This window comes from Bilifractor sp. LCP21S3_F8 (assembly GCF_052117805.1).
In the GTDB taxonomy this organism is placed as follows: Bacteria; Bacillota; Clostridia; order Lachnospirales; family Lachnospiraceae; genus Bilifractor.
This window is the reverse complement of the sequence record NZ_JBQKIK010000026.1, coordinates 1-49,222: the sequence shown is the minus strand read 5'-3', so window position 1 is coordinate 49,222 and position 49,222 is coordinate 1. Positions and strand designations below refer to the sequence as shown.

Here is a 49,222-nt window from a genome sequence, read left to right as displayed (position 1 = left end):
CCCTTAAAGACGATAAGGTTGATAGGGCAGAGGTGGAAGTGCCGTAAGGCATGGAGCTGACTGTTACTAATCGGTCGAGGGTTTGACCTGAAGCATAAGTTGGAACGGAAGAAGGGCATCCGGAGACGGATTCCCGGGAAGAGTTTGTGTGTTCAGTTTTGAAGGTATGTGTTGATCTTATGAAAGTCTGCTTCGGCAGGCTTTTTTGTTATAGGCTTTAGCCCAGACCGAACCACACATTTCGCATGTGGCGGCGTTTTTATTTTTTATCAGGATGGAGTTGCTGCAGCAGACTGTCCCAGCATTCCAAGAGGCCCGACTTCATAGATAAAGGCACTACGAAAAATACACCGCCGTAAGATTGATAAAGACACCACGAAAAAAACACCGCCGTAAGCCGGATTCATCCGGTGTACAGCAGCGTTCAACTTATTCAATATTCATCTCACAAATTTTTTTTGAATTTTTCCTTTAAGTCGCTGATTGCCCGGAGTTCATCCTGATCAGTGACTTTTTCTATTTTTTCTTCCTCACGGACGAGCATCAGAACAAAGCTCACCGCGAGCAGTGCACAGGAGATCCATATGATCTGTCTGCCTGTCGGTGCAGTTCCGGCTCCGACACGGGAGGCAAGAAAACCTCCGACACCTGCTCCCAGAACAAAGACAAGGATAACCAGAAAATACTGCCTGCATCTTCTGAGATGCTTTCTATCCTTTGTACGAAGGTAGGCACTCAGTGCGTCCATCCCGCTTCGAAGATTTCCAATGCACATTGTGCTGGCGTATGCGTAACCGTTAACCTTCCGAAATGCCTGAACCTGCATTGCGCAGGCCATAGAAGTCAGGGCATTGGCAAAGACGTTGACGATATCATTGATCGGCAGAAAACCAACCACGAGGAGCATCAGGATCTGGATAAGGACGATAACCTGTCTCCAGTGAATCATCCCGTCTGACCGGATTCTTGCGCGGATCTGCTCGGCAACAAGAACGCCGAGTGCAAATGCAGTCAGCGGGATCAGATAGTGCAGAGCTCCGGTCACGTCTCCTGTGAAAAAATGCTGTGCCATGAGAACCAGATTTCCGGTCTGCGCATTCGCGAAAACCCTGCCTCGCACGAAATAGGAGTAAGCGTCCTGCAGCCCTCCTGAGGCAGTGAGCACAATCATCACCGCATTTGATTCAGACATCTGAATGTGTTTTCTTTTCTTGTGATACGTTACAGGCTGTTCCAAATAAAATCCTTCCTTTATTAACAGGTCGATATGATTATTAAGCGATCAAGAAAACGCCTGATCTGATGCAGCCGAATACGAAAAAGCCGCACATAGTTATGTATTATAGTTCATCAGAAGAAAAAAACAACCTTGCAGGACAAAAGAGTGCAAAACAGAAACAAGCAGAAAAAGACAGTAACGAGATAAAACACGCTGCGCGAGTTTTATCTCGCTATCGCGACGCTCGCCGCACACGAATACTTCGCATTCGGCTGCGGCTCACTGTTCGCGTAAATAAAAAGAGGATGTTGATTTTCTCGTCATCAACATCCTCTTTTAATGAACTGCCCTTATCGTCTCTACTTTCTTTATCATTATGCTTTAACCTCCTTTTCTTTTATTTATCGGATGGTTACTTAGGTCTTGATCAGATGTGCAATGGACTGCTCCTCCGTTTCTTTTGTTTCTTTTTGCTGTTAACTATATAATACAGACGTAATGCCTATTTGTCAAGTATTAATCTGAAAATAAAATGAAATATAGAATGTATATAGATTAATTGAATGCATACACGAGAATATACAAAAAAGATCCGCTGCCTGTTGATCTCAGACAGAGGCTCCTTAAATGGGGGAGATGATCAAGATGAGGTAATCATCCTGAACCAAGGTGAAAAACTTTGCCTTGATTTGGTGTGATTATAACAACAGCCGGGCTTCATTGCAAGCAATTCTATCAAAATAATTCCGAAAACTTTTACGAAAACAGCCTGATATCTAAATATATATGTTTGAATGAGCTTGAAATCGCAATGAACCTGATCAGACATGCCGCCTGAAAGATTAATGAGAACAGGTGCTGATGTACTATTGAAATAATTTCAGAGGACATGACAGGAAGAGGATGTGGTTTATGCTGCGCGGTTTTTGGACAAGGCTGTTTTCAGTATTAATGATCAAAATATCTGTCGAAACTTCGGATTTTTATTTATCTTTCCGAATGAAGTGTGCTAAAATTATAAATATGTGAAATGTGCAAGGGCTACTTGGGCTATGTCTTTAAATGAGAGGAAGTTCATATGAACATTGACAAAACAAATGAAATCATCAATTTCTATATTGACAAGTTTGACAAAACAGCCGGGAAAGAACATGACGAACTCTTCAAGTGGCGCTCTGCGTGGAAGTGCAGAAAATACTGGAATCTGGAGAATGCGGATTTTGCCGGGATGTTCCAGTCCTGTTTCAAGGACAGTGGCAACCTCATCTCCAGCAGCTTCTGGTGGCCGAACAACGGCATCATGATGCTCTGTGATGAGCGCAGCAATCATCAGGAGGCAGTCCGTGAGGCCTTCCGGATCCTCACGGAGGAGACGGGAGAGGATGATAAAGCACGAGGAGAACACACCTTTACCTTTATCCACAAGATTAACAGTCTCCTGGAAAGCCGGTCAAACGGTAAAGGTTATCTTCAGAATTCACGTTCCGCGCTTTCTTACCTCGGACTGATCTTCCCGCAGAAGGACTTCATCTACAAACCGACGACAGCATCGAATTTTGCCGATTCTGTCGAATTTTCCGAGAACTTCAGCAGCGGGAAGGCCTTTCGTCTGGATGCCTACTATCGGATGTGCCGTGAGCTTGCCGAAGTGATCCGCACCCGTCCGGAGCTTCTCGAAATTGTTCAAAAAGAGCTGGTGAGTCAGGCAGAGGAGTACAATATGCCGGGGCTTGAGAAAATTGACCCTGAATGCCACATTCTTGCATTTGATATCATGTACACCGCCGACACCTATGATTACTATATGGATCACCCCTTCGTTCACCGCACCAAGGCATCCCGCACAAAGCAGGAGAAGGAAGAGAAGAAGCAGGAAATCGAAAATGAGATTTCCTACATTGAGGATCATATCCGGATGCTGCAGGAGCAAATCGGAAATGCAGGCAGCGCGGATATAATCGGAGCATCTGTCTCTCACAGAAAGTTCGGGGAAGGAAAGATTACCAGTCAAAACGACGACAAGGTGACCGTTGCGTTCCCGGCAGGAAGCAAGGTTATGAGTCTTGCTTTTCTGACTTCGAATCACATGCTGGACGATACCGGAGTCATGGAAAGCTACAACAACCGGCTGCATCTGAAGAACGAGCTGGACACCTATCGGGCTAATCTTGCCATCAAGAACTCCGAGCTTGCTTATTTTATTCAGAAGAATAAGACCCGGAAGCAGCTGCAGGAGGAGGAAGAGGAGAGGGAGCGGCTCTCTCTCGCAAAGAAAAAGGCGAAGGCACAACAGTGAAAAATGAAAAATGCGAAGGCATAGCAGTAAAAAAATACGAAAAAGAAAAAGCGAGGACAAAGCTGTAAGCCTGGAAAGCAGACTATCGAATAAGAAATCAGAAATTGATGTTCACACAAAGAATCAGAAAAAACGGGTGTTCAGTCATCCGTTTTTTTTGTATAATAGGAAAAGGACATCAGAAAGGTAACTGGAAACCGTGCAGAACAGGGAAGAACGAAGAACTGAAGATGTTGTATTCCCGGGATTCTCAGAGCATCAATCGCCCGGGGGATGCAGATATACTGCGAAAACGCTCCGGTTCACGGCACGGATCACTCTTTTCTTTTTTCTCTCCGCACTGATCGGAACCTCATTTCTATGTATGTTTCATAAATCCTATACGATCGGAACCTACAGCGGGCAGGTCAGATGGAAGGAAACAGAGACCGATGATCTCTGGAAATTCTATCAGAGCTCGCTTTCGCTGGTCAATCCGGACGACCCGGAATCCGATCCGAACGTCATGACGTACACGGGAAGTACCTTCGACGACAATTATTACAATCTGATCAACAGCACGAACAGCTGGTCTCAGTTCCGCTTCTTCAGCAGATCCCTGTATCAGAACGATTCCTATGTGATTCCCGGCCTCAGACAGACGAACGTCTCCGGAATGGCTACTCCCTACATGGTGCCGCAGGGAATCTGCATAGCGGGTAACTATATCCTGATTTCCGCATACAGTTCTTCAGATAAGGTATGGACAAGCTCCGTAATCTATGTGCTGGACCGGGACACCGGAAAATACCTCACGACCCTTGCGCTGAGCACCCGCTGTCATGTCGGCGCGCTCGCCTACAGTACAAGAACAAACCGTGTCTATATCGCGGACTCCAGTCTCAAGGATGAGCGGGTTCCCAGGACGAACAAATCGGATCAGCCGGAAAACCCGACCGGTGTCTACCGCATATGGCAGATCTCCATGCGTGATCTCCGGAAGTATGTCAACCAGAACAGAGATTCTGTCTATGTACCTCTGGTCAAGTATTTGTCCTGTGATACCATTCCGTCATTTATCTTCATATATAAAAACACACTCTTTGTCGGGAGCTTCAATGCCAACAGTTTCTATCCGAGAAGCTACGCGACGGTCTACAGCCTGAAGACCGGGAAGGTCGTGACATACAAGCTCTACCTCAGCTATTTTACCCAGGGAGCGCAGATTGTGAAGCATAAAGGACGTCTGTATGTGATCACGTCATCCTCCTACGGCCGCAACAACACATCCTATCTCAGAATTTACCGGATTCATTACAACAAGTATCTCGGCTGGTTCCGCAATCCGGTCCTTGTCCGAAGCCTGCGTATCCCGAATATGAGCGAGGATCTTGACTCCGCAGGAGATCATCTGTTGATCAATTTTGAATCCGGGGCGACGAAATATCAGGCTCAGAACGTCACACAGAATCAGATCGACCGTGTTCTGAATGCCTCGATCGGAAGTCTGATCGACGGTTATCAGATGCAGGTTCCCTATGCGAACGAGACGCAGATGATGGACAACGCACTTCCAGGAGACAAGAGCACGAAGAAGGACAGCCCAGCCGCCGCGAATGCAGCCGGCGATCATATTGTCGAGAGGGCATTACTCCCTTCAGAGAGGAAAAATTCCGCGTTAAGCAGAAATCCTTCTGGGATCGGGAAAGAACCGATGAAAGAAAATGAAATGGAAGATAACGAGAAAAGAGAAAAACGAAATGGAAGAAAACGAGAAAGAAGAAAAATGAGAAAAGAGAAAAACGAATAAGAAGAAAGTCGAAGCGATAAGAAGAAAGAGAATAATGAGTGCACTGAGACAAGATTATTAAAATGAACGAAAGCACTCAGTCATAATAAAGCTCAATGCAAGAAAGGGGCATAATTACATGATCAGGAATCGAACAAAGTATCTCTCAATCATTTTCAGTCTTGCAGTATCCGCCAGCATGCTGGCGGCATGCGGTAATCACGCTGCCGCAGGCGGGAAGATCTCATCGGGATCTTTAGAGCCGCAGGAGACCGCATCAACCGTTACGAAGTCTGAATCTGCAGCATCGTCCGCTGCGCAGTCTGGATCCGGTTCATTATCCGCCATAGAAGATGTCGTCACAGACAGCGGCGCTGTGAGCAGCATCTCGGTTGAAAGTTCCTCTGTGGAACAGGCCGCGGAAGAAAATGGATTTGACAACCAGACAGACCTGGCAGACGGTGATTATACGCCGGATCCATTCAGCTGGAGCGGCGGCTCAGGACGCGTAGAGATCAGCTGTACCGGCATCACAGTGAAAAATGGCCGAAGCTACGCGGACATCAAGTTCAGCAGCACCCATTACATCTATGTACGGGCAGAAGGACTGAAGATCAATGGCAGCAGCGGAAGCGGTGCATTCCGCATACCGGTTTCGCTGAATCAGAACAATACCGTGATTGGCTGCACGACCGCAATGTCCACACCGTATGAGATCACTTATACCATGTATTTCGGAGTGAAGGACGCCGGAAGCGCTGATTCCAGCAGTGAGAGCAGCGGACTATCTGCACAGTACAATTCCCTTGATGATACGGCGCCGCAGATTCCGGGACTTGAATATCAGTCCGAGATCTCGCCGCAGCATGCCTCCCTCTTCCGTATTTTCCGGTATGATCAAGGCGTCGATCTTGTGGAAGTCATTCTGCGGGATTCGTCCTCCGGGTCGGACCTGTATGAGAATCCGGTTGTCAAGTATCTTATAGCTCCCGAGGATGCGGAACTTATGGCAGGAATCGGGAAGGAAGCGGTAGTCATCCGTAAACCTGCGACAAACGTTTTTCTCGCGTCAGAAGGCGCAGAAAAGCTGCTGCAGAAGGAAAACCTGACATCCGCATTTGACAAAACGGACGCAGGCTCGTATGATGACTGGGATCTCAAGGCGCTTCTGAAAGGCGGCACAGACCTGATCATCGAGGACGGAAAGATCCTCTCTGAAGACCAGAAGGAAGCGTTTGACAAGAATGTCAACAGCTCTCTGCAGATGAATGTTCCGATGTTCATCGACAGGTCGGAAGACGAGGGCAGCGAAGAGGCAGCCGACGAATGGGGACAGATCTATCAGCTGATTTTCTCATAAATTAAATGGAAGAATGGAAGTTTACCGATTCAGCTCATCACCGGATCAAATGCATATCAGAGCTCGTCATGTACGGAAACCAGCCCGTCGAATGTAAAAAATCAATTGATCGAACGTAAAAAGCAGCTTACGTATGGTAAAAATTGAATTGTCCGGTTGTGGAACCGGAACGAATAGTATTATAATAGGAGCTTAAAGGAGATTATACAAAAATGCACTATAAGAAAATTATACTGGCTCTGACAGCCGCGGGCATGATCGCATCTCAGACAGTGCCTGCCTATGCTGAAGAAAATTCAAACGTCACCTCTGTATCATCTGCTTCCGGAGTGGTTTCTGCATCCTCAGGTGCAGATTATGCTTCCGCGTCCACTTCCGGATCGGTTTCCTCCTCACAGGACAGCAGCGCAGCCGTTTCCTCATCTTCCGCAGGAAACACCTCATCCGGCTCCGTTGAAACGCCGGAAAACGCTGCGTCCGGGGATAACGCGACTTCTTCTTCGTCTGCCGGATCCGGCACCGCCGCTTCGAATGATTCCGCCACAAATACTTCCGGGGAGAATGGTTCCAATACGAATACGAATACGTCCGGCGGCACGGACAGCACAAAGGAGGCTGCATCTGGAAACGCGGACGCCGCAGGTAAAGATCAGAGTGACGATTCCGACAAGAAGTCTACGGAAGTCAGTGATGCCACGAGATCTCAGGCTGAGCAGGAAGCAGAGCGGGCTGCACAGAATGAACAGTCCATACAGCCGGTCGTTCCCGCAGGAGTTGCGGGTACGGTAGATCAGACTGCTGCTGAGAAGGAGACTTTCGCGTATCTGACAGAGGTTCTCGGTCTCAACAATGCCGCAGCGTCCGGACTCCTCGCAAATTTTTACCAGGAGACCATGTTCCAGTATAAGGCAGTTGGCGGAAACGGCATTGCTTACGGGCTCGCTCAGTGGACCGGAGGGAATTTTACAAGCCTTGCGAACTGGTGCGGCGCCAACGGAAGAGATTACACAACCATTGACGGCCAGATGTATTATCTCAAATATGACCTGGAAACCAATTATCCCGCTGTCTATGCGTATCTGAAGGGACTTCCGAACACAGCTGAGGGCGCGGGCGCTGCCGCTGCTTTTTTCTGCACATACTATGAGCGTCCGGCATACACGGAGACACGTGCCGCGGAGCGGACCGCATATGCGCTGCAGGTCTTCTGGCCGAGATACCAGAGCTACATTCTGGAGCAGAACAAGGATGTCAAGGCATACATGGACTGGCTCGCAGCCTATACTGCAGATCAATCCCACGGATACAGCACCGTAAACCGCCGCAATAATCCAGACGTGGATGCGTATTCCCTGATTTTCTATGCGCTGTATGACAACGGTTATCTCCTGGCGGAGAGTGACCGTAATCCTTTTGATCAGAACAGCATCGTCTCCGAGCTGACGGAACATGGCTTTGCGGAGGCATCCGACGCAGAGACGGATCCGGAAAAGCTGGAAGCCGGCGACATCATCCTGTATACCGACAATTCCGGGGCAGCGGTTTACCGGACCGCTGATCTCGTATGGCAGGCTAAGGAGACGGACGCGGACAAGGCTTCTGGCAATAAAGCAGGAGACCAGACAGATGAGGTTGGAAGCGGCGAGCTGGATACCTCAAAACAGCGTAAGGTATATCGGCTGAAGACAAAGGACGCCAGCCTTCCGGCGTTTGCGCAGAAGATGGTGGATCAGCTTTCCAATAAGCAGTACATGTACAGCGACAACATCCGTCAGATCAAGAAGACCGATGAAGACAGCTACACCTTCCTGTTCCAGACGCTTAAGAGCATCGGAGAGCTGAAGGATGTGGACACCGCCTTCACAAAGGACACCATGGATCATGTTCTGTGTACGCACAGCTATCAGAACATTGAGGCTCAGATCGCAGCCAAGAAGGCGTCACTGTCCGTTGGAGATATCGTCTGGAATCCGGAATCCGGAGCAGCTGTATATCTGGGAAGCGATCGCTATATCTTCATGGACAATGAAGTGGATCAGAAGATGGCAGACATCACCGGTATCAGCAACTGCAGATACCTTGAGACAAAGAAAATGACAGGTGCTGCATGGACCGCTGTTTATCACAAAATGTAACGGAGCGGAGTGTATCGCGCCTCTGTGGGAAAAAGCGCAGGAAGATCATCCATAATTTTGTGACCGCGGTTCTGTTCATCGGAATGATTGCAGGTGGTCCCCTTCCGGTAAGCGCAGTAGGAAATACATCCGTGAATGCATCAGGGACTTCATCCCAGCTTGCATCTGGGACAACATCAGGGACTGAATCTCAGAGTACATCCGGAGCTGCAACTCAGGCTTCATCGGGAAATAATTCTGGAACTACACTTGGGACTACACTGGTCGGGCAGTGCACTGCCTCCCGCACCAGTCCGGCTGCTGCGGACGCATCACATGCGAATGCAGCCGGGTCGGAAAATGAGGCGGGAACAGCGCACGGCGGCAGCGTAAACGGTGAGAAGGAAACCGACACAAATGCTTCCCGTCTTCCGCTCGATCTTTCCGGAGTGACCCGTTCGGTTTCTTCAGATTCTTCGTCTTCATCCGTTTCCTCGGATTCCTCGAACTCATCCGGTTCTGCTCATTCCCGGGATTCGTCTGATTCGGTTTCATCCACTTCCTCCGCATCCGCGGATCCGGATACCACCGGCGAGGAGCTGTATTATTTTCAGGACGTTTACGGACATACGTATTCCATGTACCGCAATCTCACTTGTGTACAATCCCCATATCAGTTGTCCGGATTTTCCTGTCAGGATCAGCGGATGATGTACTCGGATGATACTTACACTTCACGCCTCGGCATCGATATCTCACAGTATCAGGGCGACATCGACTGGGCGCAGGTAAAGGCAGCCGGATTTGATTTTGTCTTTATCCGGGTCGGAACCAGAGGATACGAAAGCGGATCGATTTACGAAGATGAACGCTGGGCAGAAAACCTGAAGGAGGCAAGAACAGCCGGACTAGACGCCGGTGTGTATTTTTTCTCGGGAGCGGTCAGCGAACAGGAAGCCGAAGAAGAGGCGGACTATATCATAGAAAAATTGAACGGTGAGCCGCTGGAACTCGGAATTGTCCTGGATGTCGAGACGATCGGCAGCGGAACCTCCCGGCATGACGATCTGTCTGCCGAACAGTACACGGCAGATACATCTGCGTTCTGTGAGAGAGTAAAGGCAGCGGGTTACAATCCGATCGTGTATTCCAATATCTTCTGGGAGGCAACGCACTATGATATGACAAAGATCGGCAATTATGATGTCTGGTACGCCGACTACATGACGACGCCGCAGACACCGTATATGTACCGCTTCTGGCAGTATACCGACTCCGGTACGGTTCCCGGAATAAACGGGTCCGTGGATCTGGATGTCGAACTGATTCCGAAAAGTGATCTGGTAGAGCGTCACGGGGTCTTTCTTCTGGATGCTCTGCAGCAGGCCGTACTGGAGAATTCTTCCGGCGGAACGGAAATGGGAAACAGCAATGATAGCAGCGCAGGCAACCGCGGAGTTGACCTGATCCAGAAACAGAGCCAATAATGATCCTATACCAGAAGCAGAGCCGCTAACGACCATATCCAGAAGCACAGCCGTAAATGATCATATACTACAAGAAACAGAGCCGGTAACGATCATACGCCAGAAGCAGAACCGGCAACAATCAGATAAAAAGAGTAAAAGAGAAAGACCGTGGCACCGGAAATATTCATCCGGTACCACGGTCCTTCTCTTTGGTGCGCCAGGCGGCGCATCTTTCTCGCCGGTGAAAGAATTACTGTTCGGGCGCATAAACGATCACAGATTAAACGATCAGATATCAGACAATCGGATAGTAAGCGACAATTGTGTAATCCTCCGGCACATGCAGGCTCTCCGCGTCGTCGGGTGTTCCGATAATCCATTTATTCCTTCCGGTATTCCGATGTGCGTAAATGGTGTCAAAATTGTACATGGTCGCGCCAATGTCAAGGGCGGTGTCTGCAGCGGTTGTGATTTCCTCCTGCTTTACGCAGAGAACAACATAGCTTCCATGCACGATATAGCGGTACGGCTGCCGGTTCAGAAAGCTCGGAGCGAGACTCGCAGCATACAGAGCCTCATCCAGAAGCGGATCCACCGCATTCTCACTCCAGTCCATTGGCGTTCCCCATGAACCGGAATATACCATATCATCCTGCGCGATCTTGGGCGCGATATGCTCCGCGCGCTTGTTGTACTTAAGATTCGACGGGGTCTCAATATCCAGACGCGGTTTCGCGGAAACAGCCTTTCCATAGCCGGCAGCAAGAATCACGGCCGGGTTCATCTCGGTGTCCGCCAGAAGCGCCCGCTTTGTGGCTTTGATATCATGTACCGTAAGCCAGCAATGATCAATCTCCATATCGGTGAGCTTCAGGCAGAGCTGCTCGCCGATATATCCGGCATTCAGGAGATCATCGTCCTTATCCTCGGAAAATACAACGAGGTAGACCGGAGCGCCGAATGCAAGGCCGCGGTAACCTGCCACACCCTCCAGGCGGTTCTTCATATCACTGTCATTGTAAATCTTCAGTTCTGTCCGGATATCCGGAACCAGTTTTCTGGTCTCTGTAAAGAAATTCCGGATCTCATTCAGGTCCTCATCCGGAATGGTTCTTTTCTTAAACTCACGCACGGACTGCCGGTCTTCAATTAATTGTTTGTCATCCATTAGTGCCTCCATATCCTGATCCTGGTGATACGCAGTCTAAGATCGGAAGTGTGCTGCTGTTTACAGTGTACGCTGCCATTTGAAGAACACGCATCTGTTTGCAGCATGCGCTATGGTTTGATGTGTGCGTGCCAATCTGCAGCATATGCTTCCGGTTACAGAATGGTATTTTCCGTATAGGCTTCGTATCGACGATTCAACGTGTGTTTTTATTATAAATTGGCAGATTCGTGAATGCAAGAGCAGAAAATAGTTTGTGAATCGTATGAATGAAGCATAATTAACGGTAATTGTCAGATATAATAAATTGAAGTTAAACTACAAAAACAAAATCATACGAAAGCGATACAATACTAAAACAATGCAATTCTAAAACCATACAATGCCAAGAACATACAATACTAAGGTTATATAATACTAAAAAGATACAATGCTAAAGCATATAATACAAAGACAGAATAATTCGGAAATCAAACATCATGGCTGATTCCGGAACGACGCGTCTTTTACGGCAAAGGAATCCTTCCCGGTCTGCTTGACCGTGTAGAGCATGTGGTCCGCCGTCCGGAACAGCGCAGAGTAGTCGATATAGGTTCCATCATTGATGGCACAGCCGATGCTGGCAGTTACATGATCTCCGTTCTGTGCGTCAATCACAATTGTGTGCAGATTATTTTCCACATCCGCGAGCTTGCTCTCCACAAACTTCCGGTCAACCATCCGGATCGCATACACCAGAAATTCATCGCCTCCCATACGGGTCACAATGTCTTCCTTCCGGAAGGAATCCGAAAGGCAGGAGGCAACGGCTTTCAGGATTTCATCGCCCCTCTGATGCCCGTAGGTATCGTTGATGTGCTTGAAATTGTCGATATCAAAGATGATAAACGCGCCCGGCACACCGTTTTTGATACAGCTCGTGATCAGCGCGTCGCCGCCGCGGCGGTTCAGGATTCCGGTCAGGCAGTCATGCGAGGCGTACGTCTCTGTAATTCCGTTTGTCTGAAGAGAAATGGTTCTAGCGTTAATCATGATGCCGCTCCAGGTCAGTGAAATGACGTCGTCCATCAGGACATAGATCAGAATCGGGCCATAAGTTCCGGCGGATAGTATAAAACGCACAGGAATCAGGTATACTGCGGATACGAAGAGAATCATCAGATATACCCGCCAGATCTGATCAAAGATCAGCATCGGGAGGATGATCAGCAGAACCAGGAAGATGATCGGAATATCACCCGGATTTAATGCGGTATGAAGGAATGCAGTAAATAACAGAATCAGTATTTCAAAGATATAAAGAATGATCGTTGGCAGATGCGTCTGACGAGTGGCACTGTTTTCAGCAGCTGATTCATCCTCACTTGCTGGTTTCTGGGGAAACGCATTCCCAGATTCACGGACAAACGCGTAATAAATCAGTGCCATAAATCCAATGCCCATCAACATATAGAAGCAGTATCCAAATTCGGCAAAGCGAAAAAACAGTACCTGGCAGATCAGATCCATCAGAAACAGAAGCAGCAGAAATACAAGCAGGAATCTCGTCGATACACAGTTTTTATAATTGAGGATTGCCGTGTTATTCTCCAGTACAGGAGAAAACACGGTCTTCCGGACTTTGCAGGTCCACTTTTTACAGTTCAGAGAAATACGCTCTCGCACATGGATAAATTTCTTCAATGGAATTCTCCGTTCGTCATATTGTTTGCAACATGTCTTTTCAAGAGTAGTGAAACGTATTTGTTTTCTAATGCTTTAATTATATCAACATCTTCAACAACTTCAATGGTATTTGGCAAAATAAATCTGTGCAAATTACATATATGTGTAATACGACTATGCGGACTTTATATGCGCCAATCGTGAAAAAATTGACGCGGCAAAATGCGGGTGTTAAGATGTACCTGATTCTGACGCAATCGGTTATGCGGAACCTTTTCGCCGCAAGAACCTGTTGCCTTCGAAATCGCATACAGTCTCTTACACACGCTTCGCGCGTGACGATCCCGTTGGTAAGGATTCCGTTTCCTGCACATATATCGTCTCTTACACACGCTTCGCGCGTGACGATCCTGTCTGCGTTTTCGAAGAACTTATACAGTAATTGATATAATTATGGAATTGGTAGAATAGTATGAGACGTCGCAAGCTTGAATTCTTAATTTCGGTCACCATTCATTTTCTGTCCCTGATGATCAGCGGCATCTGTTCCTTTGCCATCCTTTATCTATGGGGAAAGTTTGTCCGAGCATTTCTGGCACAGAATCTGTTCACGGAGATCGTTCTGCCGTATCTGATCGCAGGCTTTTTCATGATGCTCGTCACCCTTCACGACGAACAATATTCGATCCGGAAACCTACCTTTCGTTTCTGCCTGCGCAAAAGCTTCCGCTCCTCAGTCGTGCTCGCGGGCGCATGGGCAGTCATGCTCCTGATCGAGAAAAACGCGGTGACACAATCCAGGTATCTGTTCATCTTCACCATTGCCTTTTACTTTGTGCTTCTGACCTTTTCTCTTTACTTCTCGCAGAAATCGCTCAGACAGGCGTTTTACAAGACCAAAAGCGCCACGTTCGCCGCAATTATGACCTCCTGTGAGAGGGCACCGGAGATCACAGCTCTTCTGAAGAAGGACTGGTCCGTGAAGTTGGTGGGCCTGATTTTATTCGACGAGGGAAAATCCGGGGAGCCGAGGCCGAGAGAAATCGATCACGTCCCGGTCGTCGGAAGTTCCGGAGATCTGACTTCCTGGATCCGGATCAATGCCATCGACGAGCTGTTCGTTGTCGGAGATTCCGGACAGCTCGATGCTTCCATGCCAGCCATCTCGGAATGCGTCCAGATGGGCATCGATGTGCAGATGAATATCCCGCAGGTCGAACATGCCATGGAGAAAATCAGCATCACCGAGCATCGATATACGCCCCGGCTGGATAAACGGCTGACCTATATCGGAAGCGTTCCCTTCTTCATTCTGGAGGAACCGCAGATGCGGCTGCGCTATGTATTCCTGAAGCGGTTCTTCGACATTCTCGGTTCCCTGATCGGCTGTGTCTTCGCCGGCATTTTCTATCTCATCTTCGGAACCGCGATAAAACTGGAATCCAGCGGTCCTGTGATCTTCGCGCAGGAGCGGATCGGCAAAAACGGACGCACCTTCCGCATGTATAAATTCCGTTCGATGTATCAGGACGCTGAGGAAAGAAAGCGGGAGCTTCTGGAACAGAACGAGATGGAAGGCGGGAAGATGTTCAAGATCAGGGATGATCCACGCATCACCCGCGTGGGGCACTTTATCCGGAAATACAGCATCGATGAATTCCCTCAGTTTGTGAACGTTCTGAAGGGCGATATGTCTCTGGTCGGAACAAGGCCGCCGACACCCGATGAATTCCACCAGTACGACAGCTACCACAAACGCCGTCTCAGCATGAAACCGGGAATCACAGGCATGTGGCAGGTCAGCGGCCGGTCAGAGATCAGGGATTTTGAAGAAGTCGTAAGGCTCGACTGCGAGTATATTGACAACTGGAGTTTGTCTCTTGACCTGAAAATTCTTCTAAAAACCGTTGTGCAGGTCTTTCGGCACAAGGGAGCACAGTGAACTGTTCAGCTATGATCCAGTTTCAGGTAGGTTAACATAAACAGTAACATATTTGTAAAGAATTATTTACTTTCTTCCCCGAGGATACAGTTAAAATAATCAGACGGGAGTAATAACGAGATAAAACACGCTGCGCGAGTTTTATCTCGCTATCGCGACGCTCGCCGCACACGAATACTTCGCATTCGGCTGCGGCTCACTGTTCGCGTAAATGAAAGAGCCGGATGATCTCATCCGGCTGTAAAAGGGGAGAGAAGTAAATAATGACACAGAAAATTCTGGCTGCTGATGACAACAGTCTGTTGATCAACCGTCTGAAAAGTTCGCTGGAACAGGACGGCTACCAGGTGACCGTAGCTGCAAGCGGCGCGGAGGCGCTGGAGCTGGCGCAGAAAAACTGGTATGATCTTGTAATTACCGATGCGGTTCTGAAGGGCATGGCTGACTTTGAGCTGTGTGAACGCATCCGTGAATTTTCCGACGTACCGGTGATCATCCTTTCCGAGCGCAATAAACCCATGGATAAGATCATGGGATTCGATTACGGCGCGGATGATTATGTATCGAAGCCGTACAATACAAGAGAACTCAAGATCCGCATCCGCAAGGTACTGAAGCGGTACCGGAAGGATGCCGGGAACCGTCCCGAGTCCGACCGCATAATCGTGGCCGGCAGACTGACCCTGGATAAGGACAGCCGGACGGCGACAGTAGACCACAGAAAGATCGACCTCACCGTAAAGGAATATCAGCTTTTGAAGGAGCTTGCCTCCCGGCCCGGCAAGATCTTCACGCGAAACGCCCTGATCTTCAAGATATGGGGAACAGAATTCAGCGGAGACGAGAAGACGCTGGACGTGCATATCCGGCGGCTCAGGAACAAGATCGAAACCGATCCCTCGCATCCGCAGATGATCCGCACCAAATGGGGAGTCGGTTATTATTTCAGTACGAAATGACTCCGGGAGCAGAATCTTCGGAGTGGAGCCAATCAGCCCGGAAGCACATTCCTCCGTCTGGAGCCAATCAGGCCGGGAGCACATTCCTACGGCTGGAGCCAATCAGGCCGGGAGCACATTCCTCCGGGTGCAGTCATTCAGATATCATCATGTCACGCCTGCCGGCATTCTTCAAATCCGGCAGGCTACTTTTATGTGTGCCCACCGGTGCTCGTGTACGCCCGGCGGCGCACGTTTCTTGCCGGTGAAAGTCGGGAATCCGCCCCTTAGCGGGAAAAATCCAGACGAAGACGAGGGCGGTCGATTATGAGGCGGAATCTGAACGGGAAAGCCGGATACAGCCGCTATGTCAAAAAAGACATTGTAATTTCCCTGTATGGACAGTTATAATCATCGTGTAAAACGCCATACGGCAGATACTATATATCGTGCCTCAAACTATAGAACTACGGATTGCACCTTGCTTTGCGCTCCCGCAATCCTGCAGGGGATAACAATGAAGAAAAATGGATTACTTAAACCTTTCAGAAAGATCATGCTTCTGGTGCCGGTTCTGGTCTGCCTTCTGTTCACGGCGCACTCGGCTTATGCCTCCCCCGGATTCCGGGACGTGAGCGGCGCCTCAGCGGGAATTGTAGAATGGGCGGTCGAGAACGGGATCACCGTGGGAACCGGAAAGAACACCTTCTCCCCATCCGGAAGCTGCACCAGAGCGCAGATCGTGACCTTCCTCTGCCGGACCTACAAGAACAGGGTAAACGGAGCTGCGCTTTCCGCAACGGAAAACTCGAATGCTGCGGCGGACTTCCGGGATGTTCCTGCAGGCATATACTATTATGATCCGGTAAACTGGGCGGTGCGCTATGGCATCACCAGCGGGACGGGCTATCGGACCTTCTCTCCGGAGAAGATCTGCACCAGAGCGCAGGCCATCACGTTTCTGTGGAGATGCGCCGGTTCCCCGGATTCCGGATCAAAGGCGTCCAAGGTCTTCCGGGATGTCCCGGTCTCCGAGTACTATGCCGGCGCTGTCAGCTGGGCGGTATCGAACGGAATCACCGCGGGAACCTCTTCCAATTCCTTCAGTCCGAACCAGAATTGCACCCGTCTTCAGATTGTTACCTTCATCTACCGGATGCTCAACAAGGAGACCGCTGCCGGGGAATTACACCAGAGCGCGTCCGACGCACCGGCTATCAAGGTATCCAGTGAGTACACCAGTCTCAACCTTGACACAAACCCGCAGGCAAACATCTATCTGAACGGTGTTCCCGAAGGTGACGCAAAGGCTGTGAAATGGGCAATCGCCACTTCCGAGAACGACGGGGCAGAAAACCAGCTGTCCGATGATATTTTTTCCTATCATAAGATTTCGATTGACGGGTTGAGCGCGCGGAAATACGTCAGTGGCTCCGTCCGCCTGTCGTCCTCGGGAGATGCCGCGACCGTGACCGCGTTAAAGCCTGGAGCCTCCTGCATTACGGCGACCTACAACGGCAGAATATATCAGTTCCTCGTATATGTAGACGGATATTACGACGAGCAATCCGTCCTATATCAGGGCAAGGCTTATGACCGCACCCTCGACCAGGCTTCCTGGGCGAAAGCGGTACTCGGTGCCTATCCGAACTTTTACGGAACCTTCCAGAGAAAATACAGCAGCCGGTGTCCGGATGATTTTTCAAAAATCATCAGCATTTTGCAGTTTTTCAATGATCTCAATTGGAAGTATGACGCCACAGACGACCTGGAGTCCGCCATCATCCGGAAAACCGGCATCTGCTGGGAGTGCTCGCTAATTACCTATGATCTGTGCAGCATCGCCGGAATTCCGGTCGAGAGCGTCATCAGTCCGTCCATGGACCATGAGTGGAACCAGGTGCTGATCAACGGAAGCTGGACTATGCTGGATGTGACATCGGCCGTGTACAGCGCGTACTATCCAGACGATCCGACCCAGGCCGGTATCGTAAAGCTCCGCTTCGGAACCAACACCTTCGAGAACGTTCCCGGGGACGCCTATGTTCACACCGGCGCCGAGCAGACCGGCCAGAAGAGCGCGGTGAACAGCGGCTTCCGCATGAATGTCGGCGGACAGACTCTGGATCTGACCAATTATGACAGCGTCCTCCTGTTCCGCCAGAAGCAGCTCTATATCTATAATGTCCCCGGAAGGGGGAATGCGCTTTCAAAGCAGCCGGCGGTAATCGCATTCAGCAGCCTGGGCTATCCTTCCAATGTCGGCGCATAAAGGGATCTGTCTCTAAGGATTGAAGAAAAATGACTGATAAAAAGAAATATGACCTGATTTATACAATACTGTTTGCTGTGCTGTTTCTGGCATGCTTCGGTATTTACCTGATTCTTCATCACAAAAGCTTTCTGCGGATCCCCGACGGCCTGAATCAGTACTATATGAGCTTTCTCTATCTCGGACGGTGGGCCCGTTCGATTCTGCGCGGCCTGATCCGGAACAGAAGCCTGCAGATCCCGCTGTGGGACCCTTCTATCGGATACGGGGCGGATATACCCACGACCTTCGCGTTCTGCTTCTGGGATCCGTTCTGCTGGATCTCCGTATTCTTTCCCTCGCGGTACGCAGAATACGGCTATGAGATCATGATCGTTCTGAAACTGTACACCGCGGGCATGGCATTCAGCCGTTATGCCTTTCACAGATTCCGGGAGGGCGGAGCTTCTTCGGCGGCAGTCCTCGCCGGAGCTCTTGTCTATGTTTTTTCTGCGGTATCCTATGCGGCATTCGGACAATCCACGCTGATCAATCCGCTGATTCTGTTTCCGCTTCTGATGATCGGAGCGGATCACCTCTACGAAAAAAGAAAATCCAGACTTTATGTGATCATCCTGGCGTTCAGCTTCGCACAGCGTTTCTCCACCGCATGCATTATGCTGGTCCTGATCCTTCTGTCCTACACGCTCCGGCTGACCGGCGAGGTGATCGGACTGCGAAACCGGAAGAAACGGAAGGACATTGAGCAGAACCGGATCATCTCAAGACTCGATCCGGTCAAGAAGGGATCAGACACCCGCGCACAGCACTACGCCATGTACGTAGCCAGGAGATCGGCAGCCAGAGACAGCGCCGACAGGCCGGCGCAGACATCGGTCAGCTCGGAATTCCGGATCATCATGCCGGAAAAGGGCAGAGGACGCTTCATCGCCGGCCTCTATCTCCGCTTCATCCTGGAGACACTTCTTGCCCTTGCCCTTTCCGCAATCAGCCTGATTCCATATATGCGGAACAGCTTCAGCGAAGGCCTTTCCACGATCAATCTGCAGGGAGGCCTCCTGACCTCAACGGCGGCGCGCGACTTCTTCCGGAACTGCTTCCTTGGCTTCACGGTGAGCGCGGGGCTTCCGGACCGCAGCAGCTACTTCGGATTCGGCATATTCACGATGATCTGTGTGTTCGTGCTGTTCACCTGCCGGAAGAAGTATCTGCTCATCAAGGCCGAGTTTCTCCTGATGACCATTTTCCTCTGTGTGCCGTTCATCGGACACTCCGCCGGAGATTTTCAGTACACGACCGCGAGGTGGATCTGGGCCTACACGCTGGTGACCGCGCTGATCACGACGGCAGCGGTTCCGGAAATTCCGCGGATGAACCGGAAACAGTGCATCGGACTCGCAGGCATGTCGGCCGTATACATCGCCACGGGCTTTCTTATGTTCTCACAGGATTATCTCGTCATGCTGTGGGTCTCTGTGATTCTCGTGGTCATGACCGCCGTATGCGTCAACCACAGTCTTAGGGTACAGCGGGAGCAGAAGAAGAAGTCCGCGCCGCAGTCGCAGCTGACGGAATATTCTCCGACAGACCGTCTCAAGACAGCCGCCGCGGTCGCGAAGGCCGCCAGAAACGCGGCCATGAACAGACAGCCGTCCTATCATCCCTCAGGGCAGCGGACAACCGCTGTTCTTTCGATTGTCATGGTCTGCCTGTCCTCCGTAATTATGAGCAGCATGTCGATCCGGAGGGAGAACATCTTCGCAAACCAGGTGACAAGCGGTGAGGCGTATAGCCGGGTGACGCACGAGAGCGGTCTCTCCGTGCTCGACAGCCTCGATTTCTCGGACGGCACCAGATTCAACACCGACGGGACGAGCCGCCTTGGGAATACCCAGTGGCTCTACGGGGTGAGCGGCACAGATTTCTCCGGAACCGTCTATAACCAGAACATCGACGATTTCCACGACAGCATCGCCCTCGACAGCAGTCCGTCGGCCTTCTCCTACTCCGGACTCAATCAGAGAAGCGAGCTTCTGGCACTGTTCGGCGTAAACCATTACCTCACCAGCTCCGGCACACACACGCTCCCGGTCGGATTCTCCGATACGCCGGAGAAAACCGGCGCCAGATTCAATTCCTACGCACCAGCCGAAAAGAACTCCCTGTTCTACGTATTCCAGAACGGCATCACAGAGAAGGCTTATCAGTCCCTCCCGCCCCTGGAGCGTCAGCAGGCACTGATGCAGGCAATCGTGACCGACCCGTCCGTCTCGCAGAACACCATCTCCACCGATCAGCTGACGCTGGACACCGGCGTCATGAATTACAGCATCGAGACCGGGGACAGCGTGGAACTGACAAAGGTTATGCAGAAGAGCACCGGACAGGTCAGCTACATGGTTTCGGTAAACAGACCGGACGCCTATGTCGACCTGATTCTGGACAATCCCGTCTCCGCGGAGGACGACAGCAGAGAGGTTTACCTCTATCTCAAGAACCTGCGCTTTGTGAACGGCGGCATGGAGAGCTACCGGATCACCGTGCAGGAGATGTACCATCAGGATCCCGTCGACGGAGGGGGCGCGGAGCTGAACGGCTACACAACCTACAACTCCAAATACACCGGCAAGAAAAACTATCTCCTGAACATCGGAAGACTCACCGGAGCCTTCAGCAAAATCCGGATCTGCTTCCACACAGCCGGCACCTATACGATTGACGACATGGATCTCCTGCAGCGAAGCGATGAAAGCATCGGCCGGAACATTCATGCCCTGAACGATTCCGTGACCAACACCAGGACAGGGGTGAACTCCTGTTCCTGCTATGTGTCCATGAAAGAGGACGGCTACCTGTTCGCATCCGTTCCGTATTCGACGGGATGGACGATCTATGACAACGGGAAGGAGATCAGCGCGCAGAAGGCGGATCTTGCCTTTACGGCTGTCAGCCTGGACTCGGGAAGCCATCACATCACCATGCATTATCTGACACCGGGAATCCTTCCGGGACTGTACGTCACGATCTTCGCGTTGCTGATCCTGATCGTCGTATTCCGGAAGAAACAGAAGGTATGAATACATGATCGCTTGATCAGTATCTTGAACTGTATGAAGAAAGTGAGGACCTGCAATGTTCAGCTCTGTATATATAGAAGATCTGCAGCGGATCTCCGAAAGCAATGCCATTGATTACGCGGCCCTGAAGGACAGCACCGTCCTGATCACCGGCGCCACCGGGCTTGTCGGATCGAATCTGGTCCGGACGTTTCTGTACCTGAACGCGGTCCGTGGACTCGGCATACAGATCGTCGCGCTGATCCGGAACCGCGAAAAGGCGGATCAGATTTTCGGCGATCTCCGAAACGGAAGCCCGGCACTCCGGCAAATCACGGTCAGATGCCTTACCTTTGAGATCTGCAGCCTGACCGAGGCGTCCGCAGAGGAAATCTGCGCCGGACGCGATGTCGATTACATCTTCCACACCGCCGGAATCACCGCCTCAAGGCTGATGGTCACAAAGCCCGCGGAGACACTGGACGCGGCCATTCTCGGAACCCGTACAATTCTCCGGCTCGCCGCCAGAAAGAAATGCCGCTCGGTGGTCTATCTCTCCTCGATGGAGATGTACGGCACCTGCAGCACAGATCCCGTGACGGAGAACGACCTCGGATACATCGACCCGCTGAAGGTCCGGAGCAATTATCCGGAAAGCAAGCGGCTCTGCGAGAATATGTGCGTCGCCTATCTGTCCGAATATCAGGTGCCGGTGAAGATCGCGAGGCTCGCTCAGACCTTCGGCGCAGGCATACTGCCGACGGAGAACCGCGTGTTCGCGCAGTTCGCCAGAAGCATACGAAGAGGAGAGGATATCGTCCTGCACACAAAGGGACAATCCGACGGCAATTACTGCTACCTCAGCGATGCCATCGAGGCACTGATTATTATCCTGCTGAAAGGCAGCAGCGGACAAGCCTACAACGTGGCAAACGAAGCGGCGCACACGACCATCGCCGAAATGGCAGAGATGGTCTGTGAGAAAATCTCCGGCGGCAAATCCGGCGTCGTTTTCGACATCCCGAAGGAAAATGTCTACGGATACGCTCAGGATGTGAAGATGCGCCTGTCCTCCGAAAAGCTCCGTTCCCTCGGCTGGAAACCGGAGATCGGACTCGAGGACGCCTACCGAAGACTGATCCGCGATATGGACGAGAGAGGACTTTGACATGAAAGAAGGAAGCGGAAAAAACATTGCTGTTATCTTCGCCGGCGGCTCCGGCAGACGCATGCATACAAAGGACAAGCCCAAGCAGTTTCTGCTCGTTCACGGCAAGCCGATCATCGTACACACCATCGAGCAGTTTGAGAATCATCCGGAGATCGACGGCATCGTCGTGGTCTGCATCAAGGGCTGGATCGACTATATGAACGACATGATCTACCGCTACCGGCTCGACAAGGTGAAGAGCGTCGTTCCCGGGGGAAAAACCGGACAGCTCTCCATCTACAACGGCCTCTGCGCGGCGGAAGAAGCCTTCGGAACGGACGGAACCGTCGTTCTGATCCACGACGGCGTACGACCGCTGATTGACGCGGACACCATCAGCCGGAACATCACTGCCGTCCGTGAGTTCGGCTCGGCCATCACCTGTACCGTCGCGAAGGAGACCGTCATTCTTGTGGACGACACCGAGAAGGTAGACGCGGTTCCCGACCGCTCACGCTCCCGGTTCGCCAAGGCGCCTCAAAGCTTCTATCTGAAGGACATACTCGCCGCCCACCGCCAGTGTCTGGCAGAGGGAAAGGACAACGTCATTGACTCCTGTACGATGATGCGGATGTATGGAAAGCCGCTCCACGTCGTCATCGGCAGAAGCGACAACATCAAGATCACCACACCCGACGACTTCTACATCTTCCGGGCACTGTACGACGCAAGGGAGAATAATCAGATAGGAGAGTACGAATGACAGACTCGAAAATCCGGAATCGCAAGGCTTCCCCGGGCAGAGCCGGAGACCGCCCCGTCAGGAGAAAACAGATCCTCGCCTGCATCCTTCTGTGCGGCATAATTCTGACCGCCTTCGGCCTTACCCTGTATCATACCCGCCACGCGGGAAACAGGTGGACCGTGACCTCCTACGCGCCGGCAAACGGAAACCAGGGGACCTTCTACACCATTACCGATCAGAACAACCATCTCGTCATCGTAGACGGCGGCTATGACTCCGATGCACAGCAGGTGCTGAACATCCTGAAACAGCACAACTATCATGCGGACGCGTGGATCATCACCCACGCTCATCCGGATCACGCGGGAGCCTTCAACGCTATCCTGGCCACCTATCCGGACACAAACGTCACGATCGGCCAGATCTACACGACAAAGATCAACCAGAAGCGGTACGAGGAGACCGCACACGATTACGACGGTATCGACACCTGGTACACCTTCAACCGACTGACGCAGAAAATGAACAACGTCACTTATCTGAAGGCGGGAGATGAGCTGGACCTCATCGGACTTCATTTGAAGGTGCTGCACGCCTGGGACAAGGCAGCCGAACAGCAGCAGGCCAATCTGCTGAACGACGGTTCTCTGATGTTCCGGATCTCCGGCAGAAAAACCTCCATGCTCTTCTGCGCCGACGTGCAGAAGGAGATGGAGGATGAGATCATTTCCTCTTATTCCGGTGATCTGAAATCCGACTATGTCGAATGCGGACACCACGGAAACTGGGGACTGGACACCAGGTTCTACGACCTCGTCGACCCGAAGGCGGCATTCATGGACTGCCCCGATCAGATCCTCAATGACACGACCGGAACCTACGACGCCCCACAGCTCAAATCCTGGTTCGAGGAAAGGGGCGTGACCGTCTACTCCTTCCACACCGCGCCGAATCATATCGTTCTTGAGTAACAGTTACGCATGAGGACAGAATGGTGAGAACAGAATATTGACCCGCGACGGCGGCTCAGATATTATACATTATAAATAAAATAGCTCGCCAATAATTGGTATATTTGTAATAAATTTTCGGTTGCATGATAAAAGAACAAAGGAGTAGAATAAAAGCATTGTGATAATTTGGCTTTTCATGGGCATTCTTATCTGTTCTGTCCGGATGAGTCATGGTTAGGGGGAAAATATTTTTTATGTTACCAAAAAAGAAATGGCTTCCAATTGCATGCAGCGTTTTGGCAGTACAGATCATTCTGGAGGCGTTTGCTGCTTACCGGCTAATCTGGCTGAACATGCTGCCGGATAAATATATAACTGCAGCCGTCGCTGTACTTGCGGTGATGGTTCTACTGACATGTCTGCTTTTATTTGCCGGTATGGGACATGGTCCTCACAGAGCAAGAAGAGTGAGAAGGGTCATTGCCTGTGTGCTGGCAGCACTGATGTCAATTGGCTCTGTAGCTGCATCGCTAATGCTGTACAAGGTTGATGAGACTGTTCAGACCGTCACAACGACCAAAACGACACTTCAGGCGATGGTCGGTGTGTATGTTCTTAAGGATGACACGGCGCAGAGCATTCAGGAAGCCAAGAACTACAGCTTTGGCGTTATGTCGGATTATGATCAGGACAATACGGCACAGGCGGTACAAACAATTGAATCCGAGCTTGGATCAAAGATCGAAACGGTTTCCCGTCCTTCCATGACCGAAAATGCACAGGCACTGTACGATAAATCCGTAAACGCAATCATTATGAACGAGGCATATGTCAGTGCTCTTACCGATACGGATGATTTCACAGATTTTTCGGACAAAACAAAAGTCCTCTGTGAGATTCCAATCGAGAAGACAGAAACCATTGACGCGAATGATACCGGATTAACTGCGGTCTCCTCAGGTTCCGATGAAACGACCGGACTCAATCAGGAAGCTGCAAATATGGATATCACATCTCAGCCGTTTGTCTTCTACATCAGTGGGTCAGACACCCGGAGTCAGATGCTTGACACCAGCAGAAGCGATGTAAACATCCTGATGGTGGTAAACCCCAAGACCCGCCAGATACTACTTGTGAATACACCACGTGACTACTACATTCCGAACCCGGCAGGAGGCGGCCAGCTGGACAAGCTGACACACCTCGGAATTTACGGAATCAATGTGTCTATGAAGGGACTGTCTGACCTGTATCAGGAAAATGTGGACTACTACGGACAAATCAATTTTACAGGATTTGAGACGCTGATCGACGCCATCGGCGGTATAACGGTAGATTCACCGCAGGCATTTGAGTCACGGGGATATTCCTTTAAGGAGGGCCCCAATACCATGGACGGCAAGCAGGCCCTTGTCTTTGCGAGAGAAAGATATTCGTTCAATGCAGGAGATAACGAGCGCGGCAGAAACCAGATGCGCGTCATTACCGCAGTGATTCAGAAACTTTCCGGAGAAGGCGCAAAGCTTCTCCTTAACTACAATGAAGTACTGGACAGTCTGCAGGGAATGTTTGTCACAAATCTGAGCTCAGACGATATTTCCGCGCTTGTAAAGATGCAACTTGATGACAGCAGCTCATGGAACGTGAAGTCCTATGCCGCCACAGGAACCGGTGGATCAGAATATACCTATTCCATGCCCAATATGAAAGCATATGTCATGTACGAGAACAAGGATATGGTCAAAAAAGCCGCGGATCTGATTGACAAGGTCAAAAACGGTGAGACACTGACCGATTCAGATGTACAGGGATAAAGAAAATTACTGTATAAGCTCTTCGAAAACGCAGATTAATGGAGGATATTTAGATGGACGACAATAGCAGACACGCGGAATCCACCGGCACGGCGCCGATCAACAGAGGAAATCCGGATGATGACGTGATACAGATCAATCTTTCGGATGTGCTCCGCACAATTGGAGCTAATTTCGGACAGATCCTTTTGGTAGCATTATTATTTGCTATTGTCACTCTGGCAGTAACGATATTTGTGATCAAGCCTACATATCGATCTTACTTCACCGCATTTGTCAATAACCGTACAACAGCGAGTGAAGACACTCAGACCCTCCAGAGCGGAGATGTCAGTGCCGCACAGAGCCTTACCTACACCTACGCATCAATAATGAAGAGCCGTCCGGTCGTTGAAGATGCACTCAAGAAGGCAAACTTGAGTTCTGAATATGAATATAAGGACATATCAGATGAAATAGAAACTGAAATTGAGCAGAATACGCAGCTTGTAACCGTCTATGTAACGATGGGTTCAGCAGAAGAGGCATATCAGCTTTCCAAGGCCATCGCTGAAATTGCACCGGATTATATTGCCAGCATCGTAGAGGGATCCTCAATGAAGGTCGTGACAAAGCCGGTCATGGCAACCCAGCCATATAGTCCAAGCGTGAAGAAAAATACAGCGGCCGGATTCGTCATTGGTTTGGTTCTGATGATGATAATCGTTGTCATCCGCAGTCTGATGGATACACGAATCAAGGATGCACAGGAACTGGAAGCCCGTTTCAGTATTCCGATCATTGGAACAATTCCGAATTATGAACAGGCAGAGCACGGGCATTCCGGAAAAGAGCGATATTATTACAAGGCACAGAGCCGGAAAGGAGAACGCAGATAAATGGGCGTATTCGATAACAGAAGATTGACCGGACGTTCCAATTCCATAGAAAAATCAGAGACAAAGCTGATTCTGTCCGACAAATCCCCCTGGCCGATACAGGAGGCATATAAGGCGCTTCGTACCAATATTATATTCTCCCTTCCGGGAAATGGCTGCAAGGTCATAGCGGTGAGCAGCGCGCAGCAGCACGATGGCAAGTCAACCATATGCATTAATACAGCAATCGCGTTTTCTCAGATCAACAAAAAAGTTCTGCTGATTGAATCTGATCTGCGCCTTCCGACAGTTGGCACAAAGCTTGGTATCCGCTCTGTGCCGGGACTTTCCGATACGCTAATCGGAGCCTGTCAGGTAGCGGAGGCGCTTCGCAGAAACGTGAGAAACGGACTGGATGTTCTTCCTGCCGGCAACATTCCGCCAGATCCGACATGGCTGCTGCAGTCCAATCAGATGAGCGTATTAATACAGCAGTTCCGTAAGCTTTATGACTATATTCTGATTGACCTTCCGCCAGTTACGACGGTAGCAGATGCCTCGATTATATCCCGTCATACCGATGGATTTCTTCTTGCGGTAAGGCATCAGACGACGGAAATGCCTGCCCTGGAGGATACACTTGCGCAGCTGCAACTCGCCGACGCAAAGATTCTTGGTTTCGTATACAATGATGTGACCACTGAGGGAGGCCACTACAAAAGTTATTACAAGGGGTATTATAAGAATTAACATGCTGTTTCGACACGAGAAACCATCTTTTTATGATCTTCATCTGCATATTCTGCCGGGAATGGATGACGGCGCTCAGAACCTGAAGATGTCTGTCAGCATGCTCAGGGAGGAGATCCGCCAGGGTTGTGACGGTCTGATCGCAACACCTCATTACTATCCGACAGAATCTATTCCGGCCTTTTTGAAGAGAAGACAGCAGGCTTTTGATGATCTGCGCGGTTATCTTCAGAAAGAGATACCTGACTGGACAGATCGCATCGAGCTAGGCGCAGAAGCCGCCTACCATAATGGTCTTGTCTGTGATCCGGATCTCGAGAAGCTTTGCTTCGGGCATTCCCGCTATCTGCTCCTGGAGATGCCATTTGAAAAATGGACTTCCGGTACGCTGCGGGATGTACGAACCCTCATTGCGAATGGAATACGTCCGATCATCGCGCATCTGGAGCGTTTTCCGGAATATGCCGGCGAGAGCGCGATCGAAGAGCTTCTTGAGATGGATGTTCTGATTCAGATGAATTCCGGAGCTCTGCTGCACAGAAGCTCTCATCGCCGTGCTCTGACCATGGTAAAAAACGGAATCACACAGGTTATGGGAACGGATTCCCATAACATGGATACCCGATGTCCGAACATGGAAGAGGGATTGAAGGTACTTCGAAAAGCACATCTGGGTCATCAGGCAGATGAAATCATAGATAATAATGCGGCTATTTACCAGGCCGCTATGTGGGACTAAATCATATCGAGAACGATCACGTATCCGATTCAGGAGAGGGAAGGGCAGAGAAACGATGAATAACAATGGATCGAACAGGTTTCTGGTCACTTTTTGCTGTGTGATTCTGGCTGTTTTACTCGGAGTACTTCTGGCTTTCAGCCACATCCGTCAGAACAGAATGACAAAGGAACTCGAGACAAAGGCAAATCAGGCGATGATGCAGGACGGAAACAATACCTATGAGACAAGCGCAGCATCCGATTCAGCTTCGTCAGACAGTTCATCATCAGAAGCTGTTTCCGCAACTTCTGATACGTCATCTGATGTTTCATCCGCTGTAACTTCTGCATCTGCAGATTCCTCTGACGATAAACAGAATAAAACTGTAACCTATACGGGGATCAGCTTTCGCGGAGACAGCTATATGGAAGACGATGCGGATAAAGCCAATGGCTATCCTGCAAAGGTACAGGCTCTTCTTCAGGCGGCAGGATCCGGCATGACCGTGGAGGATGATACCTGGGATATGGCCGGTACTCTTTCCCAGATGTCTCTCGCCGGTATTGACAGTCAGACAGTCCAGAACTATATTAATAAGCATAAACAAAATGGTCTTACAAATAATTATGAAACCGTTGTGCGCGCTGATCTCAGTCAGTATATGAAGACACGGGACGATCAGTCTTATCTTCCTGTTCTGACAATGGGATATCACGGCGGCTGGGGAGATGATCTCAACGAACTGATCGAGCAGGAAAAGGCGGTTCTTGCCACCTATCAGAATGGAAGTAAGGATTATCTGATCCTCGGTTCCTATCCTGCAAGTGTGACGGACCACACAGAATACGATCAGGCAATGACGCAGGCATTTGGCGATCATTACCTCAGCCTGAACAGCAAAGTCACTGCCGCACTTATGACTAATGATGGAAGACAGGAAATCGCTCAGGCAGTATTTGATAAATTGAATGAGCTCCATTACATATCGTAACAGGAGAAATCTGTTGGAGCTTACGCATTAGTGAAACTTAAGTATTTCGTTTTTTACTATCGGATGTGGGAGAAGAGGATGTATACAAAGAAGCGGCAATTGGAATTTCAAGTTGTATTCATATCCTATCTTTTAATTACCTTTTGCAGTGGTATTGTCGCATTTCTGATTCTGAGAGCATCTGGTAAATTAATTGCTGAGTTCTTCCAGGGAAGCTTTCTGATGAATGTTGCACTTCCTCTCGCAGTATCTATTCTTATGGCACTTTATGTGATCCTCCGAAAATTGAATTACCATTTTCAACGGCTGAGCTTTCCTCAGTGCGTCATGCGGGCTTTCCGTGAAACTGCACTCCTTGCAAGCTTCTGGGCTATTCTGCTTATTTTTGCCAAGAACGGAGTATCTGCCTCTAGATATTTTTATGCGACGACATTACTCATTTTCTTTGTTCTTGTGACAATCGAATGGGAATATATCTCATCGGTTGTCATTAAAAACTTCTATAAAACGTCATCCGCAACTTATGTCGGAGTTATCTCCAACAGTAAAAGAGCCGAACGGGTGATACTAACACTAAAGAAGGACTGGGCCAGAAAGCTTGTCGGTATCTGCCTCGTAGATGTTGAGGATGGAGATTTACCGGAAAATGTCTGCAATGTACCTGTAAGTTCCACTGTAAGCAACCTGATTGAACATGTGAGAAGGAACGCCATTGATGAAGTCTTCGTTGAGGTTGAGGAAGCGGAACGGATCCAGATTCAGGATGCAATTAAAGAAATGATCTGTATGGGAATCCGTGTACATGTGAATGTGCCTGAGATCAGTCGTCTTGAAAGAAATTTTACAGAAAAAGCGTTGTATGAAATTTCTGAGCAAAGACAAGAGTCGATGCCTGAAGAAACCGGAATCATTGAACACCAGACTGTATACACCAGAGAACTGAAGTATGGTTACGGTGGTCGGCCGGTGCTGATTCTTGATCGCCCTCGCAGACACATCCGGCAGCAGATTATGAAGCGTACCATTGACATCATCGGTTCAATTATCGGACTGGTGTTCACTGGGATCCTGTTTCTCATTCTCGGACCGATGATTAAGAAGGATTCGCCGGGACCGATTCTGTTTGGTCAGATCCGAATTGGTAAAAACGGAAGAAAGTTCAAGATGTATAAATTCCGAAGTATGTATCAGGATGCAGAAGCCCGCAAGAAAGAGCTGATGGATAAAAATGAAATGAACGGACTGATGTTCAAGATGGAAAATGATCCGCGCATTACAAAGGTCGGGCGCTTCATTCGTAAGACCAGTCTGGATGAATTTCCACAGTTCTGGAATGTCCTCAAAGGCGATATGTCGCTTGTAGGAACACGCCCACCGACCGAAAGTGAATTCAATCAGTACAACAGTTTTCATAAGCGAAGGCTTAGCATGAAACCGGGAATAACCGGCCTGTGGCAAGTCTCTGGAAGATCCGATATCAAGGACTTCGAAGAGGTTGTTCGCTTGGACTGCCAGTATATCGACAACTGGTCCGTTCGTGGAGACATTAAAATCCTGTTTAAAACAATATCTCTGGTATTCAAAAAGGATAATGGTGCCGCCTAAGATAAACAGGTGCCTTCTCCTCACTGGCCGTGTCAGTATCCTGCTTATGATTGTTTGTATTCCATACTCCGGCATTCATTCACGGGCTGGTCAGCAATTGAACGGCGAGAGAATGATTAGACCCGCGGGTGAATGGAAGAGTGTGTTTCACGTATTATATGAAGAGTTATTTAATGAGGGAGTGTAGTGACAGGTGCAGGATGTATTTATTATCGGATCAAAAGGGTTAGGAAATTATGGCGGCTATGAAACGTTCGTAATGAAATTAATCGATTACCACTCGTCTAATCAGAATATACGCTACCACATCGCGTGCAAGGCAAATGGAACGGGATGCATGGATGAGAAAAAACTTCCAGGTGCTAAGACCGTAAGCCCACATCATTTCAAGTACAGAAACGCAATCTGCTACAAGGTTCCAGTGAAGGAGCAGTTCAAGTCCGCACAGGCAATTTTCTATGACATAGATTCTCTGAAATGGGCGATAAACCATATCAAGAAACATCATATCGAGCATCCAATCGTTTATGTTCTGGCGTGCAGGATCGGACCATTCTTTGAAAAATACGTAAAAGAGATTCACCAGCTCGGCGGCAAAGTCTTCGTGAACCCTGACGGCCATGAGTGGATGAGAGCAAAGTGGTCTGCACCGGTTCGGAAGTATTGGAAGGAATCGGAGAGAGGCATGGTCAAATACGCTGACCTCTTAGTCTGTGATTCCGTCAACATTGAGAAATACATAAAAGAAGAGTACGGAAAATATAGCCCAAACACAACATTCATCGCTTACGGCGCGGATGTGGTAACGAGCGAGTTAGAGGATACCGATCCGTTGTTCACAGGTTGGCTGAAAGAGCAGGGGCTGAAACCGTATCAGTTCTATTACTGCTGTGGCCGCTTTGTTCCTGAGAACAACTTCGAGACAATGATCCGGGAGTTCATGAAAAGCAAGACAAAGCGTGACTTTGCGATCATCACGACAAAGAACGATGCGTTTCTGAACGAGCTGGATGAGAAGCTTGGTTTTAGGAAAGACGCAAGAATTAAGTTTGTTGGTACGGTTTATAATCAGGAGCTGTTGAAGAAGATCAGAGAGCAGGCGTATGCATACTTCCACGGGCATTCAGTGGGTGGTACGAATCCGAGTCTCCTCGAAGCACTGGGGAGTACACGCTTGAACCTTCTGTTTGACGTTGGCTTTAATAAGGAAGTTGGTCAGAACGCAGCTCTTTACTGGAGCAAGAAAGACGGAGACCTGGCGGGACTGATTGACCGGGTGGACGTGCTTGAAGATGCGGCATTGGAAGAGTACGGACGAAAGGCAAAGCAGAGGATCAGGGACGCATACAGCTGGCAGTTCATTGCTGACCGGTATGAAGAGATATTTTGTGGGGAAAATGCACACGTCGCTGCAAAAGTTGTGGCGAAGTGATAGATATGAAATTGAAAGAAAGGTGGTTAGAAAATTGAATATACTACATTATTCGCTTGGCTTTCCACCATATCGTACCGGCGGCCTTACAAAATTCTGCATGGATCTCATGAAAGAGCAGGTTAAGGAAGGAGACCAGGTATCGCTTCTCTGGCCGGGAGAGATTCAGTTATTCGGTAAACATACGAAAATAAAGAAGAACGGGAGTGTTGATGGTATCGCGAGCTTCGAGGTCATCAATCCGACGCCTGTCTCTTATGATGAGGGAATTGTTGATATACCTGCATTCACGGACGAAGGTGATCTGAAGGTATATGAGCAATTCCTTCAATTTGTGCATCCGAACGTAATTCACATTCACACTCTGATGGGATTTCACAAGAATTTGCTTGTAGCAGCTAAGAAGATGGGCATTAAGACGGTGTTCACGACACATGATTTCTTTCCAATCTGCCCAAAAGTGACAATGTTCCGGGATGGCATGATCTGCCCAGATGCAGATGCCTGCGAGAGCTGCCCGAAATGCAATTTGACAGCGCTTTCGCTTAGAAAGATTCAGATACTTCAGAGTCCAGTGTATAGAACGCTAAAGGATAGTGCAGCTGTGAAGAAACTTCGAAAAGGTCATCGTGATGAGTATCTAAGTGGGCAAGAAGTGGTTGAGGGAGAAACAACTAGGACAGCGGAGGATTACCGGAAGTTAAGGGAATACTATAAAAGCCTTCTGGATCTGATAGATGTAGTTCACTACAACAGTTCTGTGACTAAGGGAGTATATGAGAAATACATGGGTGAAAGGAAGAATGTGCTGATTCCGATTACCCATGGAGATATCAAGGACCACAGGAAGAAAAAGGAATTCGGAAACAAGATTAGGATCACATATTTATCTGCTCAGAGTGCTGCAAAGGGATACTTCGTTTTAAAGAGCGTTCTTGATGAACTCTGGAGAGTAAGACAAAACTTTGAGCTGAACGTATTCTTTAAGCCAGTTGAGGGCGAACCTTACATTAAGTCGCATGAAAGGTATGATTACTCACAGCTTGGAAGCATCATGGATCACACCGATGTCTTGATTCAGCCGAGTGTGTGGAACGAGACCTTCGGATACACAGTGATCGAAGCACTGAGCTATGGTGTTCCGGTTATTGTGAGCAGTCATGTGGGTGCCAAGGATGTGATTCCTGATGGTGGTGGAATAGTTGTAGAGGCTGGTAGTAAAACGCTTTTAGCAAATGCATTTATTAGTCTAACGCGTGAGAAGCTAAAACAAATGAATGAAAATATTATTTCATCACAATTTGATTATGGAATAAGAGAATTTAATAGGATAGTAAGATATGGACTATATCGAAATAACAGGTAGTAATAATATTAGTTTTGTGGTGCTACTTTATAAAGCATATGGATCCGCAAGAAAATGCATTAATTCATTACTTAAATTAAAAGCCCCGAATGGGTGGTCAATTAATATCATCATTGTCGACAATAATTCACCAGATGATAGCTATATAAAAATATGTACAGAGTTTAAAGAAAATAGCAATGTTTTTTTGATTCATAATGAGAAGAATATTGGATTTGCCAAGGGAAATAATGTTGGCTTTCTTTATGCAAAGACACATTTAAATTCTGATTTCATAATATTAGCCAATAGTGATACCTATGTATATGATACAAATTTTGCAAACAAATTAATTTCGAATTATTTCGACGCCCACTTTGACATAGCTGGTCCGAATATACTTTCTCTAAAAGATGGGAAACATCAGAATCCTGAGCGCAGACAATACTATTCGATTATCGATGTAAAAAAAAGATTATTAAAATTAGACGTGCTATATTGCTTTAGTTTTTTAAATTTAGACATTCAACTTCAAAGACTATTTCGTAAAAAGAATAACGATGATGGAGATGATTATAGCGACAGAAAGCTGCTGATGAATAATGATTATCAATTATTTGGAGCTTTTTTGATTTTTTCAAAATCTTATATAAAAAAATATGATGGTTTATATCCCGGAACATTCATGTATGGCGAAGAAAATATTTTAAGATATATAATACAACGAGATAAGTTGAAAATGAAATATATTAGTGAACTGATTGTATATCACGAAGAGGGTTCATCTACTGATGAAAGCTATAAAGCTCCATTGCGAAATAGAAGATTTAGATATAAAAATAGTATAAATAGTTGTAAAACTTTGTTAAATCTTGTTGATTCAGATCGAAAATATAGGAATAGTAATAAATGAGCTATAATAAAATAGATAGGGCTATTACTGAATTGTTAATAATACTGTTAGCTATTAATTACATGGCCATTGAAATTATTCTTAAAAATAGCCTTGCCCTAAGCTATTTCAGAGACATTTTACTTGTATCGCTACTCATATTAACGGTAAGGAAAAATAAAGTAATAATGAGCAAGGCTGCCTACTTTATAATAATCTTTATGATTTTGGGCGCATTAGCATTATACAACACGAATTCACAAGCTACCGGAATACTAGCTATAAGAAGATACTACTTCCCAATCATATTCCTATTTTGCATAAGTAATATAGATATTGATAATTACAATCATTACATTATTAGTTTCATGGTAAAATTTTTAGCTTTGTTATCTGCTTGGGGTATTTTCCAGGCCGATATTTTAGGCGATACTTTTTTAAGAAAAATAGGATATCCATTAGTGTATTCTTATGCATATGGAAGAGATATGCTTTATAACTCTTTTTATTTTGGCAATCTTGGTATTCAAAGAGTTGTCAGCACATTTAGCAGTTCAAATATTTATGGCCTATGTTCTGGCATTGTATTGATAGCTTCGATAATATTATACAATTTTATTGATATAAAACACAAAAATATGCTGATTATCCTTATTTTTGCTGGCTATATACTTTCGTTTTCACGTTCGAATTTTTTGGCGCTGTTAATTGTTTTAGTAGCGTATCTAAGAAAATACATTCCTCATAAAAAAATGGTATATTTCAGTATTGTAGTTTTGATTATTACATTTATTATTTGGGGAATTTTTCAAGGAAATTCAGGGGTTCTATATAAGATATTCACATGGATTGCTGATACATTTGCTGGAAGAGAATCATCGTCTGCTGGACGATCTGGTATTTGGAAGGCTGCTTTTATAGAATCAGTTAAACATCCACTGGGATTAGGATATGGTCATGCGGGAGCATTGGCAAGCAGTAATTTGACGACAAGTCAAGTATTTTCTTCGGAAAACTCATATTTAACAATAGCTCTTGATGTGGGATGGCTGGGTACTTTCTTATACGTATTCTTCATAGCTTCTTTAGTTCAAATATTCAGAAGATATTCTAGAATGTTCAATAATAAATCTGATTATTACGGGAATAGATTATGCGTATGTGGCTATACAATATTGATATATTTAAGCATAGTCATGTTTTTCTCTAATCATATACAAGATATGGAGGCTATTTGCTTTGCATATTTATTTGTGGGAATTGCATTACAATATATACATACGCATAATATAAAACCTGTTAATTCGATTAACTAAATAATAACAGCGATTCATTTAATTGCTATTAAATTTTGAGGATGTTTGTATGAATTACAAAAATGAGGATGTACTTATCTTATCAGCTATTGATCCGACACATGCATATTCATGCATCAAATATTTGTATCGGTTCCTTTCTAAACAGGGCATTAGCATTGAATGCTGGGCAAGAGTTCCCCAAAAATCATGTGCACTTTATTATATGTGGGGAAAAGGAACTCATTCCTTCTGCGAAAGTCCATTTATGAATATCCCTAAAGTTCGCACATATTATATGAGATTAAAAGGCTTGTCAGAGTGCTTTAAATACAGAAATAAGACAATTATTTGTCATGATCTATTTCATTATCATTCTGCAAGAATAGTAAAGAAACTATTTAAAAACACAAAATTGATTATATATTTCACTGAAATTTACAACAATAAACACAGTGAGTTACTACAAAAACTTCAAAAAGATTTTGTAAATCATCCCAATTTGGCAGATTTGATGATTGAATGCGATTATCAAAGAGAAAAGTGGAGAATAACTAATAATCGTATCAAAATTGATTCATGTACGATCTTGAATACAATTTCATATGAAGAGGTCAAAAAATTTCTAAATAAGCAGAAGACAAAGAACTCAGTACCTAAAATAGCATACGCTGGTGGCGTTCATGAAAAAGGAGAATTTTCCATAATAATTGACGCTTTATCTGAGATTGATAGAAAGTTTGAAATGGACTTTTATTGTTTTGGTTCAGATGCCAATTTAAACGAACTAGAGACTGAATGTAAACAAAAAATTCCCGGAAAATATAAATTAATTAGAAATCTTCCAAGAGAAGATGTATTTGATCATATATATAATGCGGATGCTGGAATTACATATTATGATCCCGACTATAGTGTAAATACATTATATGCAGCGCCAACCAAATTTTTTGAATATATAGGACTTGCGATACCTGTAATTTGCTCCGGCAACCCTTCTCTTGATTCTCTGATTGATGAATATGGACTAGGGGTTTATATGAAAGAAAACAATAGTGAGGGAATGAAACAATGTATCGAGTACATTATTGATCATAATGATAAAAGAATTGAATTCTCTAATAATGAAAAGAAAGCTTTTAAAGATCATCTGTGCTATGAAGAGCAATGTAAAGCCGCAACTTCGAAAATTTTGAACTTGATTAAAAATAATTGCTCATGAAGATAAAGGCGAGATTGCTTGAACTCCTTTTTGGGGGAGGGTATGACTATTATAAGACTCCATTAATAAAGCAACATATCGAGAAGTACCTATAAATAAATAATTCTAATTTGTCTTATCTATCATTATCCTGCTAATTTGAAGGAGCATTCTAATATATTGCATATATTTGCATAGGTAATTAGTTAGCTTAGAAAATAACTCAATATGTAGGAGAATCGTACAAACTATATCAGCGTTCAAATAAAATTGTATAATTGATATTGCATAAAAAAGAAGGAAGACTAGATACAAAGACTAAGCAGAAGAATATTAATTTAAAATTAATTTATAATTATTGTATTTTTAACATTGAGTAAGGAGTAGCGAAATTTGAAAAAAATAATGTTAGTGTTCGGTACACGCCCGGAAGCGATCAAAATGTGCCCCCTTGTTAATGAGTTAAAGAAACGGCCTTCATTGCAGACAATTGTATGCGTAACAGGACAACATAAAGAAATGCTGCAGCAAGTACTAGACGTTTTTAATGTTATTCCTGATTACAATTTAGCAATAATGAAGCAGGGGCAAACACTTTTTGATATCACAACAAATATTTTGAATTCTATCCAGGAAGTCTTAGTTAAGGCTAGTCCAGATGTAGTTTTAGTTCATGGGGATACTAGCACTACATTTGCAACTGCTCTAGCTTGCTTCTATCTTCAGATCCCAGTTGGCCATGTTGAAGCAGGACTGAGAACATATAATATTTATTCTCCATATCCTGAGGAATTTAACCGCGAAGCAGTGAGCATAATCAGCCAGTATAACTTTGCTCCTACACAATTATCGTACGATAACCTTGTTAAGGAAGGTAAAGATTCTAAGAAAATATGGATAACAGGCAACACAGCAATTGATGCATTGAAGACCACTGTCAGAAAGGATTTTTCTGATGAAAATATAGAGTGGGCTAAAGGGAAAAGACTTATAATAATTACTGCACATCGAAGAGAAAATCTTGGTAGTCCAATGCTTCACATGTTCAAGGCAATTAAACGCGTTCTTGACGAGCATGATGATGTGGTTGCTATCTATCCGATACATTTGAATCCAGTTGTGAGATCTGTAGCAGATGAAGTGTTTGGGGAAGGCGATAACAGAGATAAAAGAATAAGAATTATTGAACCGTTAGATGTCCTGGATTTTCATAATTATATGCATAATAGCTATCTTATTCTTACTGACTCTGGTGGTATTCAAGAAGAGGCTCCTAGTTTAGGCAAGCCAGTACTCGTAATGCGTGATACTACTGAACGACCGGAAGGAATAGCGGCAGGAACACTCAAACTTGTCGGTACAAGCGAAGATACAATATACAAAGAGTTTACTAGATTGCTTGATAATAAGGATGAATACGATAAGATGGCACATGCTGCAAATCCATATGGAGACGGACATGCTTGCGAAAGAATTGCTGATGTACTGGAGTACGGAAAATACGTGAATGAATACTATCAATGAGAAATATAAAAAATTAGGCAAAAATACGTTGTGGATGATAGTTGGTAATTTCGCATCGAAACTTCTATCATTCTTTATGGTACCTTTATATACAGCATATTTAAGTACAGCTGATTATGGCATATCTGATCTGATGACCACAACAATTAGCTTATTGTCTCCTTTTTTAACGCTAGCTGCATCAGAAGGTATTATTCGTTTTACGTTAGATAGGTCGAATGATCGAAAGCAGGTTTTTACATTAGCCTTAACTATATCTGGAATTGGATATCTAATCCTATTACTGATATCGCCTGTCTTACAAGATTATACCTCTTTTAAAGACTATTACAGCTTATTTTTAGTATATTATCTCGTTAATAATCTGCTTTGGATTTTGCAGCAATTTATAAAGGGATTAGATCATGTTTCTCATTATGCGATTAGTGGCGTAATATCTACCCTGAGTAGCGTAACAACGAATATATTATTATTAGCAGTTTTTAAAATAGGGGTACGAGGATATTTATATTCACAAATTATTGCATGCTTGATTCCTACGAGCTATATATTTATTACAGAAAGGCTTTACAGATATTTAATTAAACCAACTAGGATATCAAATCAGTTAGTTAAACGATATATTAATTATTGCCTGCCTTTAATTCCAAATCAAATAAGCTGGTGGATAAACAATTCGTCAGATAAATACATTTTAAATTATTACCATGGCTTATCACTTACAGGAATTTATTCCGTAGCATATAAAATACCGACTATCTTAACTATAGTAGGTGGCATATTTGCATCCTCATGGCAAATTTCTGCTGTTGAAGATTTTGGATCGGAAAATTCAAAGCGATTTTTTTCTTCGGTATTTCATAAGTATTTTTCACTATACGCAGTTGCTACTAGCATATTGTTATGTTTTATAAAAGTATTGGCAAAATTTCTTTTTTCTAATGATTTTTATAACGCGTGGCCATTTGCTTCGATTTTATTACTTGCTTCATTTATCCAGGTAATGGGACAGTTTTATGAGACTATTTACATTTGTGCAATGAAACCTAAAATGCTATTAGTAACAACTTTGGTTGCTGCAGTCGTCAATGTTGGTTTAAACTTTGCAATGATTCCTTCGATGGGAGCCTATGGTGCTTCAATAGCAACTTTTATAGGCTATTCAGTCATGTTTTTTTTAAGAGTTTTGGATACTAGAAGAATATTCAAATTCGAAATAAATCAAGGTAAAATTGCATTGATAATAATATTACTGGTTATGCAAGTTGTATTTTTGTGTAGCCAATTTAAGTATTGGATCATATTAGAATTTATAATTGCAGCAATAATTACTGCAACAAATAGAATTATTTTTAAAGACATATTGAAAATTTTAAGAACGATTATAAAAGGTGAGTCAACATAATGCTTTCAAAAAAAGGTATAAAAGATAGCACGGAACTAGGGATAGATGAAATACACAAAACTACTTTGCAAAATTTATCGATGATTATTGATATTTGTGATCAATTAAAAATTAATTATTTTTTAGCTTTTGGATCATTGATTGGTGCAATAAGAAATAATGGGTTTATTCCATGGGACGATGATTGCGATATAATCATGCTTCGATCTGACTATGAGAAGTTTAAACAATACTGCCTTCAAAACGAAGATAATATTAGACCATACAAACTACTTTGCAAAAACAATACTATTAAATATCCTTACAATATTGCAAGATTCAATGATATGAGATACAAAGCAGTATACAATAATACACAAGAATATGATTCGGGCATATTTGTAGATATATATCCATTTGATCAAGTTGGTGAATTAAGCACACAACAATTAAAAATATTAGATAAAAAAAGATCGTATCTTCAGCAGATGATTTTGTGGTCTACGGATGATCATTATGAAAGATCAAAGCACAATAAATGGTATCGATCCTTAATAAAATATATTATGCACACTTATTCAAAAATAAGAGGGCAGAAGTACTTCATGGATAAAATGGAGCACCTTAAGGATCAGTACTATGATGATAAAGGCAACAATGTCGCGGAACTTGTGTGGGATTTTAAGACTGTTCTTTGCAAAAAAGAATGGTTTAATGGCTTTCTTATGCATCAGTTTGAAAATTTAATAGTAAAAATTCCATCGGATTATGATTCGTTTTTGAGAGCTTACTATGGAGATTATATGAAGCTCCCACCGGTGGAAGAACGGCACCCTACACACGAATATAAAATTTATAGAAGATAGGAGCTATATCCTATCAAGAGAGAAGGTCAACAAGTTTTTCTTGACATCGATGTTCACGAAAAGTATTATAAGTAAAGAACATGAACATTTATCAAGGAGAATACCATGAACAAGCAAGAATCGGATGTTCTTTTGGCAATTGCACAACGATCCTTTGAGAATCAAAGGGAACTGGCTGCATATACGGGTCACGCACTTGGCGTGGTGAATAAAGCATTGAATTCATTGGAAAAGAATGGATATATCGACGAGATGAAGGCAACGGCCAAGACCGAAAAGCTGCTGGATGAGAGGCAACCGAAAAATGCCATTATCCTTGCTGCAGGATTTGGCATGAGGATGATACCAATCAATCATGAAACACCGAAAGCATTTCTTGAGGTCAATGCGGAAAAGCTGATTGAAAGACAGATCCGTCAGCTTCATGCAATGGGTATTCATGAGATCTATATTGTCGTAGGGTTCATGAAAGAAAAGTTTGAGTATCTCATGGACAAATACAATGTGGAGCTCATCGTTAATTCTGAGTATGCCACAAAGAACAACATTCATTCGCTCTACAGGGCTTTGAATCATCTTCATAATACCTATATAGTTCCCTGCGATGTCTGGTGTGATCAAAATCCATTTAGTAGACATGAGCTTTATTCCTGGTACATGGTCAGCGATCTGATCGATGATGATTCTGATGTCAGAGTGAATCGTAAAAATGAACTTGTGCTTACCAATAAGGCCGGAAATGCTATGGTTGGTATCTCATACTTGACGGGATCTGATTGTGAGTGGGTAAAAGAGAGGATTTCTTCATTTTGCAAGGATAATAGGCATGACAACGATTTTTGGGAAACATCTCTTTATAAGGATGATCGAATGATTATAACGGCGAAGGTGGTTCATGCTTCGGATGTTGCCGAGATCAACACATACGAGCAGCTTCGCGATCTGGATGATCAGTCGAATCAGCTGAATTCGAAAGCGATCCATACGATTGAGAAAGTCTTTCATTCAGAACCAAAAGACATTACAGATATCACAATCCTAAAAAAAGGAATGACAAACAGGTCATTTTTGTTCCGATGCAAGGGTGAGAAGTATATTATGCGAATCCCAGGAGAGGGAACGGATCAGTTAATTAATCGTAGAGAAGAAGCAGACGTTTATCAGACGATCGGAGGGTTCCATTTCTGCGATGATCCTGTGTATATCAATCCAGAGAATGGATATAAGATCACGAAGTTTTTAAACGGCGTCAGAGAATGTGATCCACATAACGATGATGATTTAAAGAAATGCATGGAACTTCTGCGAAGGTTTCACGATAAGAAGCTAATTGTAAACCATTCCTTTGATCTGTTTGAGAATATAGAATTTTACGAGTCTCTGTGGAACGGCTCCGGATCCATGTATCAGGATTATGGGCAAACTAAGAAGAATGTTATGAAACTAAGAGCATACATTGATCAGCATAGGGAAGAATACTGCCTGACACATATTGATGCGGTTCCAGACAATTTCTTATTTTATCAAGATGCTTCGGGGGCAGAGCAGTTGCAGCTCACTGACTGGGAGTATGCTGGAATGCAGGATCCGCATGTAGATATCGCAATGTTCTGCATCTACAGTCTCTATGATAGAAAACAGGTCGATCATTTGATTGATATATATTTTGATCATAACTGTTCGGAAGAAGTAAGAACCAAAATATACTGTTATATCGCAATCTGCGGACTGCTTTGGTCCAATTGGTGCGAATACAAAGCACATCTTGGTGTTGAATTCGGTGAGTACAGCCTTCGTCAGTATCGATATGCAAAGGATTATTATCGGTATGCTGTGGAACGCATGTAAACGCACAATGGAGAACGAGGATAAAGGGATGTATCACGTTGACAATGCAGTCATTATGGCTGCGGGGACAAGTTCAAGATTTGCTCCACTTTCCTATGAAAGACCCAAAGGACTTATTACGGTGAAGGGAGAGGTCTTGATCGAACGTCAAATCAGGCAGCTGAAAGAAAGCGGTATCAATGATATTACTGTTGTAACAGGGTATAAGGCTAAGGAGTTCCAGTACCTGAAAGGTAAGTTTGGAATTCAATTAGTCAACAATTCGGACTATAACACTCGGAATAATAATGCCAGCATTAAGGTGGTTGAGAATATCCTTTCCAATACCTATATTTGTTCGGCAGACAATTATTTTAGTCAGAATCCATTTGAAAGAGAAGTAGACAGCGCATATTATGCAGCTGTTTATAGCGATGGACCGACAAACGAATGGTGTATGGAAACGGATTCTGACGGGTGGATACGAAAAGTCACGATCGGTGGTGATAATGCCTGGTATATGTTAGGGCATACCTTTTGGGATGAGAGGTTTTCCTCTGCCTTTCGGGCAATTCTGGATGAGGTATATGATGAACCAGAAACGTCTGAAAAGCTTTGGGAAGACATCTATATTGAGCATCTCGATCATCTACGTATGAAAATCAGAAAGTATCCGGCTAACTACATCTTTGAATTTGACACACTAGATGAGCTTCGGACATTTGACGAAAGCTATATGAACAGCACGCACTCACGCATCTTGAGGGCACTTGCATCGAAACTTGGAGTGACAGAAGCGGATATTGTTCATATCAATTGTTTGAAGGATGCCAAATCAACAGAAGCAATTGGTTTTACCTTTGATGTAAGCGGGCATCATTATTCGTATCTGTATGATGGAGGATTGAGAGATAAGTTTCCAGTCTCTTAATTTTAATGAGATAGAGGTTTTTACTCTTGATGTCCACGAAATGACAATATATAGAGAATACGAACAAAGCAAGAAAGGATAAGATCATGAAAAGGAAAAAAGAAAAAGCCTCAGGACAGATCGATTGGGTTATTACACTGGTTCCGTTGATTCTGATTCTGTCCCTGGCATCATTGTTTTTTGCATTTCCGGAACAGTCAAATCAGATAGTTGGGCAAATCCGATATGTTTTTGGTGATACCTTTGGTGTTTATTATCTGATCATCGGGCTGGGGATTCTCTTCGTATCCATTTACCTTGCAGGATCAAAGTACGGGACGATCGTGTTGGGCGGACAGGAAGAGAAGCCAAAGTACTCCTTCTGGGTCTGGGGATCAATGATGTTTACGTGCGGGCTGGCCGCTGATATTCTGTTTTATTCCTTTGCAGAGTGGGTTATGTATGCTTCTGATCCACATATCAGTGAACTGGGATCGGTGCAGGAATGGGCAGGTGTCTTTCCTCTTTTTCATTGGAGTTTTATTCCTTGGGCTTTTTATTTAGTCCTAGCTGTAGCTTTTGGCTTTATGCTTCATGTACGGAAAAGAAATCGTCAGAAGTTTTCGGAAGCGTGCCGACCAATTCTTGGAGAACATACAGACGGATGGGCAGGGAGAATCATCGATTTGCTTGCAGTATTTGCCCTCCTGGCGGGAACAGCAACAACGTTTTCTGTAGCTACGCCTCTTATGGCTGCGGCAATCGAGTCACTTTTCGGGATTACAGTAAATCGAACAATAGTGACAATTGTCATTCTGATCATCACGTGCGTGATTTATACTTACAGTCTTCTGCACGGAATCAAAGGAATCAGCCATCTCGCAAATGCTTGTATGTATTTGTTCTTCGGATTCCTGATTTATGTATTGGTATTTGGAGGAGAGAGTAAATATATTCTTGAAACGGGACTCGAGTCTTTCGGTCGAATGATCAATCATTTTGTGGACTTGGCAACCTTCACAGATCCTCTCCGTACATCTAGCTTCCCACAGAACTGGACGATCTACTATTGGGCATACTGGATGGTATGGAGCATCGCGGCGCCATTCTTCATTGGGCAAATTTCAAAAGGACGTACGATTCGGCAGACAATATTAGGCGGTTATGTATTCGGTGTCGGAAGCACATGTGTAAGCTTCATCATCCTGGGTAATTACTCCATGGGGAAGCAGATGGCCGGTGCTGCTGATTTTATCGCACAATATCAGGCGGGTGCGAATACCTATGATCTGATCATTACCATGATAAAGACGATGCCGCTCGTGCCGGTGGTATTGATTTGGCTGATCTGCACGATGATCGCGTTCTATGCGACAAGCTTTGACTCCATTGCTCTGATCGGTTCCTGCTACAGCTATAAACACCTAGAGGATGGACAGCAGCCATCAAAGAAGATTGAATTTATGTGGTGCATTCTATTAATCATACTTCCGATTGCGCTGCTGTTCAGTGACAGTTCCATGTCAAATATTCAAAGTGTAAGTATTATAGCAGCTTTTCCTATAGGAATTGTCATGATTTTGATCGTGGCCAGTTTATTGAAAGAACTGAAGAGCTTCTGGACGGAGAATAAATAGGATATTTAAGTTCACACTCAGAAGTCAACAATTAGAAATTAATGATATCGGCACCTCGCAACACAGGTGACGCTGCATTCAGGAATAGGGAAAGGGTTGACATTGGATAAGGCGCAGGAAACAATCTTGACAGACAGACAGACAGACAGACAGACAGACAGACAGACAGACAGACAGACAGACAGACAGACAGACAGAATAGAATGGATTGATTCTGTTAAAGGCTTAGCAATACTTTTGGTCATGTGGGGGCATGTTATTAAGGATGTGAATCCCTTATTTAATTGGGTATGTACGTTTCATGTTCCTGTGTTTCTCGTTTTATCCGGATTGCTTTTTGCCTATAGAAACAAAAAAATTAGTTCTTTTAGATATACGGTCAATAAAATTCTATGGCCATATTTAATATTTAGTATATGTGCGACTTTCACTGATGCTTTATTGACTTATATAGATTCAGATAGTTTTTATTATAGCTGTAAGATGGTACTACTGGACGCATATAAGACAGTTATCTTATATGGAATACATGCTTTATGGTACTTAGGATCATACATTATAGCCGTATGGGTATATCTAAAGCTTAAAGATTTTCCATTAAAAGTTAGAGCATCGTTTGAAATCGGATTCATTATTGCTGGCATTTCTTATAGCAATGTTTCTCAAATGTACAAGATGTCCACAGCAATATCACTGTTACTTGTTTCGCTTATAAGAGCTCTTGTATGTAGTGTGTTTTTATTTGCTGGGTTTGACTTCTATAGGATCTTAAAAAAAGGAAGTCAAAAGATTCAGCCTATATTTGTTGGCTTTACTTTTTTGCTGATATCATTACTATTTGCAGAACTCAATGGAGAAAGTAATTTTTCAATAATTGATTATGGGGGAAACTCACTGCTGTGTTTGGCTGCATCATTTTGCGGTGCAATTGGATTATGCCTCTTGTTTAAGAACCATAGTGTCCCGGGATTGATTTATCTTGGAAGGAATTCGTTAATTCTTCTTGTAACACATAGCTCATTAAAAATAACTGTTCTTAGCCAATTGCTGGTAGGGAGATACTTAAATAACGAAAAATCGTGGCTGTATGGAATTGCCTGCTTAGCAATTATGCTGGGAATAGAAATGCCAATAATACTACTACTAAATGGAAAACTTAATTTTTTGATTAGAAGGCCCAAATGCTTCAAGCTACAGAGAAGAACTATACAGGAAAAGTAATGCTGACAATGATGATGGTGTTAAAGCCTAGCAATATAAAAATGATATAGGCTAAATCTATATGATGCAAACTATCTCTTATATTTCATCAATTATCACAGCAGTAACGTTTATTGTTTTTCTCATAGGGTGTTTTATCCGTATCGGCTTTTCAAAATACAATACGCATGAAAGATTCACTGTTTATAAACGAGAAAAGTCCGGAAGAAATATAGATGAAGAAACAAACTTTCTTGAAATCACATCGATAGGGGACGAGTTTATCATAGAAGCGGAGAATATCGGCGTCAGGCACCGTTAATTATGATATGTATAAGGTTATAGCATCATCGCTGCACTTCATCAGAAAAGTATTAGGTGATCATATTTGAAAAATAAAAGGCTTTTATTGATTGTAGGTTTTATTTTAGCAGCGTCGGCAATATGTGGTCTGATTTACAAAACGTCCGTAATTCTGAAGAACGTCAACTCCACAACAAATTTTGAAGTTGAATCGCTGCGCTGGTCAATTATCGGAGCAATTGGAAGCTGGGCGGGATCTATTTTTGGAGCAATAGCCTTGGTGATTTCCATGCTTGCATTTTTACTTCCACAGAAAGTAAAGATAAAGGTAGAGGCGTCGACTGGTTTTATGTTAAGTCAGATGCCAGGTGTAGATAGAATTGATGCATATATTGTCACAGTAAAGAATGTCGGAGTTAAACCGATATCGATAACGAATTTATATCTTCACTTTGGAAACCCCAAAAAGAATGGGGATATTTTTATTGGAGCTATCAATTTAGATTCTCTATTACAAGCTTTTACACCGAAGTTTCCGGTAAGACTCGATCAGGGGGAATCTTTCTCGTATTACTTACTTAAAGACAAGTTGGATCACGCTTTATATAAATTAGAAAAGGCTCCTATCGACTCTCCATTGTATATCAGAATAGATGAGGTAATAACAGGAAGTAAATATTTCAAGACCAAGCTCACTCTTAAGACTTTTACAGGACATCTCTGTAAACAGGATGATAAGCGCAAGTAATATTGCTGATAGGTCCGATTTCCTGTTAAGAGCGCTATGCACCGCTAACGAGACAACTTGAATACTCCGCACTCAAAAGACCGCTAATCCACATAAGCAGTACCGTGATTTCACTACCACATTACCACTATTCCGTTTCATTCTTTTCGGAATACTGATACCGTAGGTATTTACTAACCAATCCCGAGTTAGTTATGGACCAGCTCTCTTCCACAATAACTAATGATAGAGGTGAATTTGATTTATTGTTTAAAAAGTACATTTCCATCCTATTTGTAATCATATCCATCCTTCTCATCATTGCGTTTACGCTACAACCAGGCTCAGCGTCAGCTGCGCTTGCTATGCATTTTGTCAATGTAATTTCGAAGGTGAATAACAAATTGAATCACACCACGGCAGATTGGTATGCCTTCTACATTCTCGTCCGGAAGTTTGCCCATTCAGTTGAATACCTGTTGATGGGAGTGGCGTCAAGTTTTTTCTTCCTTGTGTGGGGCAAGAAACATCCATATCTTTTGGCTGTAGTATTCTGCGCGGTTGTGTCGATATGTGACCAGCTTAGTAAGATCGTTGTCCCGGGACGCGAATTCGACATTACAGACATTCCGTTTGATGTGATGGGATATCTGATCGGGATCTTATTCGTGTATGTAGCAAGACATGAGTGGCATAAGTTCAAACAGAGGTGATGTTCCCACCTCCTCAACTTCTCATTACCCGTACCTTCTCCGCATTCTGAATAAGTAACGCTGTAGCGACTATCCTGGCAATAGATGAATGGGGTAGGTTATGGCAGCACGGTAGAATAAAAGTAGAACGGTTCCATGCTGTTGCAATGGCTAGGTACTTTCCATCTCCAGGGGTGGGGCAGTTTTAATTATAAATCAACACACGAGCATAGGAGAGAAAATGAAAACAACATTACTTATTATGGCAGCCGGTATCGGTAGCCGCTTCGGAACGGGAATTAAGCAGTTGGAGCCAGTGGATGATGCTAGACATATCATTATGGACTACTCAATCCATGATGCGATTGCGGCAGGTTTTAACTATGTAGTGTTTATCATCCGCAAAGATATCGAGAAAGAGTTTAAAGAGATTATTGGGGATCGAATTGCCACCATTTGCTCTTCTCATAACGTAACAGTAGATTACGCTTTCCAGGATATCAACGATATTCCGGGAGAACTTCCGGAAGGCCGTACAAAGCCGTGGGGAACCGGTCAGGCTGTGCTTGCAGCGAAGGCCGTAATTAAAACTCCATTCATCGTCATTAACGCAGACGATTACTATGGCAAGGAAGGCTTCAAGGCCGTCCATGAGTATCTGGTGAATGGCGGCAAGTCCTGCATGGCTGGTTTCGTTCTGAAGAACACGCTGTCTGATAACGGTGGTGTGACTCGTGGTATCTGCAAGATGGATGAGAATGGAAACTTGACTGATGTTGTGGAAACCAAGAACATCGTAAAGACTGCAGATGGAGCAGAGGCAGACGGTGTGGTTGTTGATGTGAATTCTCTGGTATCCATGAATATGTGGGGCTTGACTCCTGATTTTCTGGATGTGCTGGAGGAGGGCTTCAAGGAGTTCTTCGAGAAAGAAGTACCGGGTAATCCGCAGAAAGCAGAATATCTGATTCCGATCCTCATCGGTGAACTGCTGGAGCAGGGAAAGATGTCTGTGAAGGTTCTTGTATATTTCGCGTGATTAGTCCGCTCTTCACGGCTAATTAGCCCACCATTAACGGCAGATCAGCCCAGTTGTCACGGAGCAGAGCCCGGTATGGCCGGCGGGCGGATTAG

36 protein-coding genes and 1 rRNA gene are annotated in these 49,222 nt (G+C 45.3%); 34 read left to right on the top strand and 3 right to left on the bottom strand.

Translation table 11 applies throughout. The features are described 5' to 3' along the window. A 23S ribosomal RNA gene (locus tag ACTQ3A_RS11250) occupies positions 1-90 on the top strand; the annotation flags it as partial. 355 nt (positions 91-445) lie between these two features. Here the strand turns inward: ACTQ3A_RS11250 and ACTQ3A_RS11245 are convergent. Further along, positions 446-1,192 (bottom strand): YoaK family protein, encoded by a 747-nt coding sequence (locus ACTQ3A_RS11245; RefSeq protein ID WP_441495326.1) that lies wholly within the window; start codon positions 1,190-1,192, stop codon positions 446-448. Between the two features lie 1,105 nt (positions 1,193-2,297). On the opposite strand from ACTQ3A_RS11245, the gene ACTQ3A_RS11240 reads away from it, so the two are divergent. The 5 genes from ACTQ3A_RS11240 (at position 2,298) to ACTQ3A_RS11220 (ending at position 10,244) form a co-directional block, all read left to right on the top strand. Then, the gene (locus ACTQ3A_RS11240) at positions 2,298-3,515 is read left to right on the top strand and encodes a hypothetical protein (protein WP_441100529.1); all 1,218 of its coding nucleotides are present in this window, start codon (positions 2,298-2,300) and stop codon (positions 3,513-3,515) included. A 364-nt stretch (positions 3,516-3,879) separates the two neighbouring features. After that, positions 3,880-5,304, top strand: a complete 1,425-nt coding sequence (locus ACTQ3A_RS11235) for a hypothetical protein (RefSeq protein WP_441100530.1) — start codon at positions 3,880-3,882, stop codon at positions 5,302-5,304. Between the two features lie 118 nt (positions 5,305-5,422). Continuing rightward, entirely contained in the window at positions 5,423-6,643 is a 1,221-nt protein-coding gene (locus ACTQ3A_RS11230; RefSeq protein WP_441494886.1) for a hypothetical protein, read from the top strand. A 212-nt stretch (positions 6,644-6,855) separates the two neighbouring features. Then, a complete protein-coding gene (locus ACTQ3A_RS11225) occupies positions 6,856-8,778 on the top strand; it encodes a phage tail tip lysozyme (protein ID WP_441494885.1) in 1,923 nt (640 codons plus the stop codon). 59 nt (positions 8,779-8,837) lie between these two features. Beyond that, the gene (locus ACTQ3A_RS11220; RefSeq protein WP_441495325.1) at positions 8,838-10,244 is read left to right on the top strand and encodes a GH25 family lysozyme; all 1,407 of its coding nucleotides are present in this window, start codon (positions 8,838-8,840) and stop codon (positions 10,242-10,244) included. Positions 10,245-10,521: 277 nt separating this feature from the next. Here the strand turns inward: ACTQ3A_RS11220 and ACTQ3A_RS11215 are convergent, their stop codons facing one another. Continuing rightward, positions 10,522-11,394, bottom strand: a complete 873-nt coding sequence (locus ACTQ3A_RS11215) for a nitroreductase family protein (RefSeq protein WP_441494883.1) — start codon at positions 11,392-11,394, stop codon at positions 10,522-10,524. Between the two features lie 477 nt (positions 11,395-11,871). After that, positions 11,872-13,077 (bottom strand): GGDEF domain-containing protein, encoded by a 1,206-nt coding sequence (locus ACTQ3A_RS11210; RefSeq protein WP_441494882.1) that lies wholly within the window; start codon positions 13,075-13,077, stop codon positions 11,872-11,874. A 454-nt stretch (positions 13,078-13,531) separates the two neighbouring features. Between ACTQ3A_RS11210 and ACTQ3A_RS11205 the strand changes: the two genes are divergently transcribed. From ACTQ3A_RS11205 to ACTQ3A_RS11070, 28 genes are all read left to right on the top strand, one after another. Next, complete coding sequence (locus ACTQ3A_RS11205; protein WP_441494881.1) at positions 13,532-15,001, top strand: sugar transferase; 1,470 nt, start codon at positions 13,532-13,534, stop codon at positions 14,999-15,001. Between the two features lie 263 nt (positions 15,002-15,264). Continuing rightward, a complete protein-coding gene (locus ACTQ3A_RS11200; protein WP_441494880.1) occupies positions 15,265-15,960 on the top strand; it encodes a response regulator transcription factor in 696 nt (231 codons plus the stop codon). Positions 15,961-16,456: 496 nt separating this feature from the next. After that, complete coding sequence (locus tag ACTQ3A_RS11195) at positions 16,457-18,211, top strand: S-layer homology domain-containing protein (RefSeq protein WP_441494879.1); 1,755 nt, start codon at positions 16,457-16,459, stop codon at positions 18,209-18,211. 29 nt (positions 18,212-18,240) lie between these two features. Continuing rightward, complete coding sequence (locus tag ACTQ3A_RS11190; protein ID WP_441494878.1) at positions 18,241-21,288, top strand: YfhO family protein; 3,048 nt, start codon at positions 18,241-18,243, stop codon at positions 21,286-21,288. Between the two features lie 55 nt (positions 21,289-21,343). Beyond that, a complete protein-coding gene (locus tag ACTQ3A_RS11185; protein WP_441494877.1) occupies positions 21,344-22,435 on the top strand; it encodes an NAD-dependent epimerase/dehydratase family protein in 1,092 nt (363 codons plus the stop codon). 1 nt (position 22,436) lies between these two features. Next, a complete protein-coding gene (locus ACTQ3A_RS11180; protein WP_441494876.1) occupies positions 22,437-23,180 on the top strand; it encodes an IspD/TarI family cytidylyltransferase in 744 nt (247 codons plus the stop codon). Further along, on the top strand, positions 23,177-24,133 hold the full coding sequence (locus tag ACTQ3A_RS11175; RefSeq protein ID WP_441494875.1) for a ComEC/Rec2 family competence protein: 957 nt from the start codon (positions 23,177-23,179) through the stop codon (positions 24,131-24,133). The genes ACTQ3A_RS11180 and ACTQ3A_RS11175 overlap by 4 nt, the downstream gene beginning before the upstream one ends. Before the next feature lie 278 nt (positions 24,134-24,411). After that, on the top strand, positions 24,412-25,929 hold the full coding sequence (locus tag ACTQ3A_RS11170) for an LCP family protein (protein WP_441495324.1): 1,518 nt from the start codon (positions 24,412-24,414) through the stop codon (positions 25,927-25,929). Between the two features lie 53 nt (positions 25,930-25,982). After that, a complete protein-coding gene (locus ACTQ3A_RS11165; protein ID WP_441494873.1) occupies positions 25,983-26,807 on the top strand; it encodes a YveK family protein in 825 nt (274 codons plus the stop codon). Next, positions 26,808-27,536, top strand: coding sequence for a CpsD/CapB family tyrosine-protein kinase (locus ACTQ3A_RS11160; protein ID WP_441494872.1), 729 nt, complete (start codon positions 26,808-26,810; stop codon positions 27,534-27,536). A gap of 1 nt (position 27,537) precedes the next feature. Next, positions 27,538-28,275 carry a CpsB/CapC family capsule biosynthesis tyrosine phosphatase gene (locus tag ACTQ3A_RS11155; RefSeq protein WP_441494871.1) on the top strand — a complete coding sequence of 246 codons (738 nt, stop codon included), beginning with the start codon at positions 27,538-27,540 and terminating at the stop codon, positions 28,273-28,275. 55 nt (positions 28,276-28,330) lie between these two features. Further along, positions 28,331-29,248, top strand: a complete 918-nt coding sequence (locus tag ACTQ3A_RS11150) for a hypothetical protein (protein ID WP_441494870.1) — start codon at positions 28,331-28,333, stop codon at positions 29,246-29,248. 78 nt (positions 29,249-29,326) lie between these two features. Continuing rightward, positions 29,327-30,853: a sugar transferase gene (locus ACTQ3A_RS11145; RefSeq protein ID WP_441495323.1), complete on the top strand. Its 1,527-nt coding sequence runs from the start codon at positions 29,327-29,329 to the stop codon at positions 30,851-30,853. A gap of 193 nt (positions 30,854-31,046) precedes the next feature. Then, a complete protein-coding gene (gene cps2T, locus ACTQ3A_RS11140; RefSeq protein ID WP_441494868.1) occupies positions 31,047-32,285 on the top strand; it encodes a beta 1-4 rhamnosyltransferase Cps2T in 1,239 nt (412 codons plus the stop codon). 22 nt (positions 32,286-32,307) lie between these two features. Continuing rightward, a complete protein-coding gene (locus tag ACTQ3A_RS11135; protein WP_441495322.1) occupies positions 32,308-33,651 on the top strand; it encodes a glycosyltransferase in 1,344 nt (447 codons plus the stop codon). Next, positions 33,626-34,543 (top strand): glycosyltransferase family 2 protein, encoded by a 918-nt coding sequence (locus ACTQ3A_RS11130; RefSeq protein WP_441494867.1) that lies wholly within the window; start codon positions 33,626-33,628, stop codon positions 34,541-34,543. The genes ACTQ3A_RS11135 and ACTQ3A_RS11130 overlap by 26 nt, the downstream gene beginning before the upstream one ends. Beyond that, complete coding sequence (locus ACTQ3A_RS11125; protein WP_441494866.1) at positions 34,540-35,838, top strand: O-antigen ligase family protein; 1,299 nt, start codon at positions 34,540-34,542, stop codon at positions 35,836-35,838. The genes ACTQ3A_RS11130 and ACTQ3A_RS11125 overlap by 4 nt, the downstream gene beginning before the upstream one ends. A gap of 277 nt (positions 35,839-36,115) precedes the next feature. Then, positions 36,116-37,039: a hypothetical protein gene (locus tag ACTQ3A_RS11120; protein WP_441495321.1), complete on the top strand. Its 924-nt coding sequence runs from the start codon at positions 36,116-36,118 to the stop codon at positions 37,037-37,039. 372 nt (positions 37,040-37,411) lie between these two features. Next, the gene (gene wecB / locus ACTQ3A_RS11115; protein ID WP_441494864.1) at positions 37,412-38,542 is read left to right on the top strand and encodes a non-hydrolyzing UDP-N-acetylglucosamine 2-epimerase; all 1,131 of its coding nucleotides are present in this window, start codon (positions 37,412-37,414) and stop codon (positions 38,540-38,542) included. After that, positions 38,526-39,947: a lipopolysaccharide biosynthesis protein gene (locus ACTQ3A_RS11110; protein WP_441494863.1), complete on the top strand. Its 1,422-nt coding sequence runs from the start codon at positions 38,526-38,528 to the stop codon at positions 39,945-39,947. Before wecB ends, ACTQ3A_RS11110 begins: the two co-directional genes overlap by 17 nt. Beyond that, positions 39,947-40,792, top strand: a complete 846-nt coding sequence (locus ACTQ3A_RS11105; RefSeq protein ID WP_441494862.1) for a LicD family protein — start codon at positions 39,947-39,949, stop codon at positions 40,790-40,792. The genes ACTQ3A_RS11110 and ACTQ3A_RS11105 overlap by 1 nt, the downstream gene beginning before the upstream one ends. 105 nt (positions 40,793-40,897) lie before the next feature. After that, positions 40,898-42,640, top strand: coding sequence for an NTP transferase domain-containing protein (locus ACTQ3A_RS11100; RefSeq protein ID WP_441494861.1), 1,743 nt, complete (start codon positions 40,898-40,900; stop codon positions 42,638-42,640). 7 nt (positions 42,641-42,647) lie between these two features. Then, a complete protein-coding gene (locus tag ACTQ3A_RS11095; RefSeq protein WP_441495320.1) occupies positions 42,648-43,550 on the top strand; it encodes an NTP transferase domain-containing protein in 903 nt (300 codons plus the stop codon). A gap of 86 nt (positions 43,551-43,636) precedes the next feature. Beyond that, complete coding sequence (locus tag ACTQ3A_RS11090; protein ID WP_441494859.1) at positions 43,637-45,166, top strand: BCCT family transporter; 1,530 nt, start codon at positions 43,637-43,639, stop codon at positions 45,164-45,166. Between the two features lie 126 nt (positions 45,167-45,292). Continuing rightward, positions 45,293-46,387, top strand: a complete 1,095-nt coding sequence (locus ACTQ3A_RS11085; RefSeq protein ID WP_441494858.1) for an acyltransferase family protein — start codon at positions 45,293-45,295, stop codon at positions 46,385-46,387. A gap of 367 nt (positions 46,388-46,754) precedes the next feature. After that, complete coding sequence (locus ACTQ3A_RS11080; RefSeq protein WP_441494857.1) at positions 46,755-47,417, top strand: hypothetical protein; 663 nt, start codon at positions 46,755-46,757, stop codon at positions 47,415-47,417. Positions 47,418-47,611: 194 nt separating this feature from the next. Then, entirely contained in the window at positions 47,612-48,109 is a 498-nt protein-coding gene (locus tag ACTQ3A_RS11075) for a VanZ family protein (RefSeq protein WP_441494856.1), read from the top strand. A 220-nt stretch (positions 48,110-48,329) separates the two neighbouring features. Further along, positions 48,330-49,127 (top strand): sugar phosphate nucleotidyltransferase, encoded by a 798-nt coding sequence (locus ACTQ3A_RS11070; RefSeq protein WP_441494855.1) that lies wholly within the window; start codon positions 48,330-48,332, stop codon positions 49,125-49,127. Positions 49,128-49,222 lie beyond the last annotated feature (95 nt).

Excerpts from the sequence above, each read along its gene's own strand:
- ACTQ3A_RS11235 (WP_441100530.1), top strand. The coding sequence starts at position 3,880 with ATGTTTCATAAATCCTATACGATCGGAACCTACAGCGGGCAGGTCAGA.
- ACTQ3A_RS11110 (WP_441494863.1), top strand. The coding sequence starts at position 38,526 with ATGAATACTATCAATGAGAAATATAAAAAATTAGGCAAAAATACGTTG.
- ACTQ3A_RS11195 (WP_441494879.1), top strand. The coding sequence starts at position 16,457 with ATGAAGAAAAATGGATTACTTAAACCTTTCAGAAAGATCATGCTTCTG.
- ACTQ3A_RS11130 (WP_441494867.1), top strand. The coding sequence starts at position 33,626 with ATGGACTATATCGAAATAACAGGTAGTAATAATATTAGTTTTGTGGTG.
- ACTQ3A_RS11180 (WP_441494876.1), top strand. The coding sequence starts at position 22,437 with ATGAAAGAAGGAAGCGGAAAAAACATTGCTGTTATCTTCGCCGGCGGC.
- ACTQ3A_RS11155 (WP_441494871.1), top strand. The coding sequence starts at position 27,538 with ATGCTGTTTCGACACGAGAAACCATCTTTTTATGATCTTCATCTGCAT.
- ACTQ3A_RS11095 (WP_441495320.1), top strand. The coding sequence starts at position 42,648 with ATGGAGAACGAGGATAAAGGGATGTATCACGTTGACAATGCAGTCATT.
- ACTQ3A_RS11090 (WP_441494859.1), top strand. The coding sequence starts at position 43,637 with ATGAAAAGGAAAAAAGAAAAAGCCTCAGGACAGATCGATTGGGTTATT.
- ACTQ3A_RS11245 (WP_441495326.1), bottom strand. The coding sequence starts at position 1,192 with ATGTCTGAATCAAATGCGGTGATGATTGTGCTCACTGCCTCAGGAGGG.
- ACTQ3A_RS11105 (WP_441494862.1), top strand. The coding sequence starts at position 39,947 with ATGCTTTCAAAAAAAGGTATAAAAGATAGCACGGAACTAGGGATAGAT.
- ACTQ3A_RS11230 (WP_441494886.1), top strand. The coding sequence starts at position 5,423 with ATGATCAGGAATCGAACAAAGTATCTCTCAATCATTTTCAGTCTTGCA.
- ACTQ3A_RS11185 (WP_441494877.1), top strand. The coding sequence starts at position 21,344 with ATGTTCAGCTCTGTATATATAGAAGATCTGCAGCGGATCTCCGAAAGC.
- ACTQ3A_RS11240 (WP_441100529.1), top strand. The coding sequence starts at position 2,298 with ATGAACATTGACAAAACAAATGAAATCATCAATTTCTATATTGACAAG.
- ACTQ3A_RS11175 (WP_441494875.1), top strand. The coding sequence starts at position 23,177 with ATGACAGACTCGAAAATCCGGAATCGCAAGGCTTCCCCGGGCAGAGCC.
- ACTQ3A_RS11190 (WP_441494878.1), top strand. The coding sequence starts at position 18,241 with ATGACTGATAAAAAGAAATATGACCTGATTTATACAATACTGTTTGCT.
- ACTQ3A_RS11125 (WP_441494866.1), top strand. The coding sequence starts at position 34,540 with ATGAGCTATAATAAAATAGATAGGGCTATTACTGAATTGTTAATAATA.
- ACTQ3A_RS11100 (WP_441494861.1), top strand. The coding sequence starts at position 40,898 with ATGAACAAGCAAGAATCGGATGTTCTTTTGGCAATTGCACAACGATCC.
- ACTQ3A_RS11205 (WP_441494881.1), top strand. The coding sequence starts at position 13,532 with ATGAGACGTCGCAAGCTTGAATTCTTAATTTCGGTCACCATTCATTTT.
- ACTQ3A_RS11165 (WP_441494873.1), top strand. The coding sequence starts at position 25,983 with ATGGACGACAATAGCAGACACGCGGAATCCACCGGCACGGCGCCGATC.
- ACTQ3A_RS11160 (WP_441494872.1), top strand. The coding sequence starts at position 26,808 with ATGGGCGTATTCGATAACAGAAGATTGACCGGACGTTCCAATTCCATA.
- ACTQ3A_RS11150 (WP_441494870.1), top strand. The coding sequence starts at position 28,331 with ATGAATAACAATGGATCGAACAGGTTTCTGGTCACTTTTTGCTGTGTG.
- ACTQ3A_RS11215 (WP_441494883.1), bottom strand. The coding sequence starts at position 11,394 with ATGGATGACAAACAATTAATTGAAGACCGGCAGTCCGTGCGTGAGTTT.
- ACTQ3A_RS11225 (WP_441494885.1), top strand. The coding sequence starts at position 6,856 with ATGCACTATAAGAAAATTATACTGGCTCTGACAGCCGCGGGCATGATC.
- ACTQ3A_RS11200 (WP_441494880.1), top strand. The coding sequence starts at position 15,265 with ATGACACAGAAAATTCTGGCTGCTGATGACAACAGTCTGTTGATCAAC.
- ACTQ3A_RS11145 (WP_441495323.1), top strand. The coding sequence starts at position 29,327 with ATGTATACAAAGAAGCGGCAATTGGAATTTCAAGTTGTATTCATATCC.
- ACTQ3A_RS11120 (WP_441495321.1), top strand. The coding sequence starts at position 36,116 with ATGAGATTAAAAGGCTTGTCAGAGTGCTTTAAATACAGAAATAAGACA.
- ACTQ3A_RS11070 (WP_441494855.1), top strand. The coding sequence starts at position 48,330 with ATGAAAACAACATTACTTATTATGGCAGCCGGTATCGGTAGCCGCTTC.
- ACTQ3A_RS11075 (WP_441494856.1), top strand. The coding sequence starts at position 47,612 with ATGGACCAGCTCTCTTCCACAATAACTAATGATAGAGGTGAATTTGAT.